Origin of the sequence: Aerococcus tenax, assembly GCF_003286645.3 — a bacterium.
Lineage (GTDB): Bacteria > Bacillota > Bacilli > Lactobacillales > Aerococcaceae > Aerococcus > Aerococcus tenax.
Map to the genome: position 1 here is coordinate 1 of NZ_CP127382.2, position 57,671 is coordinate 57,671.

Here is a 57,671-nt window from a genome sequence, read left to right on the forward strand (position 1 = left end):
ATGGATCCTTTACAGGAACTTTGGCAAGTGGTGAGCGAATATTTTCGTGAACACTTGACCAAGGGAAGTTTCGATACCTGGATTTTGGGCCTCAAGCCCCTCCGGATGGATCATGATGTCTTATACATCGAAGCTGTTTCCCAACTGCACAAAAAACACATTGAATCCAATTATATGATGCAGTTGCAACAGGTGATTTATGACTATCTGGGCCGGGAAATTCGGATCGAAATTACACTCGACAACCAACAAGCGGGGAGCAATCACTTAGACTTCGGTCAAGCTGTTAGCCCGACTAGTGCCCCAGCTGATAGCCGCCCAGCTAATCGGCATAGCGACTTAAACCCTAAATACACCTTCGAAAACTTTGTGGTAGGTGAAGGGAATAAAATGGCCCATGCCGCTGCCTTAGCGGTGGCAGAAGGGCCGGGACGGGACTACAACCCCCTCTTCTTCTATGGGGGTGTAGGACTAGGGAAGACCCATCTCATGCAAGCCATTGGCCACGAAGTCTTACGGACTCATCCTGATGCGATTGTCAAATACGTCACCAGTGAGACCTTTACCAACGACTTTATTGAAGCGATTCGGACCAATACTATGCCTGACTTCCACCAGGCCTACCGTCATGTAGACATGCTCTTGGTCGATGATATTCAATTTATCGGTAACAAGCAGTCGACCCAGGAAGAATTCTTCCATACCTTTAACGCTCTCTACAATAATAATAAGCATATCGTCCTCAACAGTGACCGCGATGCCAGTCAAATTCCTGAGTTAGAAGACCGGTTGGTTTCCCGCTTTAAACAAGGTTTATCGACGGATATCACCCCACCCGACTTGGAAACGCGGATTGCCATTTTGCGCAACAAAGCCAAGGTCAACGGCATTGATATCCCAGATGAGACCCTCTCCTATATCGCTGGTCAAATTGATACCAATATTCGCGAGCTAGAAGGTGCCCTCACCAGTGTCCAAGCCTATGCGGTCATGAACCAAGAAGAACTCAGTCCTGATGTCGCCGCGCGGGCCTTATCCAATTATCGCGACGCCAACACTAAAAAGGTGCCAAGTATTGCTGAAATTCAAGAAACCGTAGCCGATTACTTTGACCTGACTGTGGCCGATTTAAAAGGGAAGAAACGGAAACGGGACATTGTCGTCCCCCGGCAAATTGCCATGTTCCTCTCTCGGGAAATTACTGATGCCTCTTTGCCTAAGATTGGCCAAGAATTCGGCGGCAAAGACCATACCACAGTCCTCCATGCCCATGAAAAAATCTCAGAAGCCATGAAATCAGCCACTGAGATTAAGGAAAATGTCGAAAGTATTCAAAATTTACTCAAACGTTAGCTTCCAAGCTGACTCTTCTATCCATCAAGGCAGGCAAAGTGAGCTTTTTATGCTAAACTAATAAGAGAATAAGGCCTGTGGATAAATAGCTAAGTTAGGCACAAGCCTACCCACAACTTATCCACAAGTGGAAAAGTGTTAAGGTCAATTCTTCAAGGAAGTTTTCAACAGCTTCCACATGACCTACTACTATTACTATACTATTAATATATATATAAATAAGCACGCATCCAGCAAAGGAGCTTTTTATGAAATTTACAATTAAACGTTCCATCTTTGTTGATCATTTAAACAATGTCCAACGAGCGATTTCCTCACGGACAACTATTCCGATACTAACCGGAATTAAAATCGCTGTTCTGGATTCAGGAATCATCCTTACTGGTAGTGATTCAACCATTTCGATTGAAATTTATATTTCTAAAGAAGATGAAAGTAACCAGTTATCGATTGCTGAGACAGGGTCTATTGTTCTCCCCTCCCGTTTCCTCGGAGACATTGTCAAAAAATTACCTGAAGACCAACTGACCTTGGAAGTCCAAGATAATTTACAAACCGTTATCCGTTCAGGAGAATCTGTCTTTAACCTTAATGGGACAGCCGGTAGTGAATACCCTACCTTACCTGAGATTGATGCCGATTCGACCTATGTCTTACCGGGCCATCTCTTTAAACGGGTGGTTAACCACACCATTATTTCGGTATCTAACCAACAAATCCGCCCACTCTTTACCGGGGTTCACTTTATCCTGGCCGATGAGCAACTGAAAGCGGTATCAACCGACTCCCACCGGCTCAGTCAACGGATTGTGCCTTTGACCATGCCAGAAGAAAGTCAAGGTAAAGCTTTAGAGATCAATATTCCAGGACAAACCCTGACCGAACTCACCCGCCTAGTGGATGATAATGAAGATATTGAGATGATGGTCACCGATAACCAGGTTCTCTTTAAGATCGATAATGTTTATCTCTATTCCAGACTATTGGAAGGAAACTATCCCGATACCGACCGCTTGTTGAGCTTGGATTACAACACTAAAATTAAAGTTGATGCCCAAGAACTGGTTCATGCGGTAGAACGGGCCTTAATCTTAAGCCACCAAGGCAAGAATAATGTGGTCAAGCTCTCCCTCTCCCAAGAAGAAGCTATTCTTTCCGGTCACTCTTCTGAGATTGGTTATGTTAAGGAAAGACTCAGTCTTTTAAGCTTTGAAGGCGATGACTTGGAAATTTCCTTTAACCCTGACTACTTACGGGAAGCTTTGCGGAGTTTTGGCGGCCAAGATGTGGTCATTCGTTTCGTTAACCCAACCCACTCCTTTATCTTGACCCCAAGTGAAGATGAAGATGAATTTAACATGGTTCAACTCATCACCCCCATCCGGACACCCGGTAATTAAGCCAATACTTAGACCAAACGCTTTAATTCTTCACTTAGAATTAGGGCGTTTTTTATTGGAATTTTGAAGGAATATAACTATCAACTGTTCATAGCTATCTATTAAAACAAGTTAAAGAATCAGTCATCAATTGTATAAAATAGAGAAATTTTTTCTCTTTCAAAGGCCAATCTTGCTCACTTTTAAACAAGCGTTTTCATTGCACAGTGAAAACGATTACTTTACTATAAAGTTAACAAAAGGAGGCATTATAATGACAATTGAAAGACAAGTTGACGACAAATATCTCACTACCTTTATCCATGAATCAGAAGCCGGCCATGCGGAAGGGATGATCTATCCTGAAAATGAAGAAGAAATCGTTGCAGCCGTCAAGAAAGCCCAAGCTGAAGGGAAAAAACTCGTGACCATTGGTGGGCACACGGCTCTGGCTGGTGGCACCTATCCTCAAGGTGAAATCCTCTTAAATCTGGAAAAAATGAATCAAATCCTCGACCTCGATAAGGAAACCTTGACTTTGACCGTGGAAGCGGGCGTCACCCTCAACCAAGTCCGTGATTATTTAGCCGGTAGTGGTTTCTTCTATGCTCCTGACCCTGGTGAAAAACGGGCCACCGTAGCGGGGAATGCGGCGACCAATGCTGGTGGGATGCGGGCCATTAAATATGGAGTGACCCGGGACAATATCCGTTCCATGCGGGTGGTTTTAGCCAATGGTGAAGTGATTAATGTGGGCAGCTTGAATAATAAGGATTCCTCAGGCTACGACTTGAAGGACCTCTTCATCGGTTCAGAAGGGACCTTGGGCATTATCAGTCAATTACAATTGAAATTGCGGGTAGAACCTAAATATGAGAACTCCCTCTTAATCGGTTTCGAACACTTAGAAGAACTAGGACCGGTCATTTATGAAATTTTGCATTCCTCTGTGGCCCCTACCGCCCTGGAAATGTTTGAACACGATGCCATCACCTACGCTGAGGAACTGCTCGGTAAGGAAATGCCAAGTAAAACGGGCCAAGCCTTCCTCTTAGTTACCCTCAGTGGTAACCAGGAAGCGGCCATTCAAAAAGATCTGGAAAGCTTGGAAGAAATCGCTCAAAATGCGGGGGCTTTAGCGACTGAGCTCTTAAGTGGCGAAGTGGAAAAAGGCGTTTGGGACATCCGTGACCATATCCTCTCAGGAATTTATAAGGCAGGCCCCATGCGTTTAGATGACCCTGTCGTTCCGGTCAATAAGATCACCCAAGCCATCAATAAATCCAAAGAGATTGCCGATGACTTAGGGATTGCCTCGACTTTCTTTGGCCATGCCGGGGATGGTAATATTCATATCTGCCTCATGAAGAAGAAACTCAGTGACCAAGAATGGGAAGACCGACTCCACCAATATGACCTCCGCCTTTATGACTTTTTAGCTGAAAACGGCGGCCTCCCTTCTGGAGAACATGGGATTGGTCTCGAACGGGTGAAATTCATGCCCATCTTCTTCTCTGAAACGGAATTAAATACCATGAAAGCCATTAAAAAAGCCCTCGACCCCAATAACCTCCTCAATCCAGGCCGGGTTATTGAAATTGAAGAGTAAAAATTATAATTGAAAGCAAATGAAGCTGGGATATTCTCCCGGCTTTTTTTACGACCAAGATTAAAAGCAGAGAGACTGCTCGCCTTAGGATCGACTAAATTTTTTACCTATCCAAACTCAAAGTCCATTTCATATGCCAAACTTTTATTTTTAGGCTTTAATGGACTTCTAAAAAGCATTAGTAGGAAGTGACTAAAAGAGGCTCTATTGGAAAATAGGGCCTTTTTTTGCTTATATAGAGGATTTGGGGTATAATATTACTTGAATAAGGGAGACAAATCGTACTCTAAGAGACCGAATTGGAGTACGCTTTTTTAGTTTAAAGTAAAGGGAGGCGGTGTGTGATGTCAGACGTAGATATTGTCGCCATCGATACCGAGTATATTACGCTCGGGCAGTTATTGAAGGCACTGGGTTATATCCAAACTGGAGGCCAGGCTAAAATTTACCTGGCCAATTACCCAGTGTTCTTAGACGGTCAGGAGGAACAAAGACGGGGCAAGAAACTTTATCCCGGCTCTGTGGTTGAATTTCCGCATGAAGGAGCCATTTACGCCATTCGAGGGGCTAGCGAAAGCGATCCACTAGCAGATCACCATGCACCTTAAGTCACTTTACTTAAAGGACTTCCGTAATTACGACCAGGTCACCATGGACTTTGATCCAGGAATCAATGTCTTTATCGGCGACAACGCCCAAGGCAAGACTAACCTGATCGAGGCTATTTATATGCTGTCATTGGCCCGGAGTCATCGGACGGCTAAAGAGCGAGAAGTGATCCGCTTTGGGGCGGACTTTGCCCGGATTGAAGGCCGGGTTGCCAAGAAGAATGGGGAGATTCCTTTATCCCTCACCATGACCAAAAAAGGCAAGATCGCTAAACTTAACCGCCTCCAACAAGAGCGTTTGAGTGACTATATCGGTGCCTTCAATGTGGTGCTCTTTGCCCCGGAAGATTTGGAATTGGTCAAGGGTGCTCCCCAATTGCGTCGTACTTTCATTGACCGGGAACTGAGTCAAATGAATCCAACCTACCTCTATGACTCCAGTAATTACCAACACCTGCTCAAGCAGCGCAATACCTATTTGAAGCAGCTGCAGCGGCGAGAAGCCCATGATAAATTGTATTTGAATGTCTTAACCGAACAGTTGGTGGACTTTGCCAGTCGGATGATGGTCCAGCGTTTCCAATTCATTCAGAAATTGGAAGCCTATGCCCAGCCTATCCATGCCCAATTATCCATGGATAAGGAATGTCTGACCCTGGCCTACCAAGCCAGCCTGACTGTCGATGAGACCTCCACGGTGGACCAATTAAAAACCGAGCTCATGGACAAGTTCCAATCTATCCAAGACCGCGAAATTGAAGTGGGCTCTACTCAAATCGGTCCCCAGCGTGATGATTTAAAATTAATGATTAATGATAAAGTCGTTCAACAATACGGGTCCCAAGGCCAACAGCGGACCACGGTTTTGAGTTTGAAGTTGGCAGAAATTGAATGCATGCATGAAACCCTGGGGGAATACCCCATATTATTATTAGATGATGTCTTAAGTGAATTGGACGACCAGCGTCAAACCCATCTGCTGAAAACTATTGAAAAAAAAGTCCAAACCTTCCTGACTACAACCAGTATGGAAGGCATCCAGGCAGATAAGATTGATGATCCTGACCTCTTTACCATTAAGGCGGGTCAGGTGGAATTGAAGGAGTGAATCAAGCAAGATGGCAGAAAATCAAGCAAATAATTCCGAACACGAACAACCTCAAAACCATAACCAAAAAGATAAAAACCAGCCTAACCAGGCCAGTGAATATAATGCCAGTCAGATCCAAGTCCTAGAAGGCTTAGAAGCAGTCCGCAAGCGGCCAGGCATGTATATCGGTTCGACCGGTGCCCCTGGTCTCCACCACCTGGTTTGGGAAATCGTTGATAATTCCATTGACGAAGCCCTAGCTGGTTATGCGGACAAGATTGATATTAAAATCGAAAGTGATGGGTCCATTACCGTCATCGATAATGGGCGGGGAATTCCGGTCGATATCCAGGAAAAAACCGGCCGGCCTGCGGTGGAAACCGTCTTTACCGTCCTCCATGCCGGGGGTAAATTCGGCGGTGGCGGTTATAAGGTCTCTGGGGGCTTGCACGGTGTGGGGGCTTCCGTCGTTAACGCGCTATCAACCAAGCTCCGTGTCGAAGTCTACCGCGATGGCAAGATTTACCAGCAAGAATATAGCCGCGGACACATTGTTTCTGACCTGAAAGTGGTCGGCCAAAGCGATAAGACCGGTACCGTGGTTAATTTTGTGGCCGATCCTGAGATCTTTACCGATACCACTGACTATGATTTCCAAACCCTCAATAAACGGGTCCGGGAGCTGGCCTTCTTGAACAAGGGCTTGCATATTACCCTGGAAGACCGCCGCGAGGAAGATTCTCAGGAAGTCGCCTACCAATATGAAGGTGGGATTAAGGAATACGTCCAATACCTGAATGAAAATAAGGAAATTCTCTTTGAAGAACCGGTTTACTTGGAAGGACAAATGGATGATATTGAAGTGGAAGTCGCTTTTCAATATACGGCTGGCTACCATAGCAATTTCATGTCCTTTGCCAACAATATCCATACCTTTGAAGGTGGGACCCATGAGTCGGGGATTAAGACCGCCCTCACCCGGACCATCAACGACTATGCCCGCAGTCAGAACCTGCTCAAGGAAAAAGATGATAACTTGTCCGGGGAAGATGTCCGTGAAGGCTTAACCCTGATTGTTTCTATCCGCCACCCTAATCCTCAATTTGAAGGGCAAACCAAGATGAAACTGGGGAACTCCGAAGTGCGGACCATTACTGACCGTCTCTTTGGAGCCCATTTAGAACAATTCTTATATGAGACCCCAAACATTGCCCGGCAAATTGTCGATAAGGGGATCCTGGCTTCTAAGGCCCGGCAAGCGGCTAAGCGGGCCCGGGAAATGACCCGGAAGAAGTCTGGCTTAGAAATCTCTAACCTGCCGGGTAAACTGGCTGATTGTTCTAGCCGGGTACCTGAAGAATGCGAACTCTTCATCGTCGAAGGGAATTCTGCGGGCGGCTCAGCCAAATTAGGCCGGGACCGTCACTTCCAAGCCATCTTACCCATTCGTGGGAAGATCTTAAATGTGGAGAAGGCCTCCATGGACCGGATCCTGGCCAATGAGGAAATTCGCTCCCTCTTTACTGCTATGGGAACTGGTTGGGGCAATGATTTTGATGTGACCAAGGCCCGTTATCATAAACTGGTGATCATGACCGATGCCGACGTCGACGGGGCCCATATCCGGACCCTCTTATTAACCCTGATTTATCGCTACATGCGTCCCCTACTTGATGCGGGCTATATTTATATTGCGGTACCACCGCTTTACCAAGTCCGCCAAGGCAAGAACATTCACTATGTCAACAGTGACCAAGAACTCAATGATTACATGAAGACTCTAGCGGAACGTCCTCGTCCTAGTGTCCAACGCTATAAGGGGCTGGGGGAAATGGACGCTGAACAATTATGGGAAACCACCATGGACCCCACCCAACGGCAAATGCTGCAAGTGACCGTTGATGACGCCCAGGAAGCGGACCGGAATATCTCCATGCTGATGGGGGACTTAGTCGCACCACGGCGTGATTTTATCGAGAATAATGCGACCTATGCCACCATCGACTTATAGAAAGGAAGGTTGATAATCAATGGTTGAAGAACATAAGCAACCCGCGCCACGTGAAATATCACATGAAATGCGTAACTCCTTCCTGGATTATGCCATGTCTGTTATCGTCGCCCGGGCCCTCCCCGATGTGCGTGACGGTCTCAAACCAGTCCACCGCCGGATTCTCTATGGGATGAATGAACTCGGGGTCACCCCGGACAAACCCTATAAGAAGTCAGCCCGGATTGTTGGGGATGTTATGGGTAAGTACCACCCCCATGGGGACTCAGCAATTTATGAATCCATGGTGCGGATGGCCCAAGACTTCTCCTATCGCTACATGTTAGTGGATGGTCACGGAAACTTTGGTTCGGTCGACGGGGACCAAGCCGCTGCCATGCGTTATACCGAGGCCCGGCTCAGTAAGATCGCTTTGGAAATGGTCCGCGATATCAATAAGAAAACCGTGGACTTTATCCCTAACTATGACGGGGAAGAACGGGAACCGGAAGTTCTCCCTTCCCGCTTTCCTAACCTCTTAGTCAACGGGGCAACTGGGATCGCAGTCGGGATGACCACCAATATTCCCCCTCATAATTTAAGTGAAGTTATCCAGGCCCTCCATATTCTGATGAAGAACCCCAAGGCAACGACCCAAGACCTGATGGAAGCCATTCCTGGACCTGATTTTCCTACTGCGGGGATTGTGATTGGTAAGGCGGGGATTAAGAAGGCCTATGAAACCGGGAAAGGTCGGATTATCGTCCGCGCCCGGGCCGAAATTGACACCATGGCCAGCGGTAAGGAACGCATTATCGTTAGCGAAATTCCTTACATGGTCAACAAGGCCAAGTTAGTGGAACGAATTGCCGACTTGGCTCGTGATAAACGGATTGACGGGATTACCGCGGTCCGTGATGAAACCGGCCGTCAAGGCATGCGGATTGTGATTGAATGTCGCAAAGATGCCAGCGCCAGCGTGATCTTGAACAACCTCTTCAAGCAAACGCAAATGCAAACCAACTTTAACTTTAATATGGTGGCCATTGACCAAGGCGTGCCTCGGACCCTTAGTCTCAAACAAATCCTCAACCGTTACTTGGACCACCAAGAAGAAATTATCCGGCGCCGGTCCATCTTTGAAAAGGAAAAGGCTGAAGCCAGAGCCCATATCTTAGAAGGCTTACAGATCGCCTTAGACCACATTGATGAGATCGTTAACATCTTACGGTCATCCAAGACCGGTGACCAGGCTAAGACCATCTTTATGGACCAATATGGCCTCTCCGATAAGCAAGCCCAAGCTATCCTCGACATGCGTTTAGTTCGCTTGACCGGCTTGGAACGGGAAAAGATTGATAATGAACATCAAGACTTGATGGAAGAAATTGCCTACTTGAATGAAGTCTTAGCCAGCGAAGAAAAACGTTATGAAATTATCTACCAAGAACTCTTAGAAATTGAAAAACGCTTCGGGGACCAACGTCGGACCGAAATTCGCGTGGGTGAAATTACTAATTTAGAAGATGAAGACTTAATTGAAGAAAGCAATGTCCTCATTACTCTCTCTCGTAAGGGGTATATCAAGCGGGTGGAAGACTCTGAATACCGGACCCAAAACCGGGGCGGACGTGGCGTGAAGGGCATGGCCTTACAGGATGGCGACTATATTGATGCCATGCTGTCGACCTCGACCCACGATGTCATCCTCTGCTTTACTGACCGCGGCCGGGTCTTTCAAATTAAGGGCTATGAAATCCCTGAATACGGCCGGGCAGCCAAGGGTCTTCCCATTGTCAATCTTCTCAATCTCCAAGAAGATGAACAAGTCCGCGGGGTCATTAATGTAAACCCAAGTGACAAGGCCGCTAATAATGAAGATTACTTCTTCTTTGTCACCAAACAAGGACGGGTCAAACGGACGCCGATTGAGGAATACTTCAATATCAGAAATAACGGTCTGATTGCCATTAACCTCCGTGATGACGATGAATTAGTCGCTGTCTTACAAACCAGTGGCCAAGATAATATCATTCTCGGCTCCCGCCAGGGTTATGCGGTCTCCTTTGCTGAAGACGATGTCCGGTCTATGGGTCGGACGGCGACTGGTGTTCGTGGTATCCGCCTCGATAAGGACGACTATGTGGTTGGGGCGTCGATTTTAGGCCCTGACCAAGATGTCTTGATCGTGACCGAAAAAGGCTACGGCAAACGGACGCCTGCCGATGAGTACAGTATCAAACACCGGGGCGGTAAGGGCGTTAAGACCGTCAATATTACTGAAAAGAACGGTCCCCTAGTTGGCCTAGCTACCGTTGACTTGGATGAAGATATCATGCTGATGACTGATGAAGGCGTAGTTATCCGCTTCCATTCTGTTGACATCTCCCAAACTGGTCGGGCAACCCAAGGGGTTCGACTGATGCGCTTAGATAAATCCGCTCATGTGTCCACCATGGCCGTTGTCGATCCAGAAGATGATGAGGAATCGTTGGAAGAGGTAGAGACTGTGGAAGCTGATCCAGACCAACAAGGTCAATACGCCACTGAAACCGGGTTAAGCGATCCTAACATTGATTCAGGTGACGACCAAGATACAGCCCGTTTTAGCCAAGATCAGATCCAAGCCAAAATGCAAGACTTCTCCCAAGAACTCGTCGATGAAAATGAAGACTCAGACCTAGACTCTGACTCAGAATAAGATCCGATGAAGATTAATTAAATAACAATCACTTGGCTGAGTGATGATAAAATCTGGGGTGTTCCTAAAAGTTGTCTTTTTATCAACTTTAGGAGCACTCTTTTTTTGTCGCAACTTGTTGGAAGATAAAGGCTCAATTATAATGAATCTCAAGGGGATTGTGGCTTTTAGCAAATAATAACCGATTACTTGTTGACTTTGTTTCTTAAGTCCTTTACACTGAATTTAGTCAGATATATATGACGAAAATTAACTAATAAAGTATATTTGATGGATAATTCTGATTATTTATTTAGTGCTAGGCTAAGAATAGTATTTTCTTTTCTGTCGTCATACAATAGTGATAGATAAGTAAGCGGTTTTATCGAATGAATATTAAGGAGGGAACATTGCCCATGTTAAAAGCACGTCATTTACGTAAGACTTTTGGCGATTTAGTGGCGGTTGACGATGTTTCTTTCGATCTTGAACCAGGGAAAATCTTGGGCATGATCGGTCGAAATGGGTCAGGAAAAACCACCATTTTCCGCTTGATTTTAAACTTTTTAACTCCAGAGAATGGTGGGGAAGTCTTATGGAACGACCAACCCATGAGTGACCAGGTCTATGAGACCATTGGTTACCTACCCGAGGAACGGGGGCTCTATGAGAAAATGACCATTGAGCAACAGATCCTGTACTTTGCCCAATTGCGGGGTATGGAGAAGCAGGAAGTCCTTGACCGTATTGATGAGTGGATGGACCGCTTCGAGGTCAAAGGAAAACGGACGGATAAGATTAATAGCCTGTCTAAGGGGAACCAACAAAAGGTGCAACTGATTGCGACTTTGATCCATGAACCGGCCTTTATTATCCTGGACGAACCCTTTTCCGGTTTAGACCCAGTCAACGCTGATCTCTTGAAACAAGGGATTCTATACCTACGTGATAAGGGGTCATCAATTATTTTCTCCAGTCACAATATGAATAATGTTGAAGCGATTTGCGATGATATGCTAATGATCCATGACGGCGAGCAAGTCCTCTATGGCAAGATTCGGGAAATCCGGGAAAGCTTCGGCCGGACCCGCATTGAAGTGGAAGCGCCGGATTGGACCAAGGACCAGTTACAAGCCTTGGAAGGGGTCGACCATGTGGGGGTTAAGGAAGATAACTACTACCGCCTCTACCTGACTGATGAGTCTTACGGACCAGCTATTTTCCAAACGCTGACCCATGGCAATTACATCCGCCACTTCAGCCAACAACCACCAACACTGGAAGAAATTTTCAAAATGAAAGCAGGTGGACACAATGAGTAAATTATGGGTCGTTATTCGTCAAGTTTATCGTAAGAATGTCAAATCAGGATCCTTTATCTTTATGGTCCTCTCCCCCCTTATCTTTATCGGGATTATCGCTGCAGTAGCCTACTTTGTTTCCCAGAGTGAGACGAGTTCACCGGACCAAATTGCGGTTGTTGATGCCGACCCTGGGATGGTCGAAGTCCTCAAGACCATGGATAATCATAACGTGGACTTCAACTTTGACCAAAATCAAGACCAAGCCCGTCAAGCCCTGGCTGATGGCGACGTCGATGGTATGCTGAAATTGAACCAGGAAAATGGCCAGCTCAAAGCGACTTATTACGGGAAGAGCAATCTAAGGCAAAATGCCAAGGTGAACCTGCAACAGGCCCTGAGCCAGTACCAAATGATGGTCAATGCCCAGGAAGCTGGGATTAGTCCTGACCAACTCCAAAGTCTGATGACAGCTCAAGTGCCGATTGAAGAAGTCTCAATTGATGTCAAAGAGGACGGCAGCGTTGCTGAAGAAAACAAGGATGCTATGAATGAGATGGGACGCAATGGAGTCGCTTCTATTGCTGCCTTTATCATCTTCTACTTCCTGATGTTCTTTATTAATATCATCATCCAAGAAGTGGCAGCGGAAAAAGGCTCACGGATTATGGAAATCATTCTCTCTAGTATTCCTGCTAAGACTCATTTCTACGGCAAACTCTTGGGAGTGGTACTAATGATCCTGACCCAAGTTGGGATCTATGTCCTTCTCTTTATCCTGTGGCGGATCCTATCCACCCAATTTGGCATTCTTAGTCTACCGGAGGAAATTACCCAGGCCTTTGATATCAAAGCCTTCCTCTCTAATAACTTGACCATGTTACTGATCAGCGGACTCCTCGCTTTGATGGGGATTGTGACTTATATCGCCTTGGCTGCTTTCCTAGGCTCCTTGGTGACCAAGACCGAAGATGCTCAAAAGGTGTCTCAACCTGTGATCTGGTTAGGTTTGATCGGTTTCTATATTGGGATCTTTGGCCAACAGGCTGGAACTGATACCGCCTTCTACCGGATCTCCTCCCAGATTCCTTTCTTTACGCCTTTCGTGATGCCTTTCCGCTTAGCGGATCACTCAGTGGAATGGCCGGGAGTAATTATGGCCATTGTGGTTTCTCTAATAACCATGGTACTGATCTTTATCTTTGCTACCACCCTCTACAAGAGCAATGTCTTGGCTTACAGTGATAAGGGACCTTGGGATACCTTCAAGCAATCCATTTCTCTCTGGAAGAGCGAACGCCAAGTCAATACTAAATAATCAAGCGCTCAAAACGTAAACAAAAAACCATGTAGGTAAAAAACTTACATGGTTTTTCTATTTTATCGGGTAATTTTGCTGCCAAAGGGTTACACTATAGTAGATTAAAAACAATGAGGGAGGATTATGATGCAAATTAGACCGGTGAGAAGAGAGGATAGTCAGGCTCTGGCGGATATATACCGCTATTATGTGGAGGAGACTACTTTTACCTTTGAAGAAGTTCCTCCCACTAGTGAGGAAATGGCTGAACGAATTCATTCAATCGTCCAAGATTTTCCCTACTATGTTGCTTGTAATGACCAAGGGCAGGTCTTGGCATATGCCTATGCCCATCCCTTCCATGAGCGTTCTGCCTACCGCTATAGCGCCGAGATCTCCATCTACAGCCAAGTCAATAAAAGTGAGAAAGGACTCGGCACTGCCCTCTATCAGACGGTGGAGCGGGATTTGAAGGTTCAAGGGATAAAAACCATCCTGGCTCTAGTAACTGCGGATAACCAGGTCAGTATCAACTTCCACCAAAAAAATGGTTACCAATTAGTGGGTCACTTGCACCAGGTCGGTTATAAATTTGATCAATGGTTAGATACGGTTTACTTAGAAAAACATATTTAATATACAAAAAGGAGAAGCTTTATGGCCTCTCCTTTTTTGTTGCACTTGGTGTGACTGTCGCACTCTATTCAAACGTGCTCGGTGACAAAAGTGAACTCCACTTCAGAAATATTTGTCAATCCTTTTCAAGGATTGACAAATATTTCTTCCAGTGTTTCACTTTTTTACGTCACCTCGCACTCTATATTATGCAGGCGATGGGATTTGAACCCACACTTCAAAGAAACTGCCGCCTGAAGACAGCGCGTCTGCCGTTCCGCCACGCCTGCGCGATGTTACTATTGTATGCCTAAACTTGGGTAAATGTAAAGGAAAAAATCAAGGGTGCTGATAAAAGATAACATATTGCCAGTTTTTAAGCTTAAGTCCCCTATTAAAAAACCGCTTGAGAAGCTTTTTAAAGGCCTTCTCAAGCGTTTGAAGTAGAGATATTAGTACTTGTTCCAATTGCCGGCGATATCGTCCTTTAAGGGGCTATTGAGCATGGCAATGAGTTTTAAGCGGGCGTGTTGGCCGTTGAGGTAGCCTTGGTCTAAGATGACGCCGACCTTTTCTAATTGAATCGCGGCACCCTTGCTGGCATAAACCTTATGGACCCCACCGCGGTTGGCTTTAGCCACTAAAACGACCGGAATCCCTGCTTGGATGACTTGGGCGAGGATGTCTTGGAGGGCGGGGGGTAAGGACCCTACTCCAAAACCTTCTAAGACAAAGCCCTCAGCTCCAGCTTCAACTAAGGCAGTAATCATCTTAGGATTAAAGTCCAAGCTGGCTTTGACCAGGTAGACATTGGGGCTGAAGCTTTGCTCTAAGTGGACCGGGAATTTATCAACTGGATGATAGTCGCGGAAATAGTGGACCCGGCCCCCATAGGTCACGCCTAAAGGTCCAGCATTGACTGATTCAAAGGCATGGAGGCCGATACTATTGTTCTTCACCACATCATTCACGGTAAAGATACATTGGTTAAAGACCAGGAGGGTCCCCTTGCCGGCGCTATCGTCACTGGCAGCGGTCAAGACGGCATCACGGATATTGGAAAAGCCATCATAACCCAAGTCTTGGCTGGATAACTGACTACCGGTAAAGACGACAGGAACGGGGGTATCCAGGAGCAGGTCGACAAAATAAGAGGTCTCCTCCATGGTATCGGTCCCGTGGGTGAGAACAATTCCTTGGGCGCCCTGGTCGATTTCCGCTTCAATGGCTTGGGCAATATCGGCCATATCGGCTAAGCTCATTTCGTTAGAAGGGATACTTTTGACTTCTTTAATCCTGAGGTCAACGGCTAAGTTTGACAGGTCCATATCCTTCAACAGCTCAGCTCCGGTTAAGAAACCTGACTGTAAGCCCCCAGCTTGGGTATGGACACTGGTAATGGTCCCGCCTAAATTAATTAACACAATACGTTTATTTGACATCTGCTGCCTCCTTTTTTACTTGCTATTAGTCGTCACCATGGTCTAGAAAGGCCCATAGCCAATCATTTGGGCAATAGTAATTAAGGCCATGCTGGCAAGGAAAAGAATCCCTAAGAGCGGCAGGAAGAACTTGACCCAGTCGCCCCACTCAATCTTGGCATTAGCAATGGTGGCCATAAAGTAACCCGAAGTCGGATAGAAAACATTGGTTAAGCCATCCCCTAGGGTGTAGGCTAGGACAGCCACTTGTTGGTTGAGTCCCACCATCCGCGCTAGGGGTGAGATGATCGGCATCGCCACAATAGCCTTACCTGACCCCGAGGTGACGAAGAAGTTGAATAAAGTGATAAAGAGAAAAATAGCTAAGGCAGACAGATAAACCGGGAGTCCTTGGAGTAAATTACCAAATTGGTGGACTACGGTATCCAATATTTTCGCCTCGTTCATCAAGACTGAAACCCCATTGGCTACCGCAATTAAGATGGCACCCGATAGGACACTGGAACAGCCTTCCATAAAGGCCTGGATCAAGTCATTGGTTGGCATGCGGTCAATCAGGGCGCTGATAACGGCAATCATGACAAAGAGTCCGGCCATTTCAATCATGCCCCAACCATTAACCAGGACATTGTAAATCATATAAGCAAAGAGCAGGATCAAAACGATACCGATCACTTTTTGCTGGCCAGTGAGGCGGACAGCTTGGTTATTTTGGCCAATCTTTTGCTCTTGGGACTCGATTAAGCCCTCTTGGTAGGCTTCTTTGAGGACGATTTCAGGGTCGCGTTGGATTTTCTTGGCATATCTCATGAGATAGAGACTAGAAATCATATAGAAAACAATAAAGACCATCACCCGGTAGCCCATTCCAGAGAACATAGGGAGACCGGCAATTTGGTGGGAAATCCCCACGGTAAAGGGATTGGTAAAACCGGAGGAGAAGCCCACGCAGGTAGTGGAAATGAGGACCACACCCGCTGCCGTTAATTTATCAAAGCCTAGGCTTAAAATCAGGGGCATGATAATGGGTAAGTAAACTAAACTTAACTCCGCTGTCCCGATAAAAGCTGCAATCAAGGCAAAGAAAAACATCAAAATCGGAATCACCAGGACCCCGTTATGGGAAAAGCGGGCTGAAAGATTGGTGACCATGCCATCAATGAGTCCGGTTTTCTTTAAGACTTCCACGGTACCAGCAATAATCAAGGTAAAGGCAATCACGCTGGCACTCTTAGTGAAGCCCTTAGGAATGGCATTCCAAAAGTCAGTAAAGCTGGTCGGGTTGCTAGGGACATAGTTAAATTGCTCGGGATTAGCCACTTCTTGTCCTGATGGTAGGGTCATGGTAGCAAACTCTCCGGCGGGAATGATGTAGGTCAGTCCGGCAATAACACCTAATAAGATAAATAAAACCACTAGGGAATTGGGCATTTTAAAGCGGCGTAAACGTGATTTAGCCATGGGATTCCTCCTTCTCTTGCTGTCCAAAATGCATTAATAAGTGGGTATAGGTCTCCACCATGGTCACTAAGACGGATTCTTCAAAGTCAAATTGAGAATTGTGGTGGCCGTTTACCTTGGCTAATTGGCTACCAAAGAGGAAGAAGCAGGCCTTCCCTCCCAGTTCAGCCACCCGGTTCATAAAGAAGACCACATCTTCTGAGGCTCCAAAATGAAAGCCAATGGAATTATTAACATCCGCCTGGTTCAGGACTTCATGGAGTTCTTGGTAGAAGGCTTGGTCGCGGTGGTTTAAGGCCGGCGCTTCCCCCACTTGTTGGAGTTGATACTTGCATTGGTATTGCATGGCTGCCCCTGCGACCACCTCTTTTACCCGCTTGTTTAAATGGTCATTGATGGCTGATGAGGAGCCTCGGGTTTCCATTTCTAAGCGGCAGGCATTGGCAATGATATTTCGCCCAGCCCCGCCTTGAATCTTGCCGACATTGACTCTGGCCGCCCCAGTAGAATATTGGGGCAGGGTTTCCAGGTTTAATAAGGCGGAAGCAGCAGCCAGAATGGCATTATGACCCTTTTCTGGGCTGGCACCCGCATGGGCAGATAAACCAGAAAACTGGATGTCTGTTTTCGTAGTAGCGAGAAAACCATCCGTACCAATAGTCACGCTATCGGCAGGAGCTCCCATGCCGATATGCCCGGAAAGGAAGTAATCATAACCATCCACCAGGCCAGTATTGACCATGGACTTGCCCCCCTTGACCCCTTCTTCAGCTGGCTGGAAGATCAACAAATATTTTCCGGTTAACTGGTCTTGGTGGTCTTTTAGCCATTTTGCCAAATAAAGTCCGACGGTAATATGACCATCATGGCCGCAAGCATGCATGTAGCCCTTACGTTTAGAAGCAAAGCCGTAGCGATTAGGCAGATGGTTCTTACTCTTACTTTCCTTAATGGCTAAACCGTCAATATCAAAGCGCATGGCAATACTTGGTCCGGGTCGCTTTGTATCTAATTCGCAGACAGCGCCGGTATAACCGGCTAGAATGTCTTGAATATCAAAATCGACTTCTTGATTAATTGTGGCAGCGTAGGCCTGGGCCAGGTCTTTTTTGGGTTGTCCCATCATACAATCCGGATTGTGGATGGACTTGCCGTACTTGACCTCATAGCCCAGCGCTTTTAAGTGGCTGATGATACTGATACTGGTTTGGTATTCCATCCAAGCCGGCTCAGGAAAACGGTGGTAATGCCGGCGCATGGTGGATAGCTCTTGGGCCAATGTCATTTCTGACATAGTGATTCCTCCCTCGTCTTTCTTTTTTTATCTATTTATTATAGCATAGCGCATTTACTAATTCCCTCTAATAGCAGGGATGTTTTGACTAGTCAGATCATTTTGAGTCGTGAGATTTTTGATCGGCATCTTTTGGAAATAACTGTTAGAATAGACTTAGGTAGCGACATTCAGTAGCCTCGACAAAAAATCACCGAATTCAAGATTTTATCCTTGTTATTCCTAGTGGTTTTTGCTATGATTAAAAACTGTGAGTATGAAAATTACTCTCCTTGTTCTTAATTGAATTAAGAACCTTATAGACCAAAAGGAGGTGCGAACTGATGAGTGAAAATGTAACAAAATATGAAGTGTTATACATTATCCGTCCAAACATTGACAGTGAAGCTAAAGAGGCTTTAGTGAAACGTTTTGACGATATCCTAACTTCAAACGGCACAACAATCACTAAATCAGAAGATTGGCAAAAATTGCGTTTCGCATATGAAATCAATGATTTCCGTGAAGGTGTTTACCACTTGATCGAATGCGAAGCTGAAGACGCAGCCGGAATTGATGAATTCAACCGTCTTGCCAAGATTAATGACGACATTTTACGTCATATGATTACAAAAGTTGAAGCTTAGTGATAAGAAGTAAGTCTTAAGAGAGGGGTCATTGTATGATTAATAATGTCGTCTTAGTCGGCCGATTAACTCGGGAAGTTGATCTACGTTATACCCAAAGTGGAACTGCAGTAGCCAACTTTACTGTAGCTTGTGACCGTAACTACCGCAATGCCCAAGGTGAAACTCAAACGGATTTCATCAATTGTGTGATGTGGCGTAAAGCTGCTGAAAACTTTGCTAAATTTACACGAAAAGGTTCTTTGGTAGGGATTGAAGGCAATATTCAAACCCGTAACTACGAAAACCAACAAGGCCAACGTGTTTATGTGACCGAAGTCTTAGCGAATAACTTTAGCTTACTGGAACCTAAGAGTGTCACTGAACAACGCCCACAAGCCAGTGACAATGGCAATAACTTTGCCAACCCAGGCAATAATTTTGCTAATGACTCTTTTGGCTCTAATCAAAGCTTTGGCGGCTATAATAATCAACAAGATTCCCCTTCAATGAATGATAACAGCTTTGGTGGATCCAATGACCCATTTGCTGGTGGAAACAATAATCCTTTCCCATCAAATGATAATGACGGATCGATCAATATCGCTGATGATGATCTTCCATTCTAGTGGAATGGACAAAGGAGGATAATGAACATGGCACAAAATCGTCGCCGTGGTGGACGCAGACGTAGAAAAGTATGTTTCTTCTGCGCTAACCATATGGACTTTATTGATTATAAAGATACCGATTTGCTAAGTCGTTACGTTTCTGACAAGGGTAAAATCTTACCACGTCGCGTAACTGGTACCTGTGCTAAACACCAACGTACCTTAACTTCAGCAATCAAGCGTGCACGGATTATGGCCCTCTTGCCATTTACCGTTGCTGAATAATAAAATTTTAAAGGAGGCTGTGATAATCATCGCAGTCTTTTTTGTACTCTTTTCTGCTGAGCGGACGAAAGTTGCCCAAGCATGACTCTAATGCAGAAATAACTTATCAACACGTGGACAAAAAATAAAGATAATTTGTCTATTATAATTGACAAAATAAAAACATTCGATTATACTGTCGTATATTACTGACAGCGCTGTGAAATTGGTGAGGTGGATGATGAATCGCTTAAAATATTACCGCACACGGGCGGGATTATCGCAAAAATCTCTAGCTGAAGAGATCGGCGTGGCTCGTCAAACCGTAAATATGATTGAAAATGACCGTTATAACCCAAGTCTCGAGCTCTGCATTGCCTTAGCCAAAGCCTTAGATACTGACTTAAATGCTTTATTTTGGGAGAAAGATGATGATGATAAAGAAGAATAGCCTCTATATTCGTTTCTTGAAATTCTTTTATGGCGTCGAAGAGATGGATGAATACCGTCTTAGCCAATGTGAACGTATGGGGAACAAGAGTTTCATTTTTCTATGGTTTTGGGAAGCCATTTTATTCCTAATCGCCCTCTTTTTCTCAGCAGACCAGTCATTACTAGCCTTTAACTTCATGTTATGGGGATCATTTTTGGGGATAGCACTGACTATAGTCTATATTCTGATCTTTTCAATGAAATTAGGTATTATGGTAAAGGAAATTGATGCCTCTGACTACACGGCCAATAAAAAGCGGATACGGAAGAAAGTCACAAAGAGTTCCCTTATCTATGGGGTCATTCTTTTTCTTTTTCAGAGTTTAGGACAAAAGGTAAAAGAAGGTACCTTTCATTTTGGCATAAGAGAATGTGTTTTTCTTTTAGTAGCAATGGTCACATTTTACCTGATCATGTATTATATGAATATGCGCTTATTAAAGAAATACGAAGATTCTTAATCTGTAAATTGTCTCCCTGTGGATAAATGAAAAGTGGATAAATTATATAGGTCTAGCTTGTGAGCTAGCCCTTTTTTGTGGATAAGTGTTTCACGTGGAACAAAAAAACACAGTAGATTTTCACTTGTGGATAAATCTGTTAATAAAACGAATGTTCTAGCTTGAAACCTTGCTACTAAGGCCTTTGTCATTGTGGATAAGTGTTCGGCTTATAAGTGTTCTGCTAGGAATAAAACTATTTTCGATGGTCTTATCCACAAGTGGATATCATTTACTCACAGTGGATAGAGTTCAGAGTATTTTAATTATTAAGCTTGTGGATAAGCTATAAGATTGACTCAAAGGAAATCCGTCTAAGTTGAAACCTATTACCTATTTCATTCATCATTCATCGTCTAGTCTATGGCTAGGTGTATGTAATGGTTATTTCTGGATTGGGACTTCTTTATAACTTGACTATAATCTTTTTAGCTATTGTTTTGCTTATTTGTAGAGAACTTTCTTTATTACTTAGTAAATAAGAGATGATTAATTGAGTACAAGGTGTGCTGTTGTTTTATTAATAATATTAGCTGGGGTTTTATTGGGTTATTAGCTTTATATACTACTTACTCTTTTTCATTTAAGATAAACCTGTAAACTACTAAGTTAAATAAATATAGATAGAGCTATTGGCTATGGAATACCTTCTTCTTTTTTTGAGTTAATGACTTTATTAATATTTTGATTAAGCTAGTAGTACATTATAAGGAAAGCATTTAAATGAAAATTTATTTCCAGAATAAGTCGTAGTTTAGTTAATAAGGATACCTCTGCCTAACTACTAACTGACTTATGTTTCACGTGAAACATCTCTACTTTGAATGCTTCTTTGTAATTTAGAGTATAGTCCTTCCTTGTCTTGCTCTTGTTTAATTATATAAATTCTTTCTTATCCTAAGGCTATTATCATCTTGCTTGTTGTTTTTCTTTTTGAGGGTGGGTGGATCAATTTGATTTTACTTTATTTCTGTCTTACGACTTTAACCATTTGGATGCCTTTTGTAAGAACGCTTATCCCTCCCCCAATAACCTCTATTCTTACTAGATAGGTATATCAGACTGCTATAAGGATTGAATAGGCCTATATAAATAATCCAATATAATTCAATATCTATTTATTTTACAGAGTTGTTCCACGTGAAACATGTAATTTCTCTGTTTAACAGTTTTATAATTTTCATATATAAATGTTTCACGTGGAACATCATACAGTTATTTGAGAGATTGTTTACTTTATATAGTGGCTTGATTTTAAAGGAGCTAATAACTATAAAATAAAGAGGCATATTTTTAGTGTTAAGTTTAACCATTTGGTGCTTAGCTTATTGCATCATTATAGTTCTTGTTATACAGACTTGTTATGTTTAGTGTTGGGAAATTAAGCTATGGAACAGTTAAAAAAAGTGTGAAACAAGGCATAAACAGATTGTAAATTAAATAAACCCTTTTAAAAGTCCTATTGTTTCACGTGAAACAATGAATATAAATGAGCCTGGGACAAAAGTCCCAGGTTCTTTTTAAAACACGAACTATCTATTCAAAACGTGCTCCAAAAGTCAGCCCTGACGTCCACTTCACGAACTATGTGCGATAGTTTTGCAACTATCTACCACATAGTTCGTTCGCTCCAGTGGTTCAGAGCTCTTTTGACTTTTGTCACACTCTCAATATGAGCAAAGGTTTACAAGATTTTTTAGTAAAAGTAAGTTATGAAGCTCATATACTTATATACGTACGCTCGATCCATTTGTTAGTTAAAGCTAAGTAATCGTCTATTTTTAGAATGTTTCACGTGAAACATTCCATTATGTAGCAATTTTTCTCCTACATACGACGAATATTAATAGCTAATTAATCTAATCCATTCTAAAGGAGAGGCACTATACTGATAAATTACTATCTATTAACTAACCTATATAAAGAATAGAAAGCAAAAAGATTTCTGTATATTTACATTGCTATTGCTCTTAGTACTAGGTTATTCGTATAAGGCTTTATAAATTAATTATATGATTAGTAATTAGTAGCTTTGGTTGCATTTATAACTAGTCTGTACTTCTGATAAGGATAATTGTTTAGTCTCCTTTCTTGATTAAGGTAAATAACTTATAGTATCTACTAATTTGCTTATGGATAAGACCTATGTAAGGAGATTAGATTATTGATAGGTCTTTTAAGACTTAAGGTTAAAGTCTTCCTAGCTTTATACAATTGTAGTGATAAGTTTCAGCTACTAGTCTTATATAGAAATAGGTGTCTGAATTCCCTATTTAGATATCGCTTTTAATTTATATTTGCAAATTCAGAAATAAGAAAGTATGTTTCACGTGAAACATTTCTGTAAAATCAAGATATTCCTTTATAGGCAGGGCTCCTTTTATATCTTCTTATATAAAATAGAAGATATTTCTACCGTTCAGGTTTAATAACTTGTATTGATTATTAAATCTAGGCTTGAACTCTTAAAACTTACCTTATTCCGATGACAGCTTTTTAAATGAAACTAATGCTTCTTCCCCCACCGATCCCTACAGCCTCATATAGCCCAAGAATAGGAAATCTTTAGAATTTATTAAAAATATGGTAAAATAGAGGATGTATGTATACTTTTATCGTTAACTACAAAGGAGAAAAATATGAAAGATAATAAACATAGTGGACGTCTGTCCAATATCTTAAATCAATCCAATATTTTTGTGCCTTTGGTTATTGCTGCCATCTTAGTTTTCCTAGCGGTAGGGATGTTAATGCATAACAATCCCTTAATTGCCATGATTTCATTTCTTTTGGTTATTTTTGCTATTATTCTAGTTTATGTGGCGTTCAGGTTGATTGAACAGGAACTGAATAAGCAGGTTTATGATCTCACTGATGATATTCAAACCATTGAAAATGAAATTCTTTTACAGATCCCCCTAGGAATTATTTTGTTTGAAGAGGATGACACCATACGTTGGATGAATCCCTATATGCAAAATTACTTTAATAGTAGTGATACTTTAGGCAATAAGATTGATGACGTGGATAGCGTTTTATCCGATATCTACCACCAATTAAAAGAAACGGATGAAGATGATGTCACAGGCCACCCAATTTCCTGGGATGACCACTACCTCTCTGTGGGACTTTTGGAAGACCAAAATGCCATGTATATGCTAGATATCACTGAGTATGGTCGTATTGCAGATGTGGCTGACAAGAACCGTCTAGTCATTGCCAACATCTTAATTGACAACTATGACGAAACCATCGCTTCCTATTCCGACCGGCGGAAATCCACAGTGGATAACTTTATGACTAAGCAATTATTCGCTTGGGCTAAGAAGTTTGGTTCTTTTATCAAGCGTTTGGATGATGACCGTTTCCTCTTAGTCACTACTTATGGGGAATTGATGGAAATGGAAGAAGATCGCTTTTCAGTCATCGATACCATTCGCGAGACGACCTCTAAGGGAAACTTCCCCTTGACCATTTCCATGGGGATTTCTTACCAAGAGGAGGATGACGAAGCCCCAGATATTGGTAAAATTAACGAAATTGCCCAATCTAACTTGGATTTAGCCCTCAGTCGTGGGGGAGACCAAGTGGTGATTAAGATTGAAAGCGAAAAAGCGCGTTACTATGGTGGGAAAACCAACCCCATGGTAAAGAGAACACATGTTCGCTCTCGCCAAATCGCAACCACCATTGCTCAAATGATGCAACAAAACGAATCCATCTTTGTTATGGGTCACGATTATCCGGATATGGATGCCATCGGGGCCTGCATTGGGATTCGACGCATTGCCGAGATGAATGATCGCAAGTGTCATATTATTATCGATGAATCGCGGATTAATTCTGATATTGAGAAGTTACTGGTGGAATTGCGTAAGGACGAGGTCATTAATGAAGCGATCATTAGTCCCCAAGAGGCTGAAGAGCTGATTGAACACAATTCCTTACTCTTTATCGTTGATGTTCACCGGCCTTCGATTACTACCGCACCGAAGTTGATTGATATGGTGAATGGGGTTGTGGTTATCGACCACCATCGTAAAGGGGAAGAATATCCTGAGAATGTCCTCCTAGAGTATATTGAACCCTATGCCTCATCAACCTGTGAGCTGATTACCGAGTTCTTTGAATATCAAAATGCTTCCTCTAAATCCATTAACCGGATTGAAGCAACGACTATGTTAGCTGGGATTATTATTGACTCCAGAAACTTTACCCTAAGAACGGGATCACGGACCTTTGACGCCGCTTCTTACTTAAAATCCTGTGGGGCCGATTCAATCCTGATTCAAGAGTTCCTCAAGGAGGACTTATCCGAATACATTAAACGGAATGAATTGATTGAAAGTGTCGACATCATGCCACCTTACTATGGGATCGCTGCGGGGGATGATGACACGGTCTATTCCACAGTGACTGCAGCTCAAGCTGCTGACTCCTTACTATCCATGAATGGCATTGTGGCTTCCTTCGTGGTCTTCTTAAGGGAAGACAAGCGGGTAGGAATCTCTGCTCGTAGTATGGGGAACGTCAATGTTCAAACCGTTATGGAAGAACTTGGTGGTGGTGGTCACTTGTCTAATGCCGCTACCCAAATTTCTGATGTTAGTGTCAGCCAAGCCCGTGAGCTTTTAGTTGATGCGATTAAGAAACAAAGTGAGGAAGACTAGGCAGGGAGACTGTCAAAAAAGCAGAGTTTTAACTTTTATTATATAGGAAGGAAGATAATCAACATGGGACAGTCTGGCTCTTGTTGATTATTTTCTTTATCAGGAAAGTAGGTAATTATGAAAGAGAATATTATCCAAGTCGACCATTTAAATATTGCTAGTGACCAAGGGGCTATTATTAAGGACTTATCCTTTTCCATTGCAGCGGGTGAATTCGTCGGGATCAAAGGGCCTTCCGGTTCAGGAAAGAGTACCTTATTGAAATACTTGGCCCAATTATATGACCCGGCTTTACAAGTTTCCGGCACCTACCAACTAAATGGCCAAGCGATCGAGGATTACCCACCAACCACTATTCGTAAACAAGTTTCCTACTGTTTCCAATCGCCACAATTATTTGGTCATACCGTCAGGGAAAACCTGGCTTTTCCTTTTGAAATTCGTGGGGAGGATTTTGATGAAGACTTAGCCAAGCGCGGCTTAGAAGCTATGGCCTTGGATACGCAATTTATCGATAAGGAAATTGACACCTTATCAGGCGGGGAGAAGCAACGGGTGGCTTTAATTCGGAACCTCTTTTTTGAACCCAAGGTGCTCTTATTAGATGAGATTACCAGTGCCCTGGATGCCAAGTCCCGTGACCTGGTCTGGTCCTGGCTAAAAGATTATCGCGCTAAACACCAGGTAACCTACTTGATGGTTTCTCACATTGATTCCGAACATGAGATGACCGACCGAACGCTGACCTTATCAGCTACGGAAAAAGCGCCAGCTGATGAAGATGAATCAGCCAGCCAAGCAAACCTAGGGGGTGAAGTGGGTGAATAGTATGCTCCAAGCTAACCCCCTTTCCCTAGTTCTCAGTGCGGGTCTGGTGGTGATTAGCCTCTACATTTCCTACCGCCAACGCTTAGACTTAGAGAGCGAACTGGTCACTTCCGCTTTTCGAGTGGTCCTGCAGCTCTATCTGGTGGGTTTAGTCCTTTCCTTTATTTTTGATATCAACCACCCCCTCCTGACCGCCACTTTAATTGGTCTGATTATTATTAATGCGGCCTTTCACGCGGCCAAACGGGGACAGGGGATTGACCATGTTTTTTGGATCTCGCTCTTAGCCATTAGCTTTACGGTAGTCGGGACGCTTTCCTTACTAGTCCTAGCTGGGGCCCTGGCTTTTACGCCTTCTCAGGTGATTGCCTTAGGAGGAACCATTGCTGGGAATTCCATGACGGCTCTGGGTCTAGCCTATGGGCATTTACTGACTACTTTCGACCAAGATAGCCAAAAAATCCAAGAACGCTTAGCCTTAGGAGCCAATCCCAAGCAGGCGTCCATGGGAATAATCCGCCAAGCCATGCAAAAGGGGATGCGGCCAACCTTGGACAAAGCCTATGCGGTGGGGATTGTGACCTTTCCGGGGACTATGAATGGTTTGCTCTTTGCTGGGGTAGAACCTAAGACTGCCATTATGTACCAGATGATGATTATGTTCACCCATATCTCAACGGCAACCATCGCTTCTTACGTGGCCACCCACTTTGCTTATCAGAGTTTCTTTGATGGCCGGCAACGCTTAAAATTAAGCGGCCATAGCCAGGATTAGGAGGAGGAATAGCATGGAAAATGTAAGCATGACCCCAATAGCCCTAGCCTTTTCTTTTTCTTTAGTATTGATTAGTTTAGCGATTTCTTATTTTAACCAATTGAAGTTAGAGAAGGCGATCTTGACGGCGGGGATCAGAATTGTTATCCAATTGTCGATTGCAGCATTGATTTTTCAATTTATTTTTACTAAGGATAATTTTTATTTATCTGCCCTCTTATTACTGGTGATGTTAGTGATCGCGGCTTGGAACGCCTCTAAGCGCGGTGGGCAGATCAAGGGGCGCTTTTGGATTGCTCTGGTGACCCTGATGGTGACAGAAGGGGTGACGCTCTTTGTCTTCGTGGGTTCAGGCGCAGTACAGTGGGCTCCCTCTCAAGTGATTCCAATTTCGGGGATGATTATTGGCAATGCCATGAATGCGGTAGGTTTGGTCTATTCGGACTTGTTGACCTATTTTAGTGACCAGTCGCAGGCCATCTTGGAACGTTTGGCATTGGGTGCAAGTCCCCGGCAAGCTTCCCAGGGATTGATCCGGCAAACCATTGCTGATGGAATGATTCCGACCATTGATGGCGCCAAGACCACGGGGATTGTTACTTTGCCCGGCATGATGATGGGACTGCTCTTTGCGGGCGTTGACCCCATGACAGCGGTCCTCTATCAGAGTATTGTCATGTTCATGACCCTATCGACTGCGGCGATTACCACTTTTGTGTCTTCCTTATTAACTTATCGCAAGTTCTTTACCGACCGCGAGCTCTTGATTCGCCGGCATTCCTCCGATAAGTAAGTGGAAAACAAGGCCAAAGCTTGAGCTCTGGTCAATTCTTTATTAGAATAAGATTATGTTTATTCGTGAACAGGCCCAATACTCAAAGCCTGTTAGCTATGAGACAAAGAAAATTACACAAGGAGGCTTAACAATGAAAGTCATTTTTCTACAAGATGTGAAAGGCCAAGGTAAAAAAGGCGAAATCAAAGAGGTAAATACCGGCTATGCGCAAAACTTCCTCTTCAAGAAAGGTTTAGCCAAGGAAGCCACCAAGTCAGCCGTTTCTGCCTTAGAAGGAAAGAAGAAAGCCCAAGCTAAGGAAGCTGCTGAAGAACTCGCAGAAGCTAAGGAATTGAAGAAAAAATTGGAAGATGAAGACACCATCGTGGAAGTCAAAGCCAAGGGTGGCGAAGATGGCCGTCTCTTCGGTTCGGTGACCTCTAAGCAAATCGCCCAGGCCTTGAAGAAACAATATGATATCAAGGTCGATAAGCGTAAAATTGACCTGCCTGAACCGATCCGGGCTTTCGGTTACCGGAATGTTCCGGTTAAATTGCATACGGATGTGGAAGCGACTATCCGTGTCCACATTGTTGAAGAATAATTAGCCGCCGTCTTTGAGAGCCAGGACCGGGGGATTTCACCCGACTGGCTCTTTTTCTTGTCTTTTTGACAGAGAAGGATTAGTATATGGTATTCGCAAAAGTTCATGTATAATAGTAGGGATCGGATGAGAAAGGATGGTCTGAAGCGATGGCAGATGAAAATTTAATCGAGCGCATTCCGCCCCAAAGTATTGAAGCGGAACAGGCAGTCTTAGGGTCGGTGTTCTTGGATCCTGAGGTTTTTCCTGCTGTCAATGAATATATCGAGCCCCAAGACTTCTATAAACGAGCCCACCAACTCATCTTTGAAAGCATGCGGCAGCTGAACGAAGACCAAGAGGGAATTGACGTGATTACGGTTCAGGATAGCCTCTTAAGTCAAGGTATGCTGGACAATGTTGGTGGGGCAGACTACCTCTTCGAACTGGCAACCAATACCCCAACCGCCGCCCACGCGGAATACTATGCCCAGATCGTGGAACAAAAATCGATCTTACGGAAATTAATCCATGCCTCCAATGAAATCTCAAGGGAGAGTTACGAAGAGCAATCGGATGTCATGGACATCTTGGACCATGCCGAACGCTCGATTTTAGATGTTTCTCAGAGCCGAAACCGCAGTGGTTTTGTCCATATTGGTAAGGTCTTGAACCAGTCCTTGGATACTATTGAAGAATTATCCAAGAATAAGAAGTCAATTACGGGGCTAGCCACCGGTTATCCCGATTTAGACCGCATGACGGCGGGGCTCCATGAAGACGAATTGATCATTATCGCCGCCCGCCCTGGGGTAGGGAAGACGGCTTTCGCCTTAAATATCGCTCAAAATGTTGCCACTAAACAAGGCGCAGTGGTAGCTCTCTTCTCCCTGGAAATGGGGGCTGAATCTCTGGTTAACCGGATGTTATGTGCCGAGGGCAGTATTGATGCGGGTCGCTTGCGGACGGGGCAATTGCTGGAACAAGAGTGGTCTGATTTAATTGTGGCCATGGGGGCCCTGGGGTCTTCGGAAATTTATATTGATGATACTCCCGGTAACCGGATGGCAGAAATCCGGGCCAAGTCCCGTCGCCTTTATCAAGATAAGGGAAAATTGGATTTAATTGTGATTGACTACTTGCAGTTGATTGAAGGGAGCCGGCGGAGCGAAAACCGCCAACAAGAGGTTTCGGAAATTTCCCGGCAATTAAAGAAATTAGCTAAAGAACTGTCTTGTCCCGTAGTTGCCTTATCCCAATTATCGCGGTCCGTGGAACAGAGACAGGATAAACGCCCAGTTCTTAGTGATATCCGGGAATCAGGATCCATTGAACAAGATGCCGATATCGTGGCCTTCCTCTACCGCGAAGACTATTATGAGCGTGAAGATGGGGAAGAGGGCGAAGACCAGGATGAGAATAATATTATCGAAGTTATCATCGAGAAGAACCGTGCCGGGGCTCGGGGAACCGTCAAGTTGATCTTTACCAAGGAGTTTAATAAATTCTCTTCAGTCAGCTTTAGGGATGAGGAAATAATGTAATGACTTAGCCTTGTATGGCTACAATTTTTATTGTAATTGCGCCACCCTATAAGAAAATTGCAATTTTTGACTACTTTTTACTCCTAAAATGAAAAAAAGTCTTGCATTTTAGGTCAAACAGGAGTAACATTATAAAGGTAGTCAACGGATCCTTAGCTCAGTTGGTAGAGCAACGGACTCTTAATCCGTGGGTCGAGGGTTCGAGCCCCTCAGGATCCATTTATGAATCTTACGAGATTTGAATAGTGCTCAAAACCTTGGTAAATCAGCGTTTTGGGCATTTTTCTTTGCAATGGTTTTTGACCGTTTTCAGCGGTTTCACGCAAATATCACGCAAATATCACGTAAAAATAGAGGTCTTAAACCTTACAGCCCCAAGGGGTTTATAGAAAAGAATGAATGAGCGGTCATAAGCACCGCTTTTTTATTGCACTTTTATCCTTTTTGGTCATAAGAAAAAGACTATCAAAGGGAATGACTTTATCAACTTAATAATCGCACTTATTAAGTTAGTCACAACTTTGATAGACTTGATAAAAAGTTTTTATTAACTTCTAAACGGGGGCTTATTCGCTCCCACCTCTTGCTTTAATTATATCACGATAGGGAACAAGCGACAATATGGCAGGTTAGTTAAAAAAGTTGGTCATGTGTTCCTAACCTAGTTAAGGTTACTATCCCTTTTTGATCAATATAAATAATTAGCGTATCACCATCAACATGAAGTTCTTTATACCCTTGCCATTCTCCCTTTAGATTATGAAGCTTATACTGATTAATTAAGATCTCTATTTCTTCACTAGCTATCAAGCGTATAGCCTTATCAATTTTAGTCATGGGATAGTGCTTTTTCTTGTAACGTTTATAATCCCGCTTGAAAGCACTAGTAAATCTAATTTTATTCATTAAGTGCCTCTAGTAAATCATCAACATTATCATAAGTTTTTAGTTGGTCGCTTTCCGCTTCTGCCCGGGCTTGTCTGTTCTCAATTTGCTTCTTTGTCGCTGGTTTGAACGGTAATTCGCCACTATTCACGGAATACTTAATAAATAAGGTGATTGCTGTTGTCAGATCAAGCCCCATATCTTCAAAAGTTGCTTTAGCTTGCTCTTTTAAATCGTCATCAACTCTAATATTGATTCTAGCCATATAAATATCCTCCTTTATCATTATTATATACCAATGTTATCCCACTGTTAACATATTTAGCTCAAAGAAAACTACTTACACTAACGACTTCGCACGATTTGCTCACGATTTAATGTTGATATATCAGCCTTTTTAACCATTTTCGCACGATTATTGACGTAAAAAACCACCGTGAACATCTGCGGTGGTTAGTTAATGTTGTATCCCTCTTTTTTTAGTCTTTCTCTTGTTCTTTTGTGGATTTCTGCCCATCGTTTTGCGCCGATTTTTCGGTCTTCTTCTGTTCTCGGGGGACGTGTTTCAGCATTATATCTAGCTTGAATAATTTCTGCTACTTCTTCTTTTGTAAGTTTATTTACATTTTCCATATAAGCTATTCCTTTTCCTAGTGCTGGTTTCTTAAATACTTTTTCCTGTATTCTTCAACTTTTTTTAATCTTTGTTCTACAATTTTGCGATCTTCTTCGGTTTCTGGCTGCAAGCTTTCGGCATTATATCTTGCTTGAATGATCGCACCAACTTCTTCATCTGTAAGTTTATTAACATCTTCCACGGCTTTTACTCCTTGCTTATTCAATCGTTATGCCTTTTTTCTGCAAGTTTTCTTTAACCATGGCGTCAATCTTGGCCATTCTTTCTTTAGCTCTTTGGCGCTGTTCCTCTGTCTCTGGCTGACGGCTTTCAGATTTAATTCTAGCTATGTATTCTTCTTCTAGCTCTTTTCTAGTTAGTTTGTTAGGGTCTTTCATGGTTTCTTACTCCATATCCTGACAGTAAATTATTTAAATTGAGCCATGTCAGGGAATTCTTTATCAAATAATTCTTTTTCTCTGGCCGTCAATTTAGTGGGATAGTCTGACCAAAAATTATAGATTTTCTGCCTGTCAAAGCTAAAGAGAAACGGGCCAAAACTTCCCTCTATATAGTCAATCTGCCATATTTTAGATTCTGGGCTGTTCTTATACCAGTCAGTGAAGCCCTCTAAATGACTTTCCTCAAAAATAGTTTGATCATCTTCATAATATTCATTATCTAGCATGACTTTTCCTCTTTATCTCGTCATTAATTCTTATGTTAATTCTAGACATATAGACAAGCTCCTTTATCATTACTATTTACCAATGTTATACCAGCATAGCTTATTTGTACTAATAATAGGATTTTGGCATTGATATCCCTGAATTTACATAGAAAAAAAGCGGTCTAAAGACCGCTCAAACATTGAATTATCAACTGCATACATTGGGCTAATAACGGCAATTATTAGCTTAATAATTGCTTTAATCCAATTTGTAACAATGCTATAGTAATTTCACAAAACGGGCACTTAATGCACCCAACCTTTACTTTTATTATATCACGTTAGTAAGCAGGCAACAAGATTATCAAAATAGAGAAAAGCAGGATATTCTGCCACTACTGGTCGAGAGTGTGACCAGTCATCAAAACTCAGTCTCCCTGCACAATAAAGTTTTCTTATATTAAGCAAAATTATTCTTTACTTTTCCATGTGAAAGTTGTAACATATAGAGGTGACAGTTCGCTGTCACATACCATATTCATTGTGGTCATTCGAATAAGGGTAGCTTGTTGGTATCTGATGAAAATTTTCCTTGGGTATTTCAATAGGCTACCTCTTTTCGTATTTCTAGGTTTTTAGCGCGACTATTAAGTCACATACAATAGTCTTAACTCACACACTTTGGCTCTTTAAGTCCTTTAAAAGATTGCTTTACTTTTCCATGTGAAAGTTATAACATAGTAAATGAAAACGGATACAAAAAAGGAAGATTTGAAAGGAAGCTGTATCATGACTTATCGTATGATTCTTAATGAGCGTTCTTATTTTGGGCCGGGAGCCATCCAACATATTCCAGAAGAGTTTCGCGGCAAGGATTTGACCAAGGCGGCTGTCATTACTGACCGGGGTCTAGTGGATGCAGGTGTGGTTAGGCGAGTGACCGACCTATTAGATGAAAATGATATTCCCTATGATGTTTTTGACCAAGTGGAAGCCAACCCAAGTGTCAATACGGTGAAGGCTGGCGTCGACTTTGTCAAAGAAAGTGGGGCGGACTGCATTATTGCTATTGGTGGGGGATCCTCCATGGATACTTCTAAGGCAGTGGGAATCATTATGGAAAACCCAGAATTTGCCGATGTGGTTTCACTGGAAGGCACTGCACCGACTAAAAACAAGGCCATAATGACCTTTGCGGTACCAACAACAGCAGGAACTGGGGCTGAAGTCACTATCAACTATGTGATTACTGATACCGATAATAAACGGAAATTCGTCTGCGTTGACCCTAATGATATTCCTGATATTGCCTTTGTGGACAGTGAAATGATGATGTCCATGCCTGCCAAATTGACGGCGGCGACCGGGATGGATGCCTTGACCCATGCTATTGAAGGTTATATTACCCCGGGAGCCTGGGAAATGAGTGACATGGTCCATATCAAGGCCATTGAAATGATCGGGCGGTCAATCCGCAAGGCGGTTGAAGGAGATCCGAAAGCCAAAGAAGACATGGCAAGCGCTCAATATATCGCAGCCATGGGTTATTCTAATGTTGGCCTAGGACTGGTCCATGGAATGTCTCATCCACTGAGTGCTTGGTACGGCATTCCTCATGGTCAAGCCAATGCGATTCTTCTGCCGGTTGTGATGCGCTATAACAAAGACTACACAGGAGAAAAATTCCGTGACATTGCCAAGGCACTGGGTGTAGAAGGCACCGATAAGATGACCATTGAAGAAGCCCGCGATGCCGCTTGTCAAGCCACCTTATCCATTGCCAAAGATGTCGGCATGATTGCTAAGTTAAGTGACTTGGGAATGAAAGAAGAAGATATTCCATCGGTCGCTAAGGATGCCATGGAGGACGTCTGCACCCCAGGTAACCCACGGCCAGCCCAATTAGATGAAGTCATTGAACTCTATCAAAGTCTGATGTAGGACTTTTTACTAAATTGTTTATATAATCGAGGTCATTCGAATACAGGTAGCTGAGAAGAGTACTATTTCATTGTTTCGCTTACTCAGCTACCTCTTTCTAACTAAAAAGACCCTGCGTTGAATAGGGTCTAGAAAGAAATTTGCTTCACTAATGAACTTTTTCTAATAAAAAATGTTCTTTTGTTTATTTATTTACATAAACAACATCTAATATTTACTATAAATTTACAATCGAATGCTAAAGTAAGAGTGTAAGATTATTCGACCTCTATTTTCTCAAGTGTCCTTCTTTAAATGATTGGCAAATTATTTAATGTTTGAGAAAAGGTTATCTTATACCGCTTCTGTTGCAACCCTCCCCATGCGACAGGGGCTTTTTTTAATGGGATTGATAATCATCGTCCTCATAGTACTCATGGTTGTAGGCATCACCCAAGTAGTCACCTGCTTGGTCGGGGCTGGCTTGGCTATGGTGGATTTGGAAGACTTTTTCGGGGTTCATTCGCGCTTCATCCCGTTGGCGTTTAACCTTATCTTGATTATAAATATGAATATTATGGATGAGTTTGATAATTGGCCGCATGACAAAAGAGAAACCTCCAATTAAAAAGAGGGTATTGCCATAAATAGCGGGCGCGCCAAAGAAGTTACAAATCGAGCCGATAAAATAAAGACTCCCGGTAAAAATATCATTAATTAATGAAATAATGGTATAGACGTTCTGAAAATATAAACGCAGGGGCCCGATCTTGACCACGATGTCCTCTGCTTCTGAATTTTCTTCATAGGTTTTTCTTTTTAATTTTGCCATTGAAATCCTCCTTATATCAAAGATAGGCGATAAGTTTAGGATAGTCAATGAGACCCCGCCTAACTAAAAGCGAGAGAGGAAGACGCTAAGGATATTAAAAGTCTCTTTAACAATAAAAAAAGCGAAGCCCTGCTTACCCTGGTCCCACTCTCCTATGGGGGTAGGGTATTTTTCTTGGCTTCGTTTTTAATGAGGAAGAAAATGTCTTATTGATTTAAGAATAATTAGTTATAAATTGTTTCGTCCTTTGTTGTGAGTGTCGCATTCTTTCAAACCTGCTCCAAGCGCAGAGCAAGCGTCCGCTTCACTAAAGTGCATGAAATTCTTTTCAAGAATTTCTGCTCTTTAGCTCCAGCGATCTTGCTCTTTATTGCGCTTGTCGCACTCTAACCAAACCTGCTCCAGTCACAGGACGAACGTCCACTTCAAAAACCGGTAACGCTCAGCTTTGCTGAGCTTATCCCGGTTTTTTCCAGTGGTTTCGTCCTTTGTTGTGCCTGTCGCACTCTTTTCTCTAGCTTTCGAGTATTCTTAGTACTTGGTCGACGTCCTTATCACCACGTCCAGATAGGGTGACGAGGAGGATTTGATCGGCAGAGTATTGGGGGGCGAGTTTTGCGGCTAGGGCGAGAGCGTGGGAAGACTCTAGGGCCGGGATGATTCCTTCTGTCCGTGAGAGCAGTTGGAAGGCGGCTAGGGCTTCGTCGTCAGTGATGGCAATATACTCAGCCCGGTGAGTGTCTTTGAGGTAGGCGTGTTCTGGTCCTATGGCTACATAGTCCAGCCCGGCCGAGATAGAATAACTTGGCTTGGTATTGCCTTCCTCATCGACTAGGCAGTAGGTATTCATCCCGTGCTCGATCTTGATGGAGCCTAAATTCAAGGTAGCTGCTGTCTGATCGCTGTCCAGGCCCTTACCGCCCCCTTCAGCCCCGTAGAGTTTGACGGTGGGTTCATCTAAGTAATGGGCGAAAGACCCGATGGCGTTTGACCCACCCCCGATGCAGGCAACCACCGCGTCAGGTAAGCGACCTTCACGTTCAAGAATTTGGGCCTTACTTTCCTGGCTAATCACACTTTGGAAGTGTTTGACCATGCTAGGATAAGGGTGAGGACCAACGGCTGATCCGACTAGGTAATAGGTGTCTTGGTAATTTTCGATCAGGTCTTCAAAGGCAGCATCCACGGCTTCTTTAAGGGATTGGGCCCCTCTTTTGACGCCAACCACCTTGGTTCCCATCAGTTCCATTCGGAAGACATTTAATTTCTGCCGTTCCACGTCCTTTTGCCCCATGTAAACCGTACACTCCATGCCAAATTTAGCGGCTACGGCTGCTGTTGCCACCCCGTGTTGGCCGGCACCGGTTTCAGCGATGAGCCGTTTCTTGCCCATGCGTTTAGCGATCAGGACTTGACCAATGGTATTATTAACCTTGTGGGCGCCGAGGTGGTTGAGGTCTTCGCGTTTGAGGTAAATTTTAGGCCCGCCCAAATGCTTAGTGAAGTTTTCAGCATAGTAGAGGGGGTTCTCCCGCCCCACATAGTCGCGCAGGTAGAGGGCGAGTTCTTGCTTGAAGTCGGGATCGTCCTTGATCTCTTCATAGAAGTCAGCGATCCGGTCCAATTCTTCCTTAATAATCTCTGGGACATAGCAGCCCCCAAATTCACCAAAAAATCCATTGTTAATTTCTGTCATCCTTATTTCCTCCAAATCTTATTTTTGTAAATACTTTTGCTTGGAGTCTAAGACGCACTGAGACGACAAAAAAACCGCATAGACTTTCTATGCGGTCGCGCTTCTTTGGGTCACACTCGGCATAGACTCCTTTAACTTCAAGGGTAATAAAGTGAGTCTAAACCGATAAAAGTTCGCTCACTTCCTATGCCATTTTTGCCAGCTTTGGAATGCGTTCTTCATGATGTGACCTCCTTGTTAAATCTTGCTAATATCATAGCCAGTTTATCCGACGGAGTCAAGTGAAAATTTAAAATTTATAAATTATGTTTCTACTTAATTAAAGCGGAATCCCTACAAGACCCAGTTTTACTTCTTTACCCGGGCACTTTGAGGCAGACCGAAGAGCTTGATAAAGCCTTCTGCATCATTTTGGTTATAAATGGAATCTTCATTAAAGGTGGCCAGTTCTTCCCGGTAGAGGCTATCAGGACTAGTTACTCCAGCATCAATGATATTGCCCTTGTAGAGTTCCAGTTTGACTTGTCCATTAACATGACTTTGGGTGTGGTCAACAAAGGCTTGCATGGCTTGACGGAGTGGGGAGAACCAGAGCCCATTATAGATAAGTTCGCTGTATTTTAGGGCCAAGATTTGCTTAAAGTGTAGGGTATCCCGGTCCAGAGTCAGTTCTTCGAGCTTCTCATGGGCATGGAAGAGGATGGCGCCTCCTGGAGTTTCATAGACTCCTCTGGATTTCATCCCTACCAAACGGTTTTCCACCAGGTCGAGGATACCGATCCCATTAGCCCCGCCTAATTGGTTGAGGGTTTGGATTAAGGCAATCGGATCTAATTTCTTTCCGTTAACGGCCACCGGGTTACCCGCTTCAAAGTCGATGGTGATCGGAGTGGCTTGGTCGGGCGCTTGTTTGGGACTCACACCTAGCTCTAAAATGGCTTCATAGTCAGGTTTTTGGCTAGGGTCTTCCAAGTCCAGGCCTTCATGGGAGAGGTGCCAGAGGTTTTCATCTTTGGAATAGTTGGTTTCCCGGGTAATGGGAAGGGGAATGTTGTGGGCTTCAGCATAGTCAAAGGCTTCTTCCCGAGAAGAGATTTCCCATTCCCGCCACGGAGCAATGATGGTCATATCTGGATCGAATTCCCGGATCCCTAGTTCAAAACGGACTTGGTCATTGCCCTTACCGGTACAACCGTGAGCAATAGCATCGCAACCCTCTTGGTGGGCGATTTCCACCATCCGTTTAGCGATCAAAGGACGGGCTAGGGCAGTCCCTAAGAGATACTTGTTTTCATACTTGCCCCCAGCACGAACTGCAGGGTAGATGTAGTCGGTAATGAGTTCTTGGCGGAGGTCCTCAATATAAATCTTGGAAGCCCCGCATTTAAGGGCCTTGTCATGGATAAAGTCAAAATCATCTTCTTGGCCGACATTGGCGGTCATGGCAATGACTTCACAGTTATCATAATTTTCTTTTAACCAAGTGATGGTGACTGAGGTGTCTAAGCCTCCGGAATAGGCGAGTAATACTTTTTTAACCTTTGCTTTCATGGAAAATCCTCCTTAAATTTCTAAAATTTCTCTTGTTATGGTGCCCTTTAGCCGGCTAGGACCAAAACGCTCATCGAATCTTTATTGAGGGATAAAATGAAAAAAGCCCACCTCTAATAAGAGGCGGACTTATCCACGGTACCACTCTAATATTGCAAAATACTTGCAATGCTTGACATGGTAACGCCTGGGTGGCGGACTTAGCTAAGGATTCACTAAGTCATCTCAGCAATGCGTTTCCCACTAGGTTTTTGAGAACTTTCCACTAACGTTCCTCACTTTACAAATCCCCTAGCAGTACTCTTTGCTTCATCGATTCTATGATTAATTTGAGATTATTATAGGGACAATTAAAATAATTGTCAAATATATTTATAAATTATTTTGTTTTCTTGATCATTCGTTTAAATCACTTCAGCATTCAAGCAAGTTTGGAAATGGTTGAGGGCCCATTCATGGCCTTGGGGGTTGAAGCTAGCTACACAGTCTTTATGGATAACGATCTTAAAACCTAAATTATAAGCATCAATGGCGGTATGGAGAACACAAATATCGGTGCAGACTCCTACAATATGCAATTCTTCAATATGACGTTCCCGTAATTTGATCAATAAATCGGTTCCCGCAAAGGCTGAATAGCGGGTCTTAGGCATGAAATAGACCTGGCTATTGTCCTTGTTGTCCTCATAGACCTGAGCTAATTGACCGTAGAGGTCTTGGCCATGGCTACCAACAATATTGTGGGGTGGGAAAAGCTTGGTCTCTGGATGGTAGGGGTCACCTTTATGGTGGGCATCAATGGCAAAGACCAGGAAGTCTCCCGCTTGGATAAATTCTTCACTGAGGCGACTAATGGCCCCTTCAATGGCTTGGGCAGGTTTTCCGCAAGTGAGACTTCCATCACTCGCCACAAAATCATTGGTATAGTCGACGTTAATTAAGGCTCTCTTCATTGTAATCCTCCCTAAAAGGTACTTTTTGCAAATGCTTTTCCTTATTATAAAGCATGCCTTTGGATTGTGAGGCTAGCAAGTCATTTTTGTAACCAGAAAGTAATAGATTGGGACAGTTTTCGCCCGAAAAGAAGAATAATTGCCTTTTAAGTAATCATCGCTTATGCTTTTTAAGGGAGAGTGATAAGATGTCCTGGTTGCTAGCCATTATGGTGGTCGTTTTACTAGTATTGTCCGCCTTTGTGCTACCTCAAAACTTATTCAAGAAAAAGCTATCAAAAAAAGAACAAAAAATTATTTCTGGACTCTTTGTTTTGGGATTAGTGGCTCTGGCCCTGTATGTGGAGCCTAGTCAGACTAATGACCCTGGCGGAGAAGGGAGCCAGTCTCAGACCTCTTCTTCAAGTCAGGAAGATAAAGCGCCGGGCCAAGCGGACAACCCTTTTCCCAAAGGAAGTCAGGCTAATCCTAGCGCCCGACCCAGTGATGAAGAAGTCCAAGCCCTACGCGAAGAAATCCACCACAGCATTCCCCAGGTGCCAGAGGGACAGACTTTTCTGGTGGTCAATAATAATGTCCCTCTCTTTATCAGCAGTGAATTGGAGTTGACGACTGCCCATGCTAACTACGGGGATTTGGATTTCTTGCAGCGGGTGACTGGGGCTGAAGGTCTCTTGGGGGTGGAACTCATGCCCGATGATGCCCGCGAGCCCCTGACCAGTGTGACGCCTACCGGTTGGCGGCAAAAGTCCTACGTCAATGTCCCAGGTGGCTGGCTCTATAACCGCTGCCATTTGATCGGCTACCAGTTAACCGGTGAGAACGCCAATTCTAAGAATTTGATGACAGGAACGCGTTGGTTTAATACTGAAGGCATGCTGCCGATTGAAAACTATGTGGCGGCCTATATTGAAGAGACTAACCACCATGTCAGATACCGGGTGACGCCAGTCTTTAACCAGTTTAACCAATTAGCTTCTGGGGTTTATATGGAAGGCTATTCCATTGAAGACCAGGGCCAAGTCCAGTTCCATATCTTTGTCCCTAACCGCCAACCCGGAATTACTATTGATTACCTGACCGGTGAGAGCCAAGGCCCCGCTGGACCGCAAGCAAGTGGAGACTTAAGCCCCTAAGTGAAGCTCTTTCCTCCTATTTAAAAGAGCTTAAGCCTGGCTGTGGTTGGTGTAGGCCTGGAGGAAGAGGATGCCGATGCCTAGAGCTGTGAGTGTCATGGGAATGAAAATGGTCCAGATGCCTAGCCAATTTTGTCCCAGACTGATGGCTAAGACGCCAGTAAAGTAGGAGAGAATAATAGCGATGAAATAAAAAATATTACTTTTGGCGCTAGCTTTGACGGTGGCGTTGGGATAGAGGAAGTAGTCAAAGAGGTTTTCGGTGAGCCGTTTAAAGTTACCCGACATCATGGTCGGGGTGTAGTTAGTCCCTTCCAGCGAGCGGAATTCCTCAAATTGGGCTGCAGTTGAAATAGTCAAGAAAGCCGTGGCGAGCAGGTGGTGGCCAGTTTGACTAATCCAAGCCACGACAGCCATGGCTAAAAAGGAAATAATCAAGACCAGGGCATTGCGTCTGATCTCGTGAGAGGGATCATCATAATGAAAATGAAGGATACGGGTCAGGACAGTGCCGATCATAAAGAAAATAATCGAGACGAAATAGGGTGGTAGGTCAGCAAAATGCCCCTGTCCCAAGTTGACTGCCATGCGGATGAGGTTCCCACTTTGAAAACCAGCAAAAACCCCCTTGTGGTTGAGATAAGAATAAGCTGTTTGTCCCCCGCTGGACATGGTCAGTAAACAAGAAAAGAACAGCTTTTCAGCGAGTTTTTGTGTCTTTTTCATGGGATCGCATCCTTTCGTTGTTTTTCCACTTAGCATTATAAACTTTAGCACTAAAATAATGCAATAAATGCTGAATTTTCCTTAAGATCCGCTTTGAAAATTCACTTTTAGGGGGAACTGTGCCATAATAGAGGTTAAGAATTTTGCCATAAGGAGTCTAAAGTATGCAAGAATTTGCGGTTATCATTCCAGCCTATAAACCTACCCAAGACTTGATCCCCTATGTCGACCAATTGCTCCAAGCCGGCGTCCCGCAAGTAGTGGTCGTTAATGATGGGAGCCCAGAAGACTGCCAAGCCATCTTCGACCAAGTCGCTGAACGGGATCGGGTAGACGTTTTGACCCATCTTATTAATCGTGGGAAGGGAACTGCCTTAAAGACCGCCTTTGATTTTGAATTGAAACATGGCCAAGACTATAAGGGCTTTGTCACTGCGGATGCGGATGGCCAACATACCGTCAAAGATGTCTTAAACATTGGAAAAACGCTAGTAGACCACCCAGATGTGTCCTTTGTCTTGGGTAAGCGGGATTTTGATCAAGACCAGGTGCCTTTTTTGAGCCGCTTAGGTAATAAAACCACAACTCGCTTCTTTGACTGGCTCTTTGGTTACTGGATTACCGATACCCAAACCGGTTTACGAGGAATTAACGCCAAAGAATTGCTTTGGTTGATCGATTTACCTGGGTCTAAGTTCGAGTATGAAATGAATATGTTGATCGTGATGGCGAAGCGAGAGCTTCCCTACTTAGAAGAGACCATTGAAACGGTCTATGAAGAGGACCGGACCACCCACTACCATCCTTTCCGGGATAGCTGGCGGATTGCCAAGGTGCTTATTGATGGCAAGCGGTCGGGTGAGGATGAATTGATTTAGTCAGCTTATTCTTTTACAAATCTTGGGAGTCTGGCTATAATGAAATTACAGTAACTCTCCAAAGTGTAGCCGATGAAGAGGTGAGGATCATGGTGGTCTTTAAGCATAATACTTTCAAATGCGCGCCAGGATTACTAGGAGAGCTATTGCCTTTTTTAACACCAATGAATAAAGAGATTTTAACGAGCTTGATCTGATTGAGCTCGTTTTTTCTTTGTTCTCGGAAGGGAGTGAAGGATTTGGAATTAAGCCCAATCATTTCTCAACAGAAAGGTTAAGGTGATCCAAATGCCAATTAAGGCCGTATCTCGCTACTAGGCGTTACATAGTATTATGAAAATAATTAATCAAACATACCTTGTTACAGTTAGAAAAAATTTATTCTCTAGGTTTAGAAAAAGTGTCTTAATAAAAAAGTATAATATCAGAAGTATTACCGAGGCTATGACTGGGATCATGGCCTCTTTTTACTGCATTGGTGGTCACTAGCCGCTAGATTGGCGAGTGGGTGGAGATTTCGGGGGCTAATTTCTCCTATCTTTTCCTAGATATGTTACAATCGATGGGAAAAGTTAGAAAAGGGGTGCACAATTGCAAGAAAGAACCACTAAGCAAACACCAACGATGCAAAAGAAGATTCTAGAAACTGCTCTCTTAGCGGGGCAGATCATGTGCGAGAGTAATGCAGAGTCTTACCGGGTGGAGGATACCATGAACCGGATTTTGACCTATTCCAAGGCCTCCTATGCCGTTGCGGTCTCATTCTCTACCAGTATTTATGCCATTCTAGATGACCCTAATTATGCCAGCGGGGGCTTTGCTGGGATCAAGCGGATTACTTCCCGGTCCAATAACCTCAATAAGATCTCCAAGGTGAATACCGTTTCCCGGGCCTTGCTTGGTGGCAAGATCAGCATGGATGAAGCCTACCAAGAGCTCACGATCATCCGCCAAGCCTCCAATCAATATTCAACTTGGGTATCTTCCTTGGGAATTATTGGCTTAGCTTTAAGTTTTTCGGTTTTATTTGAAGGTGGGCTGGTAGAATTTATTGCTTCCGGAATAAATGGAGTGATCCTCTCCTTAATGACCATCCTAACTGATAAGTATTACATCAACCACGCCCTCTCCAATGTGATCCAGTCCTTGGTAGTCACTTTGGCGGCTTATTTAATGCTCTTCCATCTCTTCCCAGAAATGAATGTGGCCACCGTTATTGTGGCTACCCTTATGCCCATGGTGCCGGGGACGGCGATTACGAACTCCTTGCGGGATATTTTCCGGGAAGACTATATTGCGGGGTCGGCCCGGGCCATGGAGGCCTTCTTTGAAGCCTTGATGATTGCTATTGGTTCCGTGGTCGGCTTAGCGATTTTAGGGGGGTTATCACATGTCTAACTATCTTATCCAACTGATTGCTGCTTATTTTGTCGGTATTTCTTGCTCCATTTCTGTCGAAGAGCCCCGTAAGATGATTTTAAAAACCTCAATTATTGATACTGCCGGCTGGGCCTTGTATTTATTGTGCCTGGACTTCTTCAATATAGGGACGGTTTTAGCCACCTATATTGCCGGCCTTTTGATTGCTGGGATGTCTCACTGGTTTGCCCGCCTCTTCCATGAACCGGTGACGGTCTTCTTTATCCCGGGTTTCTTTACCTTGGTGCCTGGGGGTGGCATGTACCGGACCGCCTTCTTCCTCTTCCAAGGGGACATGTCGCGGGGGCTGTCGGAATTATCGACCACGCTCTTTATTGCCCTGGCCATTGCCCTAGCTGTTTTTACTACTGATACCCTGGTATCTATCATCTTCAACCAACACCTGCCTAAATTTATTCGCCGTAATCGACGGATGAAATTTAAGTAATAATAGACAGATAAAAAGGCCAGCTCGAGACCTCTTCAGGGTCTTAGCTGACCTTTTTATTATGGATTAATTTTGGTTAGGCTTTTATGCCGTCGTTTTCGATATAGCTGGAAACGATGGTAGCCATCCCTTTAGCAGCAACGATAAGGGCGCCTTCATCCATGAAGAATTTTGGATGATGGTGAGGGTAAGCGGGATGAGCATCTTGGTCATCACTTGCACAGCCAACCCATAAGAAAGCACTTGGGACCTCTTTCGCATAGAAGGCGAAGTCTTCGGAAGGTGGTTGTGGTTGGGTAGCTTCCACTTTCTTCAATTCAGGATACTTGTTATCTTCTAGGGCTTTCACAGCAAATTCAGTCACTTCAGGGTCATTGTAGAGTACTGGATAACCTTTGAGGTATTCGAGTTCGACAGTGACACCAAAGCTGGCTTCTAAGCCTTTCACCTTAGCCTTGATTTCTTTTTCAATGGTTTCGCCGACTTCCGGTGACATGGAACGGACGTCGCCAGAGATTTTGACTTGGCCGTTGATGGCATTAGCGGCACCGGCAGCGTCGAAGTTTCCGATGGTAATGGACCCCACATCGAAAGGATTGAGGCGGCGGGAGACGATGCTTTGTACTTGGGTAACGAAATAAGCACCGGCAACGATGGCGTCGTTAGAAGTATGTGGTGAGGAAGCGTGTCCACCTTCCCCTTTAATGGTAAGGAAGAAGTTATCGCGACCAGTTTGGGCATTACCTTCTTTATAGTAGATACCACCTACAGGCATGTTACTCATCACGTGCATACCGAAGACATTATCTACCCCGTCTAAACAGCCAGCTTCCACCATGGATTTCGCACCACCAGGGCCTTCTTCTTCAGCGTTTTGGTGTAGGATGACAATCTTTCCTTGCCAGAGGTCTTTTAATTCGATGAAGGTCTCAGCGAGGATCAATAAATAAGCCGTATGACCGTCATGTCCGCAGGCATGCATGGCATCGGTTTTTGAAGCGAAGTCAAGGCCAGTGTCTTCTTTAATAGGTAGGGCGTCGAAGTCGGCGCGTAGGGCTACGGTCTTGCCTTCCTTGCCTGAATCAATTGTTACCACGATTCCATAACCATTACCGACATTACGTTCAACCTGACAATCTAGATCTTTATAGAAGTCAGCAATATAATCTGAAGTCCATTCCTCTTCAAAAGATTTTTCCGCATGTTCGTGAAGTTCACGACGAATTTCAATCATACGGTCATTCTTTTCCTCTAGTTTTTCATAGAGTGTATCTAACAATTGACTCATATTTTTTCCTCCTTGGTAATTTGTTATCTTATGTTAAGATAAACTTATTATAGGTGCTTTGTTAAATAAAGACAAATAAGTTTGGTTATAAGGGTCCCAGATAGCCAAGCCTCTTAGACCTTGATAAAATAATCATGTAGTAAAAAACAATCAAAAAACGGCCCCGTGGCCAAGTAAAGGATGGTTATGATGAATGAGACTTGGTATCAAGACCCCTACCCAGGAAAGTCCCGTAAATGGCTGGTTATTTTTAGTATTATCGCTTATTTTGTTGGTGAAACCATCATCCAGGGCCTAACCTTATTCTTTCTAGGCTCCGAGCAAAATATTGACTCAGCTATGGATGTCCTGCTCTTGTTAAATTCCTATCCCACAATCTATATTATCTTAGATATCATCTGGATTGCTCTCTTTATATGGGGATTGAGTGCTTGTGGACTCAAGTTCTTTAGCCGGCAGAAAGTGACCAGTAAGTTTTTCTTTGACGTCTTAATTGGAGTGGTCTTAATCTTTGCCTTTCAATGGTTGATTGGAGGCTTGACCCAATGGCTCTATCCTGAACAGGTTGATTCAGTGAACCAGACCATTTTGATGAACTCGGCTAACCAGATGCCCAATTGGAAGATCTTCCTTTGCTTCTGTATCCTACCGGCGATTAGTGAAGAGATTCTGACCCGGGGCCTAATCATGCGTTACTTTGTGCCTAAGCACCCCTTCTTGGGGATGGTTTTAGCGGCCGCTTTCTTTGCTACCCTCCACGCATCAAATCTTTGGATTCATTGGCTGGGTTACTATGCTATGGGGATGGCACTGGCTTGGACTTATTACCGGACCGGGCGGATTGAAGCCGCAATGACGGTTCACTTTATCAATAACTTTATTGCGACGATCCCGATGTACCTGTCCTAGTTATTTGCGAATGAATTGAGGGGAAAACCGGCTTTTGGCCGGTTCTTACTATATAGAGGGAGACTTGGTTGCGGACTACCTATTGACGGGCTAGGGAAAATGTTTTTTAATGGATGCAGGAATGAGCTTAGGCATAAAGAGTACAAGGAGCGAATGTGATATGAATGAATGGCTACCAGAAGGCAAGCTATCGCTGGTGTCCACCAATTTCTTTCAAAGAAAGGCCCCGCTGTTGTGGGCCTGGCGAGAAGCCCCCGCATTAACAAATGATAGCGGCTGGCGTTTTTTAAGCCAGGCAGATACCACCACTTCTCTTAAGCATTCCCAGGCCAAGTTAGTCAGCTATGAACAAGTCCTAGCCCTTGAGCCAGCTATTGCTTTTATTTATCGCTATCCCCTGGGAGCTGATATGCAATTCTCCAATAAGACCAACCCGCCTCACTTTGTCTACAATGATAGCTATGAGAGGGTACGTCCTATTCCAGCTAACGCAGATTATCCGATCGAGGACCCGGTCTTCAAACGTCACTTTCCTTCCTTTGTCCAATCCTACCAGGGGGATAAGACCGGATTAAGCTGGTCCTATCAATTATCTCAGGAAGAACTGGCCCAGCTCAACCACTTAAATGGTGAACTTGTTACTTTCTTTAATCTTTGTTTGGGCCAAACAGATACTTTAGATAATGACTTGGACTACTATTTACTTGCTGGCCTGTCCTTGGGTTTCCTACATATTAATGATGGGGCTAGTCCTGCTGACCATTGGCAGGATAATGTCAATAATGTGATCGCCAATGCCCTCTTTACTCGCTTTTCATATCCTTTAGAAAAGGGCAAGCAGGTCGTCTTACAATTTCTAAGCGACCGCAAAAGTTCTCTTGTTGCCCAACAAATTCACCTTTATGGGGAGCAGATGCGCCTCTGGTATCAAGCTAATCAAAAGCAGCGCATCCAAGGAGAATACCAGGGCATGCGAACTCATTATATAAAAGATTAAAAAAGCTCTTGTCAAACCTCATAAGCTGTGATAGTATTTTACTCGTGCCTTTCTTCCAGGAAATACAACTTCTAGGGCAAAGGCAAAAAAGATTAAAAAACTTGTTGACATCCCGATGAAAACAAGATATACTAATTGAGTTGTTTCTTTTAAAAAGCAACGCGAATATTAGTTGTAAGCCAAGTGCTTCAAAAAAATATTTAAAAAACATGTTGACATCAACATCATCATGTGATACTATATAATAGTTGTCAAAAGGACAGCAGTTATAAATTATAGACCTTTGAAAACTGAACAAAGAAGACGAACCAAATGTGTAGGGCATCAACATTTTGTTGATGAACCAACAATTCAAACAATAAGTCTAGACCAGACTATAACTAGTCAGCAAACAAATGAGCTATCAACGCTCATGATTCTTTCATGAGAGTTTGATCCTGGCTCAGGACGAACGCTGGCGGCGTGCCTAATACATGCAAGTCGAGCGAACCGACGAAGTGCTTGCACTTCTGACGTTAGCGGCGGACGGGTGAGTAACACGTAAGGAACCTACCGATAAGCGGGGGACAACATCCGGAAACGGGTGCTAATACCGCATAGGAAACACCACCTCATGGTGGTGTTTGGAAAGACGGCTTTGCTGTCACTTATCGATGGCCTTGCGGTGCATTAGCTCGTTGGTGGGGTAACGGCCTACCAAGGCAATGATGCATAGCCGACCTGAGAGGGTAATCGGCCACATTGGGACTGAGACACGGCCCAAACTCCTACGGGAGGCAGCAGTAGGGAATCTTCCGCAATGGGCGCAAGCCTGACGGAGCAACGCCGCGTGAGTGAAGAAGGTTTTCGGATCGTAAAGCTCTGTTGTAAGAGAAGAACAAATTGGAGAGTAACTGCTCCAGTCTTGACGGTATCTTACCAGAAAGCCACGGCTAACTACGTGCCAGCAGCCGCGGTAATACGTAGGTGGCAAGCGTTGTCCGGATTTATTGGGCGTAAAGGGGGCGCAGGCGGTTTCTTAAGTCTGATGTGAAAGCCCACGGCTTAACCGTGGAAGTGCATTGGAAACTGGGGAACTTGAGTACAGAAGAGGAAAGTGGAACTCCATGTGTAGCGGTGGAATGCGTAGATATATGGAAGAACACCAGTGGCGAAGGCGACTTTCTGGTCTGTCACTGACGCTGAGGCCCGAAAGCGTGGGTAGCAAACAGGATTAGATACCCTGGTAGTCCACGCCGTAAACGATGAGTGCTAGGTGTTGGAGGGTTTCCACCCTTCAGTGCCGGAGTTAACGCATTAAGCACTCCGCCTGGGGAGTACGGCCGCAAGGCTGAAACTCAAAGGAATTGACGGGGACCCGCACAAGCGGTGGAGCATGTGGTTTAATTCGAAGCAACGCGAAGAACCTTACCAAGTCTTGACATCCTTTGACCACTCTAGAGATAGAGCTTTCCCTTCGGGGACAAAGTGACAGGTGGTGCATGGTTGTCGTCAGCTCGTGTCGTGAGATGTTGGGTTAAGTCCCGCAACGAGCGCAACCCTTATTGTTAGTTGCCAGCATTCAGTTGGGCACTCTAGCGAGACTGCCGGTGACAAACCGGAGGAAGGCGGGGATGACGTCAAATCATCATGCCCCTTATGACTTGGGCTACACACGTGCTACAATGGATGGTACAACGAGCAGCGACCTTGTGAAAGCAAGCGAATCTCTTAAAGCCATTCTCAGTTCGGATTGTAGTCTGCAACTCGACTACATGAAGCCGGAATCGCTAGTAATCGCGGATCAGCACGCCGCGGTGAATACGTTCCCGGGTCTTGTACACACCGCCCGTCACACCACGAGAGTTTGTAACACCTGAAGTCGGTGAGGTAACCTTTGGAGCCAGCCGCCGAAGGTGGGACAGATGATTGGGGTGAAGTCGTAACAAGGTAGCCGTAGGTGAACCTGCGGCTGGATCACCTCCTTTCTAAGGATATATTCGGAATACATATTTGAATCTTCTTTGTTTAGTTTTGAGAGGTCTATCCACATGGTTGATGGATTTAACCGGGCCTGTAGCTCAGCTGGTTAGAGCGCACCCCTGATAAGGGTGAGGTCGATGGTTCGAGTCCATTCAGGCCCATTACATGTTTATTATATGACCATAACTCATACCCGGGGGATTAGCTCAGCTGGGAGAGCGCCTGCTTTGCAAGCAGGAGGTCAGCGGTTCGATCCCGCTATCCTCCATTGCAACGGAAACGTTGCAGATTTGTTCTTTGAAAACTGAATACTATCATAACATTCCGCATTTCTATTTTTTGCGAGATAGAAATGTCAATAAACCAATTTTACCAAGCGTAAAAACCGAAAAAGAAAGAGTTTTAAAACTTTTCGCATCATACAACTTAACCGGTGGTTAAGTGAATAAGGGCGTACGGTGAATGCCTTGGCACTAGGAGCCGATGAAGGACGGGACGAACACCGATATGCTTCGGGGAGCTGTAAGTAAGCTTTGATCCGGAGATTTCCGAATGGGGGAACCTCATTGTTTTCATCGACAATGGTCCACTCAGTGAACACATAGCTGAGTGGAAGGTAGACGTGGTGAACTGAAACATCTCAGTAGCCACAGGAAGAGAAAGAAAAATCGATTTCCCGAGTAGCGGCGAGCGAAACGGAAAGAGGCCAAACCAGTGTGCTTGCATGCTGGGGTTGTAGGACTGATGGACGGGAGTGAATGAGCTAGTCGAACGCCATGGAAAGGGCGATCAGAGAGGGTGACAATCCCGTAGGCGAAAGCTCAGCCACCTCATTCAGTATCCTGAGTACGGCGGTACACGTGAAATTCCGTCGGAATCCGCCAGGACCATCTGGCAAGCCTAAATACTCCCTAGTGACCGATAGTGAACCAGTACCGTGAGGGAAAGGTGAAAAGCACCCCGGAAGGGGAGTGAAAGAGTACCTGAAACCGTATGCCTACAAGCAGTCAGAGCCCGTTAAGGGGTGATGGCGTACTTTTTGTAGAACGGACCGGCGAGTGACGATAGCAAGCAAGGTTAAGCTGAAGAAGCGGAGCCACAGCGAAAGCGAGTCTGAAGAGGGCGTTGAGTTTGTTGTCGTCGACCCGAAACCAAGTGATCTACTCATGTCCAGGCTGAAGGTGTGGTAAAACACACTGGAGGGCCGAACCCACGTCTGTTGAAAAAGGCGGGGATGAGGTGTGGGTAGCGGTGAAATTCCAATCGAACTTGGAGATAGCTGGTTCTCTCCGAAATAGCTTTAGGGCTAGCCTCGGATGATGACTATTGGAGGTAGAGCACTGTTTGATCGAGGGGTCCATCCTGGATTACCGACATCTGATAAACTCCGAATGCCAAATAGTTTAGTCCGGGAGTCAGACTGCGAGTGATAAGATCCGTAGTCGAAAGGGAAAGAGCCCAGACCACCAGCTAAGGTCCCAAAGTTTCAGTTAAGTGGAAAAGGATGTGGGGTTGCTTAGACAACTAGGATGTTGGCTTAGAAGCAGCCATCATTGAAAGAGTGCGTAATAGCTCACTAGTCGAGTGACCCTGCGCCGAAAATGTACCGGGGCTAAACTGAACACCGAAGCTGTGGATCCGTAGGATGGTAGGAGAGCGTTCTATAGGCAGAGAAGCATGATCGTGAGGACATGTGGAGCGTATAGAAGTGAGAATGCCGGTATGAGTAGCGAAAGACGGGTGAGAATCCCGTCCACCGAATGACTAAGGTTTCCTGGGGAAGGCTCGTCCTCCCAGGGTTAGTCGGGACCTAAGCCGAGACCGAAAGGGATAGGCGATGGACAACAGGTTGAGATTCCTGTACTTGTTTGATTTGTTTGAGCGATGGAAGGACACAGAAGGCTAAGCGGAGCGCGGAGATGGAAAAACGCGTCCAAGCAATGAGTGAGAAGGTGAGTGAAAGGCTTGCCTCAGACTTCATGAGTTGTGACGGGGAGGGAAGTTTAGTACCGAAGCCGCCGACGTCACGCTGTCAAGAAAAGTTTCTAGTGAGAATCAAACAACCCGTACCGCAAACCGACACAGGTAGTCGAGTGGAGAACACTAAGGTGAGCGAGCGAACTCTCGTTAAGGAACTCGGCAAAATGACCCCGTAACTTCGGGAGAAGGGGTGCTGACCGCAAGGTCAGCCGCAGTGAATAGGCCCAAGCGACTGTTTATCAAAAACATAGGTCTCTGCCAAATCGAAAGATGATGTATAGAGGCTGACGCCTGCCCGGTGCTGGAAGGTTAAGAGGAAGGGTTAGCATAAGCGAAGCTCTGAATTGAAGCCCCAGTAAACGGCGGCCGTAACTATAACGGTCCTAAGGTAGCGAAATTCCTTGTCAGGTAAGTTCTGACCCGCACGAAAGGCGTAACGATTTGGGCACTGTCTCAACGAGAGGCTCGGTGAAATTGTAGTACCAGTGAAGATGCTGGTTACCCGCGACAGGACGGAAAGACCCCATGGAGCTTTACTGTAGGTTGATATTGAATGTTTGTGCCACATGTACAGGATAGGTAGGAGCCATCGAAGTCGGGACGCTAGTCTCGATGGAGGCACTGGTGGGATACTACCCTTGTGGGATGACCATTCTAACCCGCGACCATTAGCTGGTCGGGAGACAGTGTCAGTCAGGCAGTTTGACTGGGGCGGTCGCCTCCTAAAGTGTAACGGAGGCGCCCAAAGGTTCCCTCAGAATGGTTGGAAATCATTCGCAGAGTGTAAAGGCAGAAGGGAGCTTGACTGCGAGACCTACAAGTCGAGCAGGGACGAAAGTCGGGCTTAGTGATCCGGTGGTTCCGCATGGAAGGGCCATCGCTCAACGGATAAAAGCTACCCTGGGGATAACAGGCTTATCTCCCCCAAGAGTTCACATCGACGGGGAGGTTTGGCACCTCGATGTCGGCTCATCGCATCCTGGGGCTGAAGTCGGTCCCAAGGGTTGGGCTGTTCGCCCATTAAAGCGGTACGCGAGCTGGGTTCAGAACGTCGTGAGACAGTTCGGTCCCTATCCGTCGCGGGCGTTGGAAATTTGAGAGGAGCTGTCCTTAGTACGAGAGGACCGGGATGGACACACCGCTGGTGTACCAGTTGTTCCACCAGGAGCATGGCTGGGTAGCTATGTGTGGACGGGATAAGCGCTGAAAGCATCTAAGCGTGAAGCCCCCCTCAAGATGAGATTTCCCATACTTTGAAAGTAGTAAGACCCCTGAAAGACGATCAGGTTGATAGGTTTGGAGTGGAAGCTTAGCAATAAGTGGAGCGGACAAATACTAATCGGTCGAGGACTTATCCAAAGGATAAGGTTGTATGAGGTTTAAGGAAGGCATGATAGATTCAGTTTTGAGCGAACAAGCTCAAAAAATAAATTGTACGGTGACGATGGCAAGAAGGACCCACCTGTATCCATCCCGAACACAGCAGTTAAGCTTCTTAGCGCCGAATGTAGTTGGGGGTTGCCCCCTGTGAGACTAGGACGTTGCCGTGCAATCTTATTTTATTCCGCAATAGCTCAGTTGGTAGTAGCGCTTGACTGTTAATCAAGATGTCGTAGGTTCGAGTCCTACTTGCGGAGTTATTTTTTAGGAATATTTTTGCTGCTGTAGCTCAGTTGGTAGAGCGTCGCCTTGGTAAGGCGGAGGTCACGGGTTCGAATCCCGTCAGTAGCTTTTTTTATTGCTTTCATAATCGTTTTAAATAACTCAGTAAGGGAGAATGTTATCGTTGACATTCTCTTTTTTTATTGAGTAAATTGAGTAATTAGATATGATCGCTTATGGCGAACAGCTGTGTTCTGTTATTCTTAGGCAAAAACCGTCTCTAGCATGGTATGATGATAGGAAAGATGTGAAGGAGTCTGTATATATGGAACATATTGAAACCTACCTTGCTCAGCTTGGTAACCGCAGCGATCAACGTACTGGAGCCGTTAACACACCAATTTATTTAAGTACTGCCTACGCTCACCCTGGTTTGGGCGAGTCCACTGGATTCGATTATTCTCGGACAGCCAACCCGACTCGAAATATCCTACAAGAGGGGATTAAAAATTTAGAAGCGGGCGACTATGGTTTTGCCACGAGCTCAGGGATGGCAGCCATCCAACTAGTCATTGAAGGGCTTTTAGAAGCTGGCGACCATGTCGTCACCTTGCAAGACTTATATGGGGGCACCTACCGCTACTTCCATGCCGTAGAAGAACGGGGTCAATATCGCTTTACTTACTGTCTAAGCGCAGAAGAAATTGACCAGGCCTTAAATGATGATGTTAAATTAGTCTTCATTGAAACGCCAACCAATCCAATGATGACGGAATTCGATATCCAAGCTATCGCTGATAAGGCGCATGCCGTGGGGGCCTTGGTTGTTGTTGATAACACCTTCTATACCCCCGTCTTACAGCAACCTCTTCGCCAGGGGGCAGATGTTGTGGTTCATTCGGCCACCAAGTATCTCGCCGGGCATAATGATGTTTTAGCTGGCTTGGTAGCCTGTAGGGGCGAAGCCATTGGTGAAGCCCTAGCCTTCCAGTTAAATACTACAGGGGCAACTTTAGGTCCAATCGATTGTTGGTTAACCATTCGTGGGCTCAAAACTTTGGCCTTACGGATGAACCAACACCAGTCTAATGCCCAAGCCATTGTTGACTACCTAAAAACTGAGTCATTAGTTTCCCAAGTCTTTTATACAGGAAAAGGCGGTATGGTAACCTTTGAAATGGCCGACCAAAGTAAAATCAATGACTGGTTACATGCGGTTAAAATATTTACCTTCGCAGAAAGTTTGGGTGGGGTAGAGAGTTTGGTCACTTATCCAAAAACCCAGACCCATGCCGATATTCCAGAAGAATTACGGCTTAAATATGGTCTCAACGATGGGATTGTCCGCTTGTCAGTCGGCATTGAAAATGGCCAAGACTTAGTCAAGGACCTAAGGAATGCATTTGATCAGATACGTTAATTAATTATTGATAAAAGAGGAATCCATATGAATTTTCAAAAATTAAAATATGCCGTGGTAGTTGCCAACAGTGGTTCCTTTCGTGAAGCTAGCCGCCGCTTGTATATGGCACAATCTAGTTTGTCTACCGCGATTAAGGAATTAGAGGAAGAGTACCAAATTCAAATTTTTGAGCGTACTAAGCGCGGAGTATTCATTACCAATGAAGGAAGCGAATTTCTTTCCTACGCTGAGGATATTCTCTCACAGGTTGAAACATTAGAGAACCGCTATTTGGAAGATAATGAACGGCGCTTGTTTTCTGTCTCAGGTCAGCATTATGACTTTGCTTGTGAGGCATTTAGTCAATTAATTGCTGAAGAGAGCGGTAATGGTTGGGATTTTCGTTTTTTAGAAACTTCAACTAGCCAAGTCTTAGAAGATGTCAAACGGTCTTATTCTGAGTTAGGGCTCTTATACATGAATGATAAAAACCAGCGAGTCATCGAGCAATATCTTAACCGCTATGAGTTGGTCTTTCATAAATTGGGGAATTTCTACCCCCATGCTTTCGTGGGGACTAAGCATCCCTTGGCTGACCGTGACCAGGTATCTTTAGAAGAATTGAGCCAGTACCCCGTGATTAAATTTGAGCAAAGTCGGGGCTCTTCCATGCAATTTACAGAAGAATCTCTGGAGCCTGATTTTGAAGGGCAAGAGGTTGTTTATGCTTCTGACCGGGCAACCGTGATTAATGTTTTAGCCAATACCCAGGCTTATTTGATCGGGTCTGGCCTAGTGACTTCACCTTTCGCTGATTTAGAACGCATTATTCCTATTGAAGGACATGATGATAAGGCCAATAAAATTGGTTACATCGAAGCCCGCTACCGGAAAACTTCACCTTTCGCTAAACGCTACATCGCCTTATTAGAAAATATGGTGAATTCATGATATTCTGATCTTAGTGAGTGGCTAGTAAGAACTTATTTTACTTGCCGAGATGAATGAACTAGGAAACGAGGAATAATTATGGCTTACGAAATAAAAAAAGACGGTAATGCTTTTATTATTGAAGGTGAAGATGGCCAAAGAATTGGCGAAATTACGTGGAGTCCGGCAGACCAATTTGTGATTGCTGACCACACTTGGACCCATCCTTCTCTTAGAGGAAAGGGAGTGGCTGGTCAGTTACTCGACCACTTGGTGGACTACATGAAAGAGGAAGGTAAATACATCTTAGCTAGCTGTCCTTATGTGGTAGAAAAATTTAAACGCCAACCCCAAAAATACGACTTTATTAACTACCAAAAACAAGGCCAAGATAAAGACTAATTCAGTTAGGATTAATCACTACTTTCTTTACACTTTATGAGAATGAGCCTACAATAGGGATAGTAACCTTTGATAAACCAACAAATGGAGGGGTATAGCGGATGAAAGCAATGATCTTATTAAGTAAGAATTATGAAGAAACTGAAGCAGTCGCAGTGATTGACATTTTACGTCGGGCTGAAATTGACATTGACGCAGTAGCTACTGAGGGTGACTTAGATACTGTCGGGGACCACAATATCACCATTCGAGCTGATTATCTCTTAGAAGATATTAATGGTGCGGACTATGATATCGTGATCACCCCTGGTGGAGTCGGAGGGACCAATGCCCTTAGAGAAAACGATAAAGTGATCGACCTCCTCAAGGAACAATACCAATCAGACTCTGGCTATATTGCCAGCATCTGTGCGTCACCAAGAGTCTTAGATAAGGCGGGGATTTCTCAAGAAATTCGTGGAACTATCTTCCCAGCCCTTAGTGACCAAGTGACCTTTAAGGAATATGTGGCCGACGAGCTTGTTGTTAATGACACAGACCACCAAGTAATCACGTCACAAGGACCCGCAACGGCTTATTACTTTGCTCTTGAAATTGTGCGGCAATTGAAGGGCCAAGAGGTCCATGACCAAGTGGCTAAGGCGCTCTTAATTCCTAATGTTGAAGCTGCGGTTAAGGCTTAATGTTTACTTATTTACTAAAAGCGCTGGTAAGATTTTACCAGCGTTTTATTTCGCCTGCCTTACCGCCGTCTTGCCGTTACTATCCCACTTGCTCGACTTATATGCTTAGAGCTCTAGAAAAGCATGGCTTTTTCAAGGGGACGCTGATGGGACTGGCCCGAATCCTACGCTGCCATCCCTATGCCCGCGGCGGAGTCGACCCAGTTCCCGATCATTTTAGCCTCAAACGCAATGACCAAGAAGTCAACCCTAAAGAACGCCAAGCCTTAGCCAGATTAAGTAAGAAATAACAGAGTGCGACAGTCACACTAAAGGACGAAACCACTGGAGAAAACTGGGATAAGCTCAGCAAAGCTGAGCGTTACCAGTTTTTGAAGTGGACGTTCGTCCTGTGACTGGAGCAGGTTTGGATAGAGTGCGACGGTCACAGCTGACGCTTGAAACATCTTTTAATCAAATAGTAGCAATCAAAAAAGGAGTCCCCTAATTGAGGACTCCTTTTATAATGAAATCTTTTATTCTTCTACCCCGTAAATGTCAGCGACTTTGTCAGCGATGCGTTGGGCATAGGTCAAGGCGAGGTCATCACTTTGGGCTTCGACCATGACCCGGAGTAAGTTTTCGGTACCGCTAGGACGGACTAAGACCCGACCTTCTTCCCCTAATTCACTTTCAACCGCATCAATTTCTGCTTTGACGTCCGCATTGTTCATGGCTTCTTCCTTGCCGGCGCGGGTCACTTTGACATTGATGAGCTCTTGAGGATAGGTTGGCATTTCATCAGCTAATTCGCTGAGTTTCTTCCCGGATTGTTTGAGGACGAAGAGCAATTGAATGGCAGTTAAGAGGCCGTCACCGGTCGTGTTATGGTTCATAAAGATAACGTGACCCGATTGTTCTCCTCCCAGGGTGTAGTCGCCCTTACGCATTTCTTCAACCACATAACGGTCGCCTACCTTGGTGACCTTATCATTCATCCCTGCAGCTTCAACAGCCTTATGGAAACCTAGATTAGACATGACGGTAGCAACGATGGTGTCGTCTTTTAACTTGCCATGGTCTTTGAGGTACTTCCCACAGATGTACATAATATGGTCGCCATCCACTAAACGGCCCTTGTCATCAACAGCGATGCAGCGGTCAGCGTCCCCGTCAAAGGCAACCCCAGCATCAGCCCCTTGTTCGAGAACTAGTTTTTGGAGTTCACCAGGGTGGGTAGACCCGCAGTCATCGTTAATGTTTAGGCCATCAGGACGGGTCGCCCGGGCAAAGAAGTCTGCATTTAAATCAGCAAAGAGACGGTTGACTAAAGGTGCAGCGGAACCATTAGCGGCGTCAATACAGAGTTTTAAGCCGGATAAATCATTAGAAATGGTGGTTTGGAGAAATTCGAGGTACTTGGCTACCCCTTCTGGATACTCACTGACCGTCCCTAAGCCTTGGGCACTAGGACGAGGTAAGCTGTCCTCTTCTTGGTCTAAGTAGTATTCAATTTCTTCTTCTTGGTCATCCGATAATTTAAAGCCGTCACTACCAAAGAATTTGATGCCGTTATCCTTGGCAGGATTGTGGCTGGCTGAGATCATTACCCCAGCAGTTACCCCAGTAGTCCGGGTGAGATAAGCGACAGCTGGTGTGGTGATGACGCCTAGTTGTAACACTTCAATGCCGACAGATAACAGCCCTGAAATTAAGGCGTGTTCTAATAACTGACCAGAAATCCGTGTATCGCGTGCAACGAGGACACGGGGATGTTTTTGTTCTTCCTTGGCGTGTTGGAGCAAGACATAGCCACCAAAGCGACCTAATTTAAAGGCCAGTTCAGGGGTAAGTTCCTTATTGGCTTCTCCGCGAACACCGTCAGTTCCAAAATATTTTAACATGATATACTCCTTTGATTTACCAATCTTATTAACAATTCAATATACTACCACGATTTCAAGCCTTTGCCAAATTAGGGTGAACTAGATTTAGCCTCTGCTTGACTGCTCGATTCCCTTTGTCGGTTAGTGGCTGG

Annotated in this window: 50 protein-coding genes, 6 tRNA genes, 3 rRNA genes and 1 other annotated feature (1 of these 60 running past the window's edge); of the genes, 41 read left to right on the forward strand and 18 right to left on the reverse strand. The window is 44.5% G+C overall.

Annotation, left to right across the window (positions count from 1 at the left end; all coding sequences use genetic code 11):
• From dnaA to DBT50_RS00050, 10 genes are all read left to right on the forward strand, one after another.
• Positions 1 to 1,353: a chromosomal replication initiator protein DnaA gene (gene dnaA, locus DBT50_RS00005; protein WP_111852462.1), complete on the forward strand. Its 1,353-nt coding sequence runs from the start codon at positions 1 to 3 to the stop codon at positions 1,351 to 1,353.
• 248 nt (positions 1,354 to 1,601) lie between these two features.
• Complete coding sequence (dnaN, locus tag DBT50_RS00010; protein WP_064292854.1) at positions 1,602 to 2,753, forward strand: DNA polymerase III subunit beta; 1,152 nt, start codon at positions 1,602 to 1,604, stop codon at positions 2,751 to 2,753.
• Positions 2,754 to 3,006: 253 nt separating this feature from the next.
• On the forward strand, positions 3,007 to 4,341 hold the full coding sequence (locus DBT50_RS00015; RefSeq protein WP_111852463.1) for an FAD-binding oxidoreductase: 1,335 nt from the start codon (positions 3,007 to 3,009) through the stop codon (positions 4,339 to 4,341).
• A gap of 344 nt (positions 4,342 to 4,685) precedes the next feature.
• Positions 4,686 to 4,949 carry a S4 domain-containing protein YaaA gene (gene yaaA / locus DBT50_RS00020; RefSeq protein WP_111852464.1) on the forward strand — a complete coding sequence of 88 codons (264 nt, stop codon included), beginning with the start codon at positions 4,686 to 4,688 and terminating at the stop codon, positions 4,947 to 4,949.
• A complete protein-coding gene (gene recF, locus DBT50_RS00025) occupies positions 4,939 to 6,057 on the forward strand; it encodes a DNA replication/repair protein RecF (protein ID WP_111852465.1) in 1,119 nt (372 codons plus the stop codon). The genes yaaA and recF overlap by 11 nt, the downstream gene beginning before the upstream one ends.
• Before the next feature lie 10 nt (positions 6,058 to 6,067).
• The gene (gyrB, locus tag DBT50_RS00030; RefSeq protein WP_111853453.1) at positions 6,068 to 8,050 is read left to right on the forward strand and encodes a DNA topoisomerase (ATP-hydrolyzing) subunit B; all 1,983 of its coding nucleotides are present in this window, start codon (positions 6,068 to 6,070) and stop codon (positions 8,048 to 8,050) included.
• Positions 8,051 to 8,069: 19 nt separating this feature from the next.
• Entirely contained in the window at positions 8,070 to 10,730 is a 2,661-nt protein-coding gene (gene gyrA / locus DBT50_RS00035) for a DNA gyrase subunit A (RefSeq protein ID WP_111852467.1), read from the forward strand.
• Between the two features lie 395 nt (positions 10,731 to 11,125).
• A complete protein-coding gene (locus DBT50_RS00040; RefSeq protein ID WP_111852468.1) occupies positions 11,126 to 12,031 on the forward strand; it encodes an ABC transporter ATP-binding protein in 906 nt (301 codons plus the stop codon).
• Complete coding sequence (locus DBT50_RS00045; protein WP_111852469.1) at positions 12,024 to 13,328, forward strand: ABC transporter permease; 1,305 nt, start codon at positions 12,024 to 12,026, stop codon at positions 13,326 to 13,328. The genes DBT50_RS00040 and DBT50_RS00045 overlap by 8 nt, the downstream gene beginning before the upstream one ends.
• A gap of 129 nt (positions 13,329 to 13,457) precedes the next feature.
• Positions 13,458 to 13,946 carry a GNAT family N-acetyltransferase gene (locus DBT50_RS00050; protein WP_181566127.1) on the forward strand — a complete coding sequence of 163 codons (489 nt, stop codon included), beginning with the start codon at positions 13,458 to 13,460 and terminating at the stop codon, positions 13,944 to 13,946.
• A 189-nt stretch (positions 13,947 to 14,135) separates the two neighbouring features.
• On the opposite strand, the gene DBT50_RS00055 is transcribed toward DBT50_RS00050, so the two are convergent.
• The 4 genes from DBT50_RS00055 to DBT50_RS00070 form a co-directional block, all read right to left on the reverse strand.
• Positions 14,136 to 14,215, reverse strand: a tRNA-Leu gene (locus tag DBT50_RS00055).
• A 162-nt stretch (positions 14,216 to 14,377) separates the two neighbouring features.
• Positions 14,378 to 15,367 carry an asparaginase gene (locus tag DBT50_RS00060; RefSeq protein WP_111853455.1) on the reverse strand — a complete coding sequence of 330 codons (990 nt, stop codon included), beginning with the start codon at positions 15,365 to 15,367 and terminating at the stop codon, positions 14,378 to 14,380.
• A gap of 42 nt (positions 15,368 to 15,409) precedes the next feature.
• Positions 15,410 to 16,828, reverse strand: coding sequence for a YfcC family protein (locus DBT50_RS00065; RefSeq protein WP_111853456.1), 1,419 nt, complete (start codon positions 16,826 to 16,828; stop codon positions 15,410 to 15,412).
• On the reverse strand, positions 16,821 to 18,122 hold the full coding sequence (locus tag DBT50_RS00070) for an amidohydrolase (protein ID WP_111852473.1): 1,302 nt from the start codon (positions 18,120 to 18,122) through the stop codon (positions 16,821 to 16,823). Before DBT50_RS00070 ends, DBT50_RS00065 begins: the two co-directional genes overlap by 8 nt.
• A 323-nt stretch (positions 18,123 to 18,445) precedes the next feature.
• Between DBT50_RS00070 and rpsF the strand changes: the two genes are divergently transcribed.
• From rpsF to DBT50_RS00130, 12 genes are all read left to right on the forward strand, one after another.
• Positions 18,446 to 18,748 (forward strand): 30S ribosomal protein S6, encoded by a 303-nt coding sequence (rpsF, locus tag DBT50_RS00075; protein ID WP_013669618.1) that lies wholly within the window; start codon positions 18,446 to 18,448, stop codon positions 18,746 to 18,748.
• Positions 18,749 to 18,783: 35 nt separating this feature from the next.
• Positions 18,784 to 19,356 (forward strand): single-stranded DNA-binding protein, encoded by a 573-nt coding sequence (ssb, locus tag DBT50_RS00080; RefSeq protein WP_060779015.1) that lies wholly within the window; start codon positions 18,784 to 18,786, stop codon positions 19,354 to 19,356.
• Positions 19,357 to 19,383: 27 nt separating this feature from the next.
• A complete protein-coding gene (gene rpsR / locus DBT50_RS00085) occupies positions 19,384 to 19,623 on the forward strand; it encodes a 30S ribosomal protein S18 (protein ID WP_013669454.1) in 240 nt (79 codons plus the stop codon).
• Positions 19,624 to 19,843: 220 nt separating this feature from the next.
• Positions 19,844 to 20,053: a helix-turn-helix transcriptional regulator gene (locus DBT50_RS00090; RefSeq protein WP_111852474.1), complete on the forward strand. Its 210-nt coding sequence runs from the start codon at positions 19,844 to 19,846 to the stop codon at positions 20,051 to 20,053.
• A complete protein-coding gene (locus tag DBT50_RS00095; protein WP_181566128.1) occupies positions 20,037 to 20,555 on the forward strand; it encodes a DUF3278 domain-containing protein in 519 nt (172 codons plus the stop codon). The genes DBT50_RS00090 and DBT50_RS00095 overlap by 17 nt, the downstream gene beginning before the upstream one ends.
• 2,678 nt (positions 20,556 to 23,233) lie before the next feature.
• Positions 23,234 to 25,264 (forward strand): DHH family phosphoesterase, encoded by a 2,031-nt coding sequence (locus DBT50_RS00100; protein WP_111852476.1) that lies wholly within the window; start codon positions 23,234 to 23,236, stop codon positions 25,262 to 25,264.
• A gap of 117 nt (positions 25,265 to 25,381) precedes the next feature.
• Positions 25,382 to 26,092, forward strand: coding sequence for an ABC transporter ATP-binding protein (locus DBT50_RS00105; RefSeq protein WP_111852477.1), 711 nt, complete (start codon positions 25,382 to 25,384; stop codon positions 26,090 to 26,092).
• A 1-nt stretch (position 26,093) separates the two neighbouring features.
• Positions 26,094 to 26,867 (forward strand): ABC transporter permease, encoded by a 774-nt coding sequence (locus DBT50_RS00110; protein WP_224785074.1) that lies wholly within the window; start codon positions 26,094 to 26,096, stop codon positions 26,865 to 26,867.
• A gap of 13 nt (positions 26,868 to 26,880) precedes the next feature.
• Positions 26,881 to 27,660 carry an ABC transporter permease gene (locus DBT50_RS00115; RefSeq protein WP_111852479.1) on the forward strand — a complete coding sequence of 260 codons (780 nt, stop codon included), beginning with the start codon at positions 26,881 to 26,883 and terminating at the stop codon, positions 27,658 to 27,660.
• A 133-nt stretch (positions 27,661 to 27,793) separates the two neighbouring features.
• Positions 27,794 to 28,246, forward strand: a complete 453-nt coding sequence (rplI, locus tag DBT50_RS00120; protein ID WP_111852480.1) for a 50S ribosomal protein L9 — start codon at positions 27,794 to 27,796, stop codon at positions 28,244 to 28,246.
• 149 nt (positions 28,247 to 28,395) lie between these two features.
• On the forward strand, positions 28,396 to 29,769 hold the full coding sequence (gene dnaB / locus DBT50_RS00125; RefSeq protein ID WP_111852481.1) for a replicative DNA helicase: 1,374 nt from the start codon (positions 28,396 to 28,398) through the stop codon (positions 29,767 to 29,769).
• 146 nt (positions 29,770 to 29,915) lie between these two features.
• Positions 29,916 to 29,988, forward strand: a tRNA-Lys gene (locus tag DBT50_RS00130).
• A 414-nt stretch (positions 29,989 to 30,402) separates the two neighbouring features.
• Here DBT50_RS00130 and DBT50_RS00135 read toward each other — a convergent pair.
• The 6 genes from DBT50_RS00135 to DBT50_RS00160 all read right to left on the reverse strand — a co-directional run bounded on the left by DBT50_RS00135 (position 30,403) and on the right by DBT50_RS00160 (position 31,958).
• Positions 30,403 to 30,675 carry a type II toxin-antitoxin system RelE/ParE family toxin gene (locus DBT50_RS00135; protein WP_111852482.1) on the reverse strand — a complete coding sequence of 91 codons (273 nt, stop codon included), beginning with the start codon at positions 30,673 to 30,675 and terminating at the stop codon, positions 30,403 to 30,405.
• On the reverse strand, positions 30,668 to 30,919 hold the full coding sequence (locus tag DBT50_RS00140; protein WP_060778044.1) for a type II toxin-antitoxin system RelB/DinJ family antitoxin: 252 nt from the start codon (positions 30,917 to 30,919) through the stop codon (positions 30,668 to 30,670). The genes DBT50_RS00135 and DBT50_RS00140 overlap by 8 nt, the downstream gene beginning before the upstream one ends.
• A gap of 188 nt (positions 30,920 to 31,107) precedes the next feature.
• The gene (locus DBT50_RS00145) at positions 31,108 to 31,287 is read right to left on the reverse strand and encodes a histidine kinase (RefSeq protein ID WP_111852484.1); all 180 of its coding nucleotides are present in this window, start codon (positions 31,285 to 31,287) and stop codon (positions 31,108 to 31,110) included.
• Positions 31,288 to 31,304: 17 nt separating this feature from the next.
• A complete protein-coding gene (locus DBT50_RS00150) occupies positions 31,305 to 31,472 on the reverse strand; it encodes a histidine kinase (RefSeq protein ID WP_111852485.1) in 168 nt (55 codons plus the stop codon).
• 16 nt (positions 31,473 to 31,488) lie between these two features.
• Positions 31,489 to 31,668, reverse strand: a complete 180-nt coding sequence (locus DBT50_RS00155) for a histidine kinase (protein WP_111852486.1) — start codon at positions 31,666 to 31,668, stop codon at positions 31,489 to 31,491.
• A gap of 29 nt (positions 31,669 to 31,697) precedes the next feature.
• On the reverse strand, positions 31,698 to 31,958 hold the full coding sequence (locus DBT50_RS00160) for a DUF7675 family protein (protein ID WP_111853457.1): 261 nt from the start codon (positions 31,956 to 31,958) through the stop codon (positions 31,698 to 31,700).
• Positions 31,959 to 32,729: 771 nt separating this feature from the next.
• Between DBT50_RS00160 and fucO the strand changes: the two genes are divergently transcribed.
• Positions 32,730 to 33,881: a lactaldehyde reductase gene (gene fucO, locus DBT50_RS00165; RefSeq protein WP_111852488.1), complete on the forward strand. Its 1,152-nt coding sequence runs from the start codon at positions 32,730 to 32,732 to the stop codon at positions 33,879 to 33,881.
• A gap of 379 nt (positions 33,882 to 34,260) precedes the next feature.
• Here the strand turns inward: fucO and DBT50_RS00170 are convergent, their stop codons facing one another.
• The 4 genes from DBT50_RS00170 to DBT50_RS00185 form a co-directional block, all read right to left on the reverse strand.
• Positions 34,261 to 34,692 carry a YrhK family protein gene (locus DBT50_RS00170; RefSeq protein WP_111852489.1) on the reverse strand — a complete coding sequence of 144 codons (432 nt, stop codon included), beginning with the start codon at positions 34,690 to 34,692 and terminating at the stop codon, positions 34,261 to 34,263.
• A gap of 514 nt (positions 34,693 to 35,206) precedes the next feature.
• On the reverse strand, positions 35,207 to 36,388 hold the full coding sequence (gene trpB, locus DBT50_RS00175; RefSeq protein WP_111852490.1) for a tryptophan synthase subunit beta: 1,182 nt from the start codon (positions 36,386 to 36,388) through the stop codon (positions 35,207 to 35,209).
• A 348-nt stretch (positions 36,389 to 36,736) separates the two neighbouring features.
• Entirely contained in the window at positions 36,737 to 37,939 is a 1,203-nt protein-coding gene (locus DBT50_RS00180; protein WP_111852491.1) for an argininosuccinate synthase, read from the reverse strand.
• 116 nt (positions 37,940 to 38,055) lie between these two features.
• Positions 38,056 to 38,261, reverse strand: a binding site (T-box leader).
• A gap of 82 nt (positions 38,262 to 38,343) precedes the next feature.
• Positions 38,344 to 38,892, reverse strand: coding sequence for a cysteine hydrolase family protein (locus tag DBT50_RS00185; protein ID WP_111852492.1), 549 nt, complete (start codon positions 38,890 to 38,892; stop codon positions 38,344 to 38,346).
• Between the two features lie 188 nt (positions 38,893 to 39,080).
• Between DBT50_RS00185 and DBT50_RS00190 the strand changes: the two genes are divergently transcribed.
• A complete protein-coding gene (locus DBT50_RS00190; protein WP_111852493.1) occupies positions 39,081 to 40,028 on the forward strand; it encodes a DNA/RNA non-specific endonuclease in 948 nt (315 codons plus the stop codon).
• A gap of 30 nt (positions 40,029 to 40,058) precedes the next feature.
• Here the strand turns inward: DBT50_RS00190 and DBT50_RS00195 are convergent, their stop codons facing one another.
• Complete coding sequence (locus DBT50_RS00195) at positions 40,059 to 40,754, reverse strand: YoaK family protein (protein ID WP_181566129.1); 696 nt, start codon at positions 40,752 to 40,754, stop codon at positions 40,059 to 40,061.
• Positions 40,755 to 40,918: 164 nt separating this feature from the next.
• Here DBT50_RS00195 and DBT50_RS00200 point away from each other — a divergent pair, with 164 nt between their 5' ends.
• From DBT50_RS00200 to DBT50_RS00210, 3 genes are all read left to right on the forward strand, one after another.
• Complete coding sequence (locus tag DBT50_RS00200) at positions 40,919 to 41,632, forward strand: glycosyltransferase family 2 protein (protein WP_111852495.1); 714 nt, start codon at positions 40,919 to 40,921, stop codon at positions 41,630 to 41,632.
• Between the two features lie 591 nt (positions 41,633 to 42,223).
• Positions 42,224 to 43,030 (forward strand): threonine/serine exporter family protein, encoded by an 807-nt coding sequence (locus tag DBT50_RS00205; protein ID WP_111852496.1) that lies wholly within the window; start codon positions 42,224 to 42,226, stop codon positions 43,028 to 43,030.
• Positions 43,023 to 43,499, forward strand: a complete 477-nt coding sequence (locus tag DBT50_RS00210) for a threonine/serine exporter family protein (protein ID WP_060777500.1) — start codon at positions 43,023 to 43,025, stop codon at positions 43,497 to 43,499. The genes DBT50_RS00205 and DBT50_RS00210 overlap by 8 nt, the downstream gene beginning before the upstream one ends.
• 76 nt (positions 43,500 to 43,575) lie before the next feature.
• On the opposite strand, the gene DBT50_RS00215 is transcribed toward DBT50_RS00210, so the two are convergent.
• The gene (locus tag DBT50_RS00215; protein WP_064292231.1) at positions 43,576 to 44,787 is read right to left on the reverse strand and encodes an amidohydrolase; all 1,212 of its coding nucleotides are present in this window, start codon (positions 44,785 to 44,787) and stop codon (positions 43,576 to 43,578) included.
• A gap of 189 nt (positions 44,788 to 44,976) precedes the next feature.
• Between DBT50_RS00215 and DBT50_RS00220 the strand changes: the two genes are divergently transcribed.
• The 14 genes from DBT50_RS00220 to yidD all read left to right on the forward strand — a co-directional run bounded on the left by DBT50_RS00220 (position 44,977) and on the right by yidD (position 55,944).
• On the forward strand, positions 44,977 to 45,696 hold the full coding sequence (locus DBT50_RS00220; protein ID WP_181566130.1) for a CPBP family intramembrane glutamic endopeptidase: 720 nt from the start codon (positions 44,977 to 44,979) through the stop codon (positions 45,694 to 45,696).
• A gap of 160 nt (positions 45,697 to 45,856) precedes the next feature.
• Complete coding sequence (locus DBT50_RS00225) at positions 45,857 to 46,693, forward strand: immunity protein Imm33 domain-containing protein (protein ID WP_181566131.1); 837 nt, start codon at positions 45,857 to 45,859, stop codon at positions 46,691 to 46,693.
• Between the two features lie 419 nt (positions 46,694 to 47,112).
• Positions 47,113 to 48,660 (forward strand): 16S ribosomal RNA (locus tag DBT50_RS00230).
• A gap of 82 nt (positions 48,661 to 48,742) precedes the next feature.
• Positions 48,743 to 48,816: transfer RNA gene (locus DBT50_RS00235), tRNA-Ile, on the forward strand.
• A 34-nt stretch (positions 48,817 to 48,850) separates the two neighbouring features.
• Positions 48,851 to 48,923, forward strand: a tRNA-Ala gene (locus DBT50_RS00240).
• 167 nt (positions 48,924 to 49,090) lie between these two features.
• Positions 49,091 to 51,994 (forward strand): 23S ribosomal RNA (locus DBT50_RS00245).
• A gap of 75 nt (positions 51,995 to 52,069) precedes the next feature.
• Positions 52,070 to 52,185, forward strand: a 5S ribosomal RNA gene (gene rrf, locus DBT50_RS00250).
• Together the 16S, 23S and 5S rRNA genes with 4 tRNA genes alongside form the textbook arrangement of a ribosomal RNA operon.
• A 13-nt stretch (positions 52,186 to 52,198) precedes the next feature.
• A tRNA-Asn gene (locus DBT50_RS00255) sits at positions 52,199 to 52,272 on the forward strand.
• A gap of 21 nt (positions 52,273 to 52,293) precedes the next feature.
• Positions 52,294 to 52,366 (forward strand) — tRNA-Thr (locus tag DBT50_RS00260).
• Positions 52,367 to 52,562: 196 nt separating this feature from the next.
• On the forward strand, positions 52,563 to 53,657 hold the full coding sequence (locus DBT50_RS00265; RefSeq protein ID WP_111821692.1) for an aminotransferase class V-fold PLP-dependent enzyme: 1,095 nt from the start codon (positions 52,563 to 52,565) through the stop codon (positions 53,655 to 53,657).
• Positions 53,658 to 53,684: 27 nt separating this feature from the next.
• Complete coding sequence (locus DBT50_RS00270; protein ID WP_111852699.1) at positions 53,685 to 54,590, forward strand: LysR family transcriptional regulator; 906 nt, start codon at positions 53,685 to 53,687, stop codon at positions 54,588 to 54,590.
• A 78-nt stretch (positions 54,591 to 54,668) separates the two neighbouring features.
• The gene (locus DBT50_RS00275; RefSeq protein WP_111852700.1) at positions 54,669 to 54,971 is read left to right on the forward strand and encodes a GNAT family N-acetyltransferase; all 303 of its coding nucleotides are present in this window, start codon (positions 54,669 to 54,671) and stop codon (positions 54,969 to 54,971) included.
• 101 nt (positions 54,972 to 55,072) lie between these two features.
• Positions 55,073 to 55,654 (forward strand): DJ-1 family glyoxalase III, encoded by a 582-nt coding sequence (locus DBT50_RS00280; RefSeq protein WP_111852701.1) that lies wholly within the window; start codon positions 55,073 to 55,075, stop codon positions 55,652 to 55,654.
• Complete coding sequence (gene yidD / locus DBT50_RS00285; RefSeq protein WP_111852702.1) at positions 55,654 to 55,944, forward strand: membrane protein insertion efficiency factor YidD; 291 nt, start codon at positions 55,654 to 55,656, stop codon at positions 55,942 to 55,944. Before DBT50_RS00280 ends, yidD begins: the two co-directional genes overlap by 1 nt.
• A gap of 225 nt (positions 55,945 to 56,169) precedes the next feature.
• Here yidD and glmM read toward each other — a convergent pair whose 3' ends face one another.
• Both glmM and DBT50_RS00295 read right to left on the reverse strand, forming a co-directional pair.
• Complete coding sequence (glmM, locus tag DBT50_RS00290; protein WP_111852703.1) at positions 56,170 to 57,537, reverse strand: phosphoglucosamine mutase; 1,368 nt, start codon at positions 57,535 to 57,537, stop codon at positions 56,170 to 56,172.
• A gap of 71 nt (positions 57,538 to 57,608) precedes the next feature.
• On the reverse strand, positions 57,609 to 57,671 hold the final stretch of the coding sequence (locus DBT50_RS00295) for a CdaR family protein (RefSeq protein ID WP_013669842.1). Its footprint extends 1,032 nt past the window's final position; the window shows 63 of its 1,095 coding nt (coding positions 1,033-1,095); its start codon lies beyond the right edge, outside the window — the gene reads right to left on this strand; its stop codon occupies positions 57,609 to 57,611.

Coding starts and splice junctions, on each gene's coding strand:
- DBT50_RS00225 (WP_181566131.1), top strand. CDS start 45,857: ATGAATGAATGGCTACCAGAAGGCAAGCTATCGCTGGTGTCCACCAAT.
- DBT50_RS00190 (WP_111852493.1), top strand. CDS start 39,081: ATGTCCTGGTTGCTAGCCATTATGGTGGTCGTTTTACTAGTATTGTCC.
- DBT50_RS00265 (WP_111821692.1), top strand. CDS start 52,563: ATGGAACATATTGAAACCTACCTTGCTCAGCTTGGTAACCGCAGCGAT.
- dnaN (WP_064292854.1), top strand. CDS start 1,602: ATGAAATTTACAATTAAACGTTCCATCTTTGTTGATCATTTAAACAAT.
- DBT50_RS00210 (WP_060777500.1), top strand. CDS start 43,023: ATGTCTAACTATCTTATCCAACTGATTGCTGCTTATTTTGTCGGTATT.
- DBT50_RS00045 (WP_111852469.1), top strand. CDS start 12,024: ATGAGTAAATTATGGGTCGTTATTCGTCAAGTTTATCGTAAGAATGTC.
- DBT50_RS00275 (WP_111852700.1), top strand. CDS start 54,669: ATGGCTTACGAAATAAAAAAAGACGGTAATGCTTTTATTATTGAAGGT.
- yaaA (WP_111852464.1), top strand. CDS start 4,686: ATGTCAGACGTAGATATTGTCGCCATCGATACCGAGTATATTACGCTC.
- DBT50_RS00280 (WP_111852701.1), top strand. CDS start 55,073: ATGAAAGCAATGATCTTATTAAGTAAGAATTATGAAGAAACTGAAGCA.
- DBT50_RS00145 (WP_111852484.1), bottom strand. CDS start 31,287: ATGGAAAATGTAAATAAACTTACAAAAGAAGAAGTAGCAGAAATTATT.
- DBT50_RS00090 (WP_111852474.1), top strand. CDS start 19,844: ATGAATCGCTTAAAATATTACCGCACACGGGCGGGATTATCGCAAAAA.
- rpsR (WP_013669454.1), top strand. CDS start 19,384: ATGGCACAAAATCGTCGCCGTGGTGGACGCAGACGTAGAAAAGTATGT.
- DBT50_RS00215 (WP_064292231.1), bottom strand. CDS start 44,787: ATGAGTCAATTGTTAGATACACTCTATGAAAAACTAGAGGAAAAGAAT.
- dnaB (WP_111852481.1), top strand. CDS start 28,396: ATGGCAGATGAAAATTTAATCGAGCGCATTCCGCCCCAAAGTATTGAA.
- DBT50_RS00270 (WP_111852699.1), top strand. CDS start 53,685: ATGAATTTTCAAAAATTAAAATATGCCGTGGTAGTTGCCAACAGTGGT.
- glmM (WP_111852703.1), bottom strand. CDS start 57,537: ATGTTAAAATATTTTGGAACTGACGGTGTTCGCGGAGAAGCCAATAAG.
- ssb (WP_060779015.1), top strand. CDS start 18,784: ATGATTAATAATGTCGTCTTAGTCGGCCGATTAACTCGGGAAGTTGAT.
- DBT50_RS00135 (WP_111852482.1), bottom strand. CDS start 30,675: ATGAATAAAATTAGATTTACTAGTGCTTTCAAGCGGGATTATAAACGT.
- DBT50_RS00220 (WP_181566130.1), top strand. CDS start 44,977: ATGAATGAGACTTGGTATCAAGACCCCTACCCAGGAAAGTCCCGTAAA.
- fucO (WP_111852488.1), top strand. CDS start 32,730: ATGACTTATCGTATGATTCTTAATGAGCGTTCTTATTTTGGGCCGGGA.
- DBT50_RS00195 (WP_181566129.1), bottom strand. CDS start 40,754: ATGAAAAAGACACAAAAACTCGCTGAAAAGCTGTTCTTTTCTTGTTTA.
- recF (WP_111852465.1), top strand. CDS start 4,939: ATGCACCTTAAGTCACTTTACTTAAAGGACTTCCGTAATTACGACCAG.
- trpB (WP_111852490.1), bottom strand. CDS start 36,388: ATGACAGAAATTAACAATGGATTTTTTGGTGAATTTGGGGGCTGCTAT.
- rpsF (WP_013669618.1), top strand. CDS start 18,446: ATGAGTGAAAATGTAACAAAATATGAAGTGTTATACATTATCCGTCCA.
- DBT50_RS00115 (WP_111852479.1), top strand. CDS start 26,881: ATGGAAAATGTAAGCATGACCCCAATAGCCCTAGCCTTTTCTTTTTCT.
- DBT50_RS00100 (WP_111852476.1), top strand. CDS start 23,234: ATGAAAGATAATAAACATAGTGGACGTCTGTCCAATATCTTAAATCAA.
- DBT50_RS00095 (WP_181566128.1), top strand. CDS start 20,037: ATGATAAAGAAGAATAGCCTCTATATTCGTTTCTTGAAATTCTTTTAT.
- rplI (WP_111852480.1), top strand. CDS start 27,794: ATGAAAGTCATTTTTCTACAAGATGTGAAAGGCCAAGGTAAAAAAGGC.
- DBT50_RS00040 (WP_111852468.1), top strand. CDS start 11,126: ATGTTAAAAGCACGTCATTTACGTAAGACTTTTGGCGATTTAGTGGCG.
- DBT50_RS00060 (WP_111853455.1), bottom strand. CDS start 15,367: ATGTCAAATAAACGTATTGTGTTAATTAATTTAGGCGGGACCATTACC.
- DBT50_RS00180 (WP_111852491.1), bottom strand. CDS start 37,939: ATGAAAGCAAAGGTTAAAAAAGTATTACTCGCCTATTCCGGAGGCTTA.
- DBT50_RS00070 (WP_111852473.1), bottom strand. CDS start 18,122: ATGTCAGAAATGACATTGGCCCAAGAGCTATCCACCATGCGCCGGCAT.
- DBT50_RS00170 (WP_111852489.1), bottom strand. CDS start 34,692: ATGGCAAAATTAAAAAGAAAAACCTATGAAGAAAATTCAGAAGCAGAG.
- gyrA (WP_111852467.1), top strand. CDS start 8,070: ATGGTTGAAGAACATAAGCAACCCGCGCCACGTGAAATATCACATGAA.
- yidD (WP_111852702.1), top strand. CDS start 55,654: ATGTTTACTTATTTACTAAAAGCGCTGGTAAGATTTTACCAGCGTTTT.
- DBT50_RS00065 (WP_111853456.1), bottom strand. CDS start 16,828: ATGGCTAAATCACGTTTACGCCGCTTTAAAATGCCCAATTCCCTAGTG.
- DBT50_RS00185 (WP_111852492.1), bottom strand. CDS start 38,892: ATGAAGAGAGCCTTAATTAACGTCGACTATACCAATGATTTTGTGGCG.
- dnaA (WP_111852462.1), top strand. CDS start 1: ATGGATCCTTTACAGGAACTTTGGCAAGTGGTGAGCGAATATTTTCGT.
- DBT50_RS00105 (WP_111852477.1), top strand. CDS start 25,382: ATGAAAGAGAATATTATCCAAGTCGACCATTTAAATATTGCTAGTGAC.
- DBT50_RS00110 (WP_224785074.1), top strand. CDS start 26,094: ATGCTCCAAGCTAACCCCCTTTCCCTAGTTCTCAGTGCGGGTCTGGTG.
- DBT50_RS00200 (WP_111852495.1), top strand. CDS start 40,919: ATGCAAGAATTTGCGGTTATCATTCCAGCCTATAAACCTACCCAAGAC.
- DBT50_RS00050 (WP_181566127.1), top strand. CDS start 13,458: ATGCAAATTAGACCGGTGAGAAGAGAGGATAGTCAGGCTCTGGCGGAT.
- DBT50_RS00155 (WP_111852486.1), bottom strand. CDS start 31,668: ATGAAAGACCCTAACAAACTAACTAGAAAAGAGCTAGAAGAAGAATAC.
- gyrB (WP_111853453.1), top strand. CDS start 6,068: ATGGCAGAAAATCAAGCAAATAATTCCGAACACGAACAACCTCAAAAC.
- DBT50_RS00015 (WP_111852463.1), top strand. CDS start 3,007: ATGACAATTGAAAGACAAGTTGACGACAAATATCTCACTACCTTTATC.
- DBT50_RS00160 (WP_111853457.1), bottom strand. CDS start 31,958: ATGCTAGATAATGAATATTATGAAGATGATCAAACTATTTTTGAGGAA.
- DBT50_RS00140 (WP_060778044.1), bottom strand. CDS start 30,919: ATGGCTAGAATCAATATTAGAGTTGATGACGATTTAAAAGAGCAAGCT.